This is a genomic window from Mycobacterium sp. BK086, from assembly GCA_004362315.1.
Classification (GTDB): domain Bacteria; phylum Actinomycetota; class Actinomycetes; order Mycobacteriales; family Mycobacteriaceae; genus Mycobacterium.
On record SNWL01000010.1, the window covers coordinates 1 to 57,671 of the forward strand.

Annotated in this window: 54 protein-coding genes (1 of these 54 running past the window's edge); 10 read left to right on the forward strand and 44 right to left on the reverse strand. The window is 63.6% G+C overall.

Going from position 1 to position 57,671, the window contains the following annotated elements:
• From EV580_RS31870 to EV580_RS31900, 7 genes are all read right to left on the reverse strand, one after another.
• Window positions 1-386: MlaE family ABC transporter permease (locus EV580_RS31870; RefSeq protein ID WP_208114689.1), on the reverse strand; the 386-nt coding region annotated here is incomplete at its 3' end.
• 352 nt (window positions 387-738) lie between these two features.
• Window positions 739-1,368 (reverse strand): fatty-acid--CoA ligase, encoded by a 630-nt coding sequence (locus tag EV580_RS31875; protein WP_108055516.1) that lies wholly within the window; start codon window positions 1,366-1,368, stop codon window positions 739-741.
• Between the two features lie 98 nt (window positions 1,369-1,466).
• Window positions 1,467-2,612 (reverse strand): thiolase family protein, encoded by a 1,146-nt coding sequence (locus EV580_RS31880; RefSeq protein ID WP_108055306.1) that lies wholly within the window; start codon window positions 2,610-2,612, stop codon window positions 1,467-1,469.
• A 20-nt stretch (window positions 2,613-2,632) separates the two neighbouring features.
• Complete coding sequence (locus EV580_RS31885; protein ID WP_133696882.1) at window positions 2,633-3,061, reverse strand: Zn-ribbon domain-containing OB-fold protein; 429 nt, start codon at window positions 3,059-3,061, stop codon at window positions 2,633-2,635.
• A gap of 156 nt (window positions 3,062-3,217) precedes the next feature.
• Complete coding sequence (locus EV580_RS31890; protein ID WP_108055304.1) at window positions 3,218-3,520, reverse strand: non-heme iron oxygenase ferredoxin subunit; 303 nt, start codon at window positions 3,518-3,520, stop codon at window positions 3,218-3,220.
• Window positions 3,521-3,565: 45 nt separating this feature from the next.
• Complete coding sequence (locus EV580_RS31895) at window positions 3,566-4,495, reverse strand: acyl-CoA dehydrogenase family protein (protein ID WP_133696884.1); 930 nt, start codon at window positions 4,493-4,495, stop codon at window positions 3,566-3,568.
• Window positions 4,492-5,640 carry an acyl-CoA dehydrogenase family protein gene (locus EV580_RS31900; RefSeq protein ID WP_108055515.1) on the reverse strand — a complete coding sequence of 383 codons (1,149 nt, stop codon included), beginning with the start codon at window positions 5,638-5,640 and terminating at the stop codon, window positions 4,492-4,494. Before EV580_RS31900 ends, EV580_RS31895 begins: the two co-directional genes overlap by 4 nt.
• Before the next feature lie 241 nt (window positions 5,641-5,881).
• Between EV580_RS31900 and EV580_RS31905 the strand changes: the two genes are divergently transcribed.
• Window positions 5,882-6,469 (forward strand): Rv2253/PknI dimerization domain-containing protein, encoded by a 588-nt coding sequence (locus EV580_RS31905; RefSeq protein ID WP_286171956.1) that lies wholly within the window; start codon window positions 5,882-5,884, stop codon window positions 6,467-6,469.
• 18 nt (window positions 6,470-6,487) lie between these two features.
• Here EV580_RS31905 and EV580_RS31910 read toward each other — a convergent pair whose 3' ends face one another.
• From EV580_RS31910 to EV580_RS31985, 16 genes are all read right to left on the reverse strand, one after another.
• Window positions 6,488-8,074 carry an MCE family protein gene (locus EV580_RS31910; protein ID WP_133696886.1) on the reverse strand — a complete coding sequence of 529 codons (1,587 nt, stop codon included), beginning with the start codon at window positions 8,072-8,074 and terminating at the stop codon, window positions 6,488-6,490.
• The gene (locus EV580_RS31915; protein ID WP_108055301.1) at window positions 8,074-9,318 is read right to left on the reverse strand and encodes an MCE family protein; all 1,245 of its coding nucleotides are present in this window, start codon (window positions 9,316-9,318) and stop codon (window positions 8,074-8,076) included. The genes EV580_RS31910 and EV580_RS31915 overlap by 1 nt, the downstream gene beginning before the upstream one ends.
• Window positions 9,315-10,697, reverse strand: a complete 1,383-nt coding sequence (locus EV580_RS31920) for an MCE family protein (RefSeq protein ID WP_108055300.1) — start codon at window positions 10,695-10,697, stop codon at window positions 9,315-9,317. The genes EV580_RS31915 and EV580_RS31920 overlap by 4 nt, the downstream gene beginning before the upstream one ends.
• Window positions 10,694-11,776 carry an MCE family protein gene (locus EV580_RS31925; protein WP_108055299.1) on the reverse strand — a complete coding sequence of 361 codons (1,083 nt, stop codon included), beginning with the start codon at window positions 11,774-11,776 and terminating at the stop codon, window positions 10,694-10,696. The genes EV580_RS31920 and EV580_RS31925 overlap by 4 nt, the downstream gene beginning before the upstream one ends.
• Entirely contained in the window at window positions 11,769-12,803 is a 1,035-nt protein-coding gene (locus tag EV580_RS31930; protein WP_108055298.1) for an MCE family protein, read from the reverse strand. Before EV580_RS31930 ends, EV580_RS31925 begins: the two co-directional genes overlap by 8 nt.
• Window positions 12,800-14,083 carry an MCE family protein gene (locus EV580_RS31935; RefSeq protein WP_108055297.1) on the reverse strand — a complete coding sequence of 428 codons (1,284 nt, stop codon included), beginning with the start codon at window positions 14,081-14,083 and terminating at the stop codon, window positions 12,800-12,802. The genes EV580_RS31930 and EV580_RS31935 overlap by 4 nt, the downstream gene beginning before the upstream one ends.
• Before the next feature lie 9 nt (window positions 14,084-14,092).
• Entirely contained in the window at window positions 14,093-14,935 is an 843-nt protein-coding gene (locus EV580_RS31940) for an MlaE family ABC transporter permease (RefSeq protein ID WP_165934677.1), read from the reverse strand.
• Window positions 14,936-15,141: 206 nt separating this feature from the next.
• Entirely contained in the window at window positions 15,142-16,539 is a 1,398-nt protein-coding gene (locus EV580_RS31945) for an NAD(P)/FAD-dependent oxidoreductase (protein ID WP_353619870.1), read from the reverse strand.
• Window positions 16,540-16,627: 88 nt separating this feature from the next.
• Window positions 16,628-17,386, reverse strand: coding sequence for an SDR family NAD(P)-dependent oxidoreductase (locus tag EV580_RS31950; RefSeq protein WP_108055296.1), 759 nt, complete (start codon window positions 17,384-17,386; stop codon window positions 16,628-16,630).
• A gap of 153 nt (window positions 17,387-17,539) precedes the next feature.
• Complete coding sequence (locus EV580_RS31955; protein WP_108055295.1) at window positions 17,540-18,448, reverse strand: SDR family NAD(P)-dependent oxidoreductase; 909 nt, start codon at window positions 18,446-18,448, stop codon at window positions 17,540-17,542.
• A 3-nt stretch (window positions 18,449-18,451) separates the two neighbouring features.
• Window positions 18,452-19,261 (reverse strand): SDR family NAD(P)-dependent oxidoreductase, encoded by an 810-nt coding sequence (locus tag EV580_RS31960; RefSeq protein ID WP_158279047.1) that lies wholly within the window; start codon window positions 19,259-19,261, stop codon window positions 18,452-18,454.
• A gap of 30 nt (window positions 19,262-19,291) precedes the next feature.
• Window positions 19,292-20,116: an SDR family NAD(P)-dependent oxidoreductase gene (locus tag EV580_RS31965; RefSeq protein ID WP_133696887.1), complete on the reverse strand. Its 825-nt coding sequence runs from the start codon at window positions 20,114-20,116 to the stop codon at window positions 19,292-19,294.
• A 56-nt stretch (window positions 20,117-20,172) separates the two neighbouring features.
• Entirely contained in the window at window positions 20,173-21,366 is a 1,194-nt protein-coding gene (locus EV580_RS31970; protein ID WP_108055292.1) for a cytochrome P450, read from the reverse strand.
• Between the two features lie 8 nt (window positions 21,367-21,374).
• Window positions 21,375-22,304, reverse strand: coding sequence for an NADP-dependent oxidoreductase (locus EV580_RS31975; RefSeq protein ID WP_108055291.1), 930 nt, complete (start codon window positions 22,302-22,304; stop codon window positions 21,375-21,377).
• Window positions 22,305-22,357: 53 nt separating this feature from the next.
• A complete protein-coding gene (locus EV580_RS31980) occupies window positions 22,358-23,239 on the reverse strand; it encodes a TauD/TfdA dioxygenase family protein (protein ID WP_108055290.1) in 882 nt (293 codons plus the stop codon).
• A 39-nt stretch (window positions 23,240-23,278) separates the two neighbouring features.
• Complete coding sequence (locus EV580_RS31985) at window positions 23,279-24,502, reverse strand: cytochrome P450 (RefSeq protein WP_108055289.1); 1,224 nt, start codon at window positions 24,500-24,502, stop codon at window positions 23,279-23,281.
• A 121-nt stretch (window positions 24,503-24,623) separates the two neighbouring features.
• Between EV580_RS31985 and EV580_RS31990 the strand changes: the two genes are divergently transcribed.
• On the forward strand, window positions 24,624-25,289 hold the full coding sequence (locus EV580_RS31990; RefSeq protein WP_286171959.1) for a TetR family transcriptional regulator: 666 nt from the start codon (window positions 24,624-24,626) through the stop codon (window positions 25,287-25,289).
• A gap of 12 nt (window positions 25,290-25,301) precedes the next feature.
• Here EV580_RS31990 and EV580_RS31995 read toward each other — a convergent pair whose 3' ends face one another.
• The 4 genes from EV580_RS31995 to EV580_RS32010 all read right to left on the reverse strand — a co-directional run bounded on the left by EV580_RS31995 (window position 25,302) and on the right by EV580_RS32010 (window position 28,697).
• Window positions 25,302-26,270 (reverse strand): SDR family NAD(P)-dependent oxidoreductase, encoded by a 969-nt coding sequence (locus EV580_RS31995; RefSeq protein WP_108055287.1) that lies wholly within the window; start codon window positions 26,268-26,270, stop codon window positions 25,302-25,304.
• A gap of 11 nt (window positions 26,271-26,281) precedes the next feature.
• Window positions 26,282-27,502 (reverse strand): cytochrome P450, encoded by a 1,221-nt coding sequence (locus EV580_RS32000; RefSeq protein ID WP_108055286.1) that lies wholly within the window; start codon window positions 27,500-27,502, stop codon window positions 26,282-26,284.
• Window positions 27,503-27,556: 54 nt separating this feature from the next.
• Complete coding sequence (locus EV580_RS32005) at window positions 27,557-27,754, reverse strand: ferredoxin (RefSeq protein WP_108055285.1); 198 nt, start codon at window positions 27,752-27,754, stop codon at window positions 27,557-27,559.
• A gap of 241 nt (window positions 27,755-27,995) precedes the next feature.
• Window positions 27,996-28,697 (reverse strand): TetR/AcrR family transcriptional regulator, encoded by a 702-nt coding sequence (locus EV580_RS32010; protein WP_133696889.1) that lies wholly within the window; start codon window positions 28,695-28,697, stop codon window positions 27,996-27,998.
• Between the two features lie 231 nt (window positions 28,698-28,928).
• Between EV580_RS32010 and EV580_RS32015 the strand changes: the two genes are divergently transcribed.
• From EV580_RS32015 to EV580_RS32040, 6 genes are all read left to right on the forward strand, one after another.
• The gene (locus tag EV580_RS32015) at window positions 28,929-30,167 is read left to right on the forward strand and encodes an acyl-CoA dehydrogenase family protein (protein WP_158279046.1); all 1,239 of its coding nucleotides are present in this window, start codon (window positions 28,929-28,931) and stop codon (window positions 30,165-30,167) included.
• Between the two features lies 1 nt (window position 30,168).
• On the forward strand, window positions 30,169-31,299 hold the full coding sequence (locus EV580_RS32020; protein WP_208114684.1) for an acyl-CoA dehydrogenase family protein: 1,131 nt from the start codon (window positions 30,169-30,171) through the stop codon (window positions 31,297-31,299).
• A complete protein-coding gene (locus EV580_RS32025) occupies window positions 31,296-31,475 on the forward strand; it encodes a hypothetical protein (RefSeq protein WP_108055282.1) in 180 nt (59 codons plus the stop codon). The genes EV580_RS32020 and EV580_RS32025 overlap by 4 nt, the downstream gene beginning before the upstream one ends.
• 37 nt (window positions 31,476-31,512) lie before the next feature.
• Window positions 31,513-31,722, forward strand: a complete 210-nt coding sequence (locus tag EV580_RS32030; RefSeq protein WP_132163751.1) for a ferredoxin — start codon at window positions 31,513-31,515, stop codon at window positions 31,720-31,722.
• A 5-nt stretch (window positions 31,723-31,727) separates the two neighbouring features.
• On the forward strand, window positions 31,728-32,624 hold the full coding sequence (locus EV580_RS32035; RefSeq protein ID WP_108055280.1) for an alpha/beta hydrolase: 897 nt from the start codon (window positions 31,728-31,730) through the stop codon (window positions 32,622-32,624).
• Between the two features lie 94 nt (window positions 32,625-32,718).
• On the forward strand, window positions 32,719-34,134 hold the full coding sequence (locus tag EV580_RS32040) for an adenylate/guanylate cyclase domain-containing protein (RefSeq protein WP_133696891.1): 1,416 nt from the start codon (window positions 32,719-32,721) through the stop codon (window positions 34,132-34,134).
• Between the two features lie 102 nt (window positions 34,135-34,236).
• Here EV580_RS32040 and EV580_RS32045 read toward each other — a convergent pair whose 3' ends face one another.
• From EV580_RS32045 to EV580_RS32070, 6 genes are all read right to left on the reverse strand, one after another.
• On the reverse strand, window positions 34,237-35,130 hold the full coding sequence (locus EV580_RS32045; RefSeq protein WP_108055279.1) for an SDR family NAD(P)-dependent oxidoreductase: 894 nt from the start codon (window positions 35,128-35,130) through the stop codon (window positions 34,237-34,239).
• 58 nt (window positions 35,131-35,188) lie between these two features.
• Window positions 35,189-36,055 (reverse strand): TauD/TfdA dioxygenase family protein, encoded by an 867-nt coding sequence (locus EV580_RS32050; RefSeq protein WP_108055278.1) that lies wholly within the window; start codon window positions 36,053-36,055, stop codon window positions 35,189-35,191.
• 15 nt (window positions 36,056-36,070) lie between these two features.
• Window positions 36,071-36,487 carry a Zn-ribbon domain-containing OB-fold protein gene (locus EV580_RS32055; RefSeq protein WP_158279045.1) on the reverse strand — a complete coding sequence of 139 codons (417 nt, stop codon included), beginning with the start codon at window positions 36,485-36,487 and terminating at the stop codon, window positions 36,071-36,073.
• 23 nt (window positions 36,488-36,510) lie between these two features.
• Complete coding sequence (locus tag EV580_RS32060) at window positions 36,511-37,689, reverse strand: thiolase C-terminal domain-containing protein (protein WP_221220598.1); 1,179 nt, start codon at window positions 37,687-37,689, stop codon at window positions 36,511-36,513.
• Between the two features lie 327 nt (window positions 37,690-38,016).
• On the reverse strand, window positions 38,017-39,654 hold the full coding sequence (locus EV580_RS32065) for an AMP-binding protein (RefSeq protein ID WP_133696893.1): 1,638 nt from the start codon (window positions 39,652-39,654) through the stop codon (window positions 38,017-38,019).
• 846 nt (window positions 39,655-40,500) lie between these two features.
• Window positions 40,501-41,382: a nuclear transport factor 2 family protein gene (locus EV580_RS32070; RefSeq protein ID WP_133696894.1), complete on the reverse strand. Its 882-nt coding sequence runs from the start codon at window positions 41,380-41,382 to the stop codon at window positions 40,501-40,503.
• A 230-nt stretch (window positions 41,383-41,612) separates the two neighbouring features.
• Between EV580_RS32070 and EV580_RS32075 the strand changes: the two genes are divergently transcribed.
• Window positions 41,613-42,842 (forward strand): CaiB/BaiF CoA transferase family protein, encoded by a 1,230-nt coding sequence (locus EV580_RS32075; RefSeq protein WP_353619871.1) that lies wholly within the window; start codon window positions 41,613-41,615, stop codon window positions 42,840-42,842.
• A gap of 426 nt (window positions 42,843-43,268) precedes the next feature.
• On the opposite strand, the gene EV580_RS32080 is transcribed toward EV580_RS32075, so the two are convergent.
• Window positions 43,269-44,717, reverse strand: a complete 1,449-nt coding sequence (locus EV580_RS32080) for an aldehyde dehydrogenase family protein (protein ID WP_165934669.1) — start codon at window positions 44,715-44,717, stop codon at window positions 43,269-43,271.
• 292 nt (window positions 44,718-45,009) lie between these two features.
• On the opposite strand from EV580_RS32080, the gene EV580_RS32085 reads away from it, so the two are divergent.
• A complete protein-coding gene (locus tag EV580_RS32085) occupies window positions 45,010-45,942 on the forward strand; it encodes an SDR family NAD(P)-dependent oxidoreductase (protein ID WP_158279044.1) in 933 nt (310 codons plus the stop codon).
• A gap of 40 nt (window positions 45,943-45,982) precedes the next feature.
• On the opposite strand, the gene EV580_RS32090 is transcribed toward EV580_RS32085, so the two are convergent.
• The 10 genes from EV580_RS32090 to EV580_RS32135 form a co-directional block, all read right to left on the reverse strand.
• The gene (locus EV580_RS32090) at window positions 45,983-47,176 is read right to left on the reverse strand and encodes an amidohydrolase family protein (RefSeq protein ID WP_108055273.1); all 1,194 of its coding nucleotides are present in this window, start codon (window positions 47,174-47,176) and stop codon (window positions 45,983-45,985) included.
• A 30-nt stretch (window positions 47,177-47,206) separates the two neighbouring features.
• A complete protein-coding gene (locus tag EV580_RS32095) occupies window positions 47,207-48,322 on the reverse strand; it encodes a serine hydrolase domain-containing protein (RefSeq protein WP_108055506.1) in 1,116 nt (371 codons plus the stop codon).
• A gap of 14 nt (window positions 48,323-48,336) precedes the next feature.
• Complete coding sequence (locus tag EV580_RS32100; protein WP_133696898.1) at window positions 48,337-49,200, reverse strand: NAD(P)-dependent oxidoreductase; 864 nt, start codon at window positions 49,198-49,200, stop codon at window positions 48,337-48,339.
• A complete protein-coding gene (locus EV580_RS32105; RefSeq protein WP_108055271.1) occupies window positions 49,166-49,915 on the reverse strand; it encodes an SDR family NAD(P)-dependent oxidoreductase in 750 nt (249 codons plus the stop codon). The genes EV580_RS32100 and EV580_RS32105 overlap by 35 nt, the downstream gene beginning before the upstream one ends.
• A 5-nt stretch (window positions 49,916-49,920) precedes the next feature.
• A complete protein-coding gene (locus tag EV580_RS32110; RefSeq protein ID WP_108055270.1) occupies window positions 49,921-51,192 on the reverse strand; it encodes an amidohydrolase family protein in 1,272 nt (423 codons plus the stop codon).
• A 19-nt stretch (window positions 51,193-51,211) separates the two neighbouring features.
• Window positions 51,212-52,855 (reverse strand): thiolase C-terminal domain-containing protein, encoded by a 1,644-nt coding sequence (locus EV580_RS32115; protein WP_108055269.1) that lies wholly within the window; start codon window positions 52,853-52,855, stop codon window positions 51,212-51,214.
• 6 nt (window positions 52,856-52,861) lie between these two features.
• A complete protein-coding gene (locus EV580_RS32120) occupies window positions 52,862-54,535 on the reverse strand; it encodes an N-acyl-D-amino-acid deacylase family protein (RefSeq protein ID WP_108055268.1) in 1,674 nt (557 codons plus the stop codon).
• A gap of 74 nt (window positions 54,536-54,609) precedes the next feature.
• Window positions 54,610-55,992: an MmgE/PrpD family protein gene (locus tag EV580_RS32125; RefSeq protein WP_132163758.1), complete on the reverse strand. Its 1,383-nt coding sequence runs from the start codon at window positions 55,990-55,992 to the stop codon at window positions 54,610-54,612.
• Between the two features lie 35 nt (window positions 55,993-56,027).
• Window positions 56,028-56,528: a LeuD/DmdB family oxidoreductase small subunit gene (locus tag EV580_RS32130; RefSeq protein WP_108055266.1), complete on the reverse strand. Its 501-nt coding sequence runs from the start codon at window positions 56,526-56,528 to the stop codon at window positions 56,028-56,030.
• Between the two features lie 37 nt (window positions 56,529-56,565).
• On the reverse strand, window positions 56,566-57,671 hold the 3' portion of the coding sequence (locus EV580_RS32135; RefSeq protein WP_108055265.1) for a 3-isopropylmalate dehydratase large subunit. 124 nt of this gene lie beyond the right edge of the window; only the last 1,106 of its 1,230 coding nucleotides appear in the window; its start codon lies beyond the right edge, outside the window — the gene reads right to left on this strand; its stop codon occupies window positions 56,566-56,568.

A 57,671-nucleotide genomic window follows, 5' to 3' on the forward strand; every position in this document is an offset into this window, starting at 1 on the left:
GTCACCAACCGCTGCACCGGATTAATGCCCAACACTTCCATCGCGTCGATCTCTTCACGAATCGTGCGCGACCCCAAATCCGCACACATCGCCGTGGCCCCCGCACCCGCCACGATCAACACCGTCACCAGAGGACCGACCTGGGTCACCGCACCAAACGCAGCACCGGCACCCGAGAGATCAGCAGCACCCAACTCCCGCAACAAAATATTGAGCGTGAACGACACAAGCACGGTGAACGGAATCGCCACCAACAACGTCGGCGCCAACGACACCCGCGCCACAAACCACGACTGCTCCAAAAACTCCCGCGAGTGAAACGGTCTGCGGAAGACGAACTTCACCGCGTCGGCGGACATCGCGAACAAACCACCGACAGCCTGCATCGCCACCGAAAGGGTCTGGAACTGAGGCAATCCCGGTGACCATCGTTGCGAGAGAGAAGGCGTCCCCGCGGGCGCCGGCTCGCTGCTAGGACCATCTTGGCGAACTCCGGTATTCGTTGTCACAACTCACTCCCAACGCAATTGCGCGGCTCGCCCGCGCCTGGGCAAGCGCCGTCTTTGCGCACCGTACGTCCCTGATACTCGAGCCACGTCTTAGCAGTGGCAGTTCGGAGTCGGCCTGAACAGGCACTGCGCAGGCTCGAACCGGGGGCGTCCGGCACGTAACTCCTTGCGCCACCGGTTATCGCGTCGTCTGCCCGTAGGGGTACTGCCGCACCGCAGCGGACAGACATCAACTCGAACCGACGGTCATTACGTGCGCAACCGTGCCGACGAACATCGGCGGGTATGCGCCCAGGCCGGCCTGAGTCATCCATTCGGCTGCGGCGTCGGGCTTGTCAATCCACTTGCGCACACTGGCTTCGCTGTCGATTTCCTCGAGGATCATCACTTCTCGTCCATCGTCGAACGCACGATAGATCCAGACCTTGCGTACTCCGGCGCTCCTGAAATGCGAGGCCGCCCTGCGCACCCGCTCAACAAGAGCGGTCACGTCCGCCACCGACGAGATGACGCCCAACACGACCGCGCCGTCGGGCCTCGGCGACGCAGCGTCGACGAAGTCGATCTTCTCGACAACTTCGCCGCCAAAGATTGGTGGAACGTCGGCCACCCCGGACACATCGAACCATTCGAAGAGTTTCGGTGACTGCAGGATTCTTCGGATGGGCTGCTGCTGTCGAATGCCGGTCGTCACGAAGATGCGACCTGGTTCCCACAGCGACGTGTAGATCACGAGGTGGCGGGTACCGATGCTCGCCAAAGCTTCCTGCTGCTCCTGAATCCAGCGCCACATGCGATCGATGCTGTCTACGGTGAAGTCACAGGCGAGGATGAGCGAGTGCGGTTCGTGCTCCGTCAAACTCTCTCCACTCTTCGGATTCGAACTCATAGCGGACGGGGTGAGCATGTTGGTCACGTCGCGGCCGAGATCCACCACGGTCAACCGCCGCCCAAGGCTCAGAGCGTGAGGATCGTTGCCGATGCCGTACCCGGCGCGCCGTACACCTGCGCAAAACCGACCTGCGGCTGACCGCCGACCTGACGCTCACCTGCCTCACCACGAAGCTGGCGTACCAGCTCGTGGACCTGCCGCATGCCGGAGGCGCCGATCGGCTCGCCGTTGGCGATGAGGCCACCGTCGGTGTTGACCGGCATCGAACCGTTGATCTCCGTCGCGCCCTCGGCCAGTAACTTCTCCTGCTCGCCGTCGGCACAGAACCCAGCCTCGGCCATGTGGATCACCTCCGCGCCGGCGTCGGTGTCCTGCACCTGAATCACGTCGACGTCCTCCGGCCCGATACCGGCCGTCTCGAACGCCGCGCGTGCGGCGTACACGGTGGGCGAGACGTCCTCCTCGACGGGCGCAGACATGGCGTGCACCTCGTAGGTGCCAAAGCGGCGGGTACGGATCTCCACTGCACGCACGTAGACCGGCTTGGAGGTGTAGCGGTGTGCGATGTCGGCGCGGCACATGATCACCGCGGCAGCCCCTTCGTCAGGGGCACAGAACATGTACTGCGTCAGCGGGTAGTTGAGCGCCGGTGAGTTGAGGATCTCCTCTTCAGAAATCGGCTTGCGCCGGAACGCATTCGGATTCTTCTGCCCGTTGCGGAAGTTCTTGGCGGCCACCTTGGCGAGCGTCGCCTGCGAGATGCCGTGGTCGTGCAGGTAGCGGTTGGCCTTCATTCCGAAGAACTTGGTGGTGACGAACTGTCCGCTCTCGGCGTACCACTGCGGCAACGCGATCTTGGCCGGGTCGTCGGTGAACGCTCCACGGGGATGTTTGTCCATGCCGACTGCGATGGCGATGTCGTACTTGCCGTAGCGGATCGAGTCGGCAACCGCCTGAATGGCGGTCGCGGCGGTGGCGCACGCGTTCTCGACGTTGATGAACGGGATCCCGGTCAGCCCGACCAGCCGCGTGACCGAGTCTGGGTTGCCGATCTCATAGCTGCCGCCAACGCCGAACTGGATGTCCTTCCAGTCGAGGCCGGCCTCGTCAAGTGCCATGTGGATCGCCTCGGCGCCCATCTGCACGCAGGGCTTGCCGGGGAAACGGCCGAAGGGGTGCAGGCCTACGCCAATAATCGCGACGTCGTTCATGAAGGTAACTCCTTTGCGGTTCAGGTCGGCGGTAAGACGGGCTGGAACGCCCAGATCACGATTTCGGTTCCATCCTCATCGGTGTAGAACGGCACGAAGACCAGTTCGACGTCCATGCCGAAAGCCAGCCTGGCCGGATCGGCCTCGGTGAGGCGCGCCTCGACGCGGACGACGTCACCGAGTTGAACGAGGCCGACCCCGAACGGGGTGAAGGTTTCCGCCGTCTCCCCCCCGGCGTAGGGCTGTTTAGGTAAGAACCCCTGGGTGGTCCATGCCACCAGGGTGCCGCAACGCGGCAACAGCAGCTCCGACATATCTGGCCCCCCACATCGCGGGCAGTGGTCTTGCTGGGGCCAGGTCGTCGCGCCGCATGTGCCGCAATGGGCGCCGATCAACTGTGCATTCTCCTGCGGCCATGTTGAAACCTCGGGCGCAAGCACCTTGACCATGAGTCATCCTCCGTTGTAATGACGTTGTCGCCGAACTCGGACCGTCACACCTGAGGTGATTGCCTGGGCGACTGTCCGATGCGAGTTCAAGCACCTTCATCGTACTGCATCCGTACGTAATTGCGTCCGGGGATTGCACATCCGATCAGACACTGATCAGATGTCGATGTAGACCTTGCCGTCCTCGACCTTGGCCGGGAATGTCTTCAGCGGCAACATGGCCGGCGGGCACAGCACAGCGCCGGTGCGGAGCGAAAACCTGGCGAAATGGAAGCCGCATTCCACCGTGTCCCCCTCGATGTAGCCGTCCGACAAAGAGGATGTCTCGTGCGTGCAGCTGTCGGCCGTGCAGAGGAACTCCCCCTCGACGTTGAACACCGCCAAGGGGCCTTTTTCGGTGCTGACGCGGCAGGCTTCACCTTCGGCGATCGATTCCGCGTCAGCGGCGTAGATCCACATGCTCGTCTCCTTTAAGAGATCCGGTCGGGACGGATGTCCCGCGGTCTACCTGACTTGATCACTGAACAGTCCGGTGATGCCGCGGCGGCCGACGCGTGTGGTCAATTCATCCCGAGTAGCGGAGAGCCCCTTGGGAAGTCGGCGCAACGGCTGACTGTGTCGCGACAGCCAAGACAGCGTTGTTTCGTCACAGAAGCCCACGGCGCCGTGTAGCTGGTGGCAGACCCGGAAGACGATCTCGGCTGCCTCGATTGCGGCGACTCGTAGCGTTAGCGCGTCGTCGAGTGCGTCCGACGTCTGGCGTGCCGCACTCCACAGGGCGTACCGCGCAAGCATTTCCAACCCGCTGCGCTCGACCTCGGCTTCGGTCAGCTGGAATTGCACCCCCTGAAAGGTCGACAGGGGTTGACCAAACTGCTTGCGGACACCGACGTATGCGATTGTCAGCTCGATGGCGCGATCGATCATCCCGAGCAGCGTCCAGCACGGAAGCACCAACCCGAGGGCAACGTCGGCCGCGCCCTGCTCGTCGATATCCGCCAACTGCAGGTCCACTACGAAGCCTGGGCCTGGGGGCGACTGGCCGACCACGGTGCTGCGCTTGCCGCCGGTGGTGACAGCAGCCCAGCGATTGTCGAGACCGGCCAATGCAGCCCGCGGAGCGCTGTCAGCGACAACGATCAGTCCGTCGACGTCGAGATCGACGGGCCTGGATAGTCGTTCGGCAACTGGATACGGCAGGGCCCAGTACCCCGCGCTGCGGCACAGCGCCGCTGCGGCCTCCAGTGAATCGACATCCGTGCGAACGTCAAGGTCCCAGGCGCCCAGCCCGGCCAATACCGCCTCAACCAGTGCGGCACGGGTATCGGGCTTGGCCTCTGCTTGTTGAATGAGCTGATCGCCTCCGGCCGCTTCAATGGCGCGAAGTGCTTCCCGTCCGAACTCTTTGGCTTCGTCGCCGAGGTCGAGGATCATGATGTCGCCAACATCGTGCGAGACAGCAGGATCCGCTGTATCTCGATGCTGCCTGACGCGACCGTGGATGCCTGCGCGTAGCGCCAGTGATCCTCGACTTCCGAGCGAAAGTACTCGGTGTGGTCATCACCGCGGGGTATGGCTGCGATCATCTCCATCAATACCTCTGCGCTGTCCTGGTCCAGTTTGGTGACCGCGATGCGGTAGGCGGCCGCATCGCCGGGTGCGACGCGGCCCGTGCTCTGCAGCGAGACCACCCGATATGCGAGCAGGCGTGCTCGCCGACAGTGGGTGAGCACGCGCGTCCACCGTCCCCGAAGCTCGGCGGGCAAACTGTCCCAAGCCTTTCCGAGCGCTGCCGGGGCGGCGTGCAGAAGCCGTTCGCAACGCGCATAACGCGCGATACCGACGCGCTCGTAAGACAGGACGTCCTGAACTATCGACCATCCGCCACCGACTTCACCGAGCACATCGGCATCGGTCACCCTCAGGTCATCGAAAAATACTTCATTGAGGTGGTGTGGACCCACCATGGCGCGGATGGGCCGAACCTGTATCGCTGGATCATTCATGGGCACAAGGAAGATCGTCAGGCCTCTTTGCTTCTTGTCCTCCTTCGAAGTGCGTGCCAACAAGAAACACCACTGCGCCATCGTGGCGTAGGACGTCCAGATCTTCTGACCGCTGACCAGCCATCCGTCTTCGTCGCGCCGCGCAGCGGTGCGCAGGGAGGCCAGGTCGGAGCCAGCGTCCGGCTCGGAAAACCCCTGGCACCAGATCACTTCGCCCCGTGCAATCGGCGACAGGTGCCTGCGCTGCTGTTCGGCTGTGCCGTAGCGCATGAGAGTGGGACCGACCCAGTTGACGCCCATGTATTGGGCGCCACGGGGTTCGTGATGCGCCCACATCTCCTCACGCACCACGGTCTGTTCCCACACCGAAGCTCCCCGGCCACCGAACTCCTCGGGCCACGACATGCACAACAAGCCCTGTTCGGCCAGCACTCGACAAAACTGCTGCGCGGTCGCCAGATCGCCCGGATCATCAGTGAACGCGCCCAAGAAGTTAGCGGGCACATTGGTACGGATCAGGTCGCGCAGATGGCTACGAAGCTGCGTAGCCTGCTCCCCCATCTCGAAGTCCATCTCGACTCTCCTCAACCCCACTCCGGGATTCGCGTAGTGGCCTTGCCCTATTGTGTCACTCGACTGCCACTCACGGACAATAGCGGGAAACGCTGGCCCAATCACCATCGGTACCGAGGTGCATCCTTCGCAAGCCTGACTGCGGCATTGTGCGATGCAGATATGCCGCGATTACGCCTGTGCGGCAGCGGAAAACAGTAGTCTTTGCTAGTGAGGTCGCGATGCCACGTGGGAGAGCAACATGGTGAAGGCACGCTTTAACAGATGGTTGCCCGCCGGAGAAGTCGATGACATTCCATTGCCATCGACTGTGGCACTGCTGGCTCGGCGGTCCGGCAAGGTCGCGGCCGCAATACTCGTCGCCGCTGCGATCACCGGACCGGGCGCCCTGTACCCGGTACAGGTCTGGGCAGACCCCATCGACGTCGACGGAGACTACTCGGTGAACGGAACATTCACCGCCACGTCCGATGGTCAATGGGCCAAGACGCGGGAGCAGTTTCACGATGAAGCCACCGTCGTCAGTACCTGGACCATCACGTCGACCTGCAGCACTCCCTACGCATGCAAGGGACAGGTGACGAGCGACCAGGGATGGAGCGCGAGTACGAGGATGGTGAGCGGAATGTGGTACGTGTCTCGCGATCTTGAGAACTGGATGCCCTGCGCGGACGGGACGTCTGCGCAGGGCCATCAGGTCTTCCGGTTCTACCGTGAAGACCCGAATACCCTGGTCGGCGCGGACAAGACGGTCGGCCTCAGCGGCGCCTGCGGCAAGAATCTGCCACTGGCCATTGAGCTGCCCTTCACGTTGAAGAAAAAGGGCTGAACCTCGCCGCCGCATCTATTACGCGGTGGTGTCGAGCACCAGATCTTGCCACGACTTCGGTGCAGCTGGATTCACGAGGCCTGACTGTTGATAGACAGTGCCGTCGGGGGCCATGTACTTGCCCGTTCGCGGATCGTATTGCACCAACGCCGCTGACGAAGCTCCCCCTGCACCGTTGTACGAGCTCGGCGCCGCGGTGGCTGGAGCTTCCGGCTCCGCGGGGGGCGCCGCCGATGGTGGGGGCAGCGGACCCGGCCCGGCGCCGGCCGGCGGTGCGGTAGGCGGCGCCCCTCCAGGTGGCATGGGTGTCCCCTGAAGCGGACCAAAGATGTTGCTGCCGGGGTCGATTCGTTCGTCAGGGGGGACGCCCTGAGCAATCAGATTCGGATCGATCGGATATGCACCGGTGATGTGTTCGCGCATCGCCAGCGGTTCATAGGGCTGATCGCTGTCGCAGATCGCCACGGTCGGCGCCCGCTTGCCTGGGTGATCCATGCACGGGTAGTTGCGCGCTCCGCGCACCGAGAGCGGTGAATCCTGCGGCAGTTTGCAATACAAGCCATCTGGGGTATCGATCGTGGTGGTATCGGCCGGCGAACGCCACTGCGATGGTGGTAGGAAGCCGACGGTGCACGGGTTCGGATCGCCGACGGAGAACTTGAAATCGCCCAGCGGCAACCCGGTTGGGTTCCTGGCCGGGGCCGCCGCCTGCAGCGTGGCAACCCACGGCGGCAACAACACCAACAGCTGCTCCAGCGAGGCGTTGTAGGTCACACCGATCTGACCGAGTGTGGTGAGGTTGGCCAGAAGCACCGGCAGAGTGGGTTTGAGCTGTTCAAGCAGCCGCGTACTTTCCTGCGCGAACCCCGGTCCCTTCTCAAGCAACGTGCGCACCGCAGCGTCGTCCTGGACTACCTGCTGGCTCACCGCGGCGAGACTGCGAGACCACACCCGTATTGCATCGGTGCTGTCTGCCTGTGAATCCAGCAGCGGTGCGCTGTCCTCGACGAGTGTTCGCGTGCGATCGGCGACGCGGTTGATATCACCAACAACCTTGGCTGATGAGTCGAGCAATGATCCCAGGTCATAGCCGGCTCCGTTGAAACCCTTGAAGGATTCGTCGAGCAAATTGCCGAGCTGGTCCTTGGGGATGCTGTTGATCAGCGCACTGACGCGGTCGAGCATCGGACCGACCTGCTGCGGGAGCGTCGTCTCGCGCGCCGAGATGACGGAGCCGTCGCGGAGGAAGGGCGCCGAGTCGGAGCGTGGCTGCAACTCGACGTACTGCTCCCCCACCGCGGAGACGCTGCGCACCTCGGCCTGCAGGTCAGCCGGGATCTTGGGCGAGGTGTCCAGCGACAGAATGGCTTTCGCACCTTGCGGTGTCACCGCGATGTCGGTGACCTTGCCGATCTGCACGCCGCGGTAGGTCACGTTCGAGAAACGATACAGACCGCCGCCGGCGGGCAACTCCAGGGTGACGGAGATCTTGCCGAGGCCCAGCAGGGTGGGCACCTGCAGGTATTTGAAGATCATCAGCCCCGCGCCGATGAGCGAGACAATCGTAAAGATCGCCAGCTGTATCCGGACGAACCGAGTGAGCATCACCCACCACCTTGGTTGGCAGGTGCAGGGGACTCCGCTGGGGCGACCGGGGGCGGGGCCTCGGCGGTCGGGATCGGCTGCGAGCAGATCCACGTGGTCAACGTGCAGCCTGTTGGGTCCTGGGGCGGCGGTGGATCAACACCGACGGTGAGGGGATGCGTTGTGTAGTAACGGTTGTAGCCCGCATCGCCGGGCGCCGGCACCATCGACATACCTTCTTGGCCCCAGCGAGTGCCGAGGAGAAGTCCCCGCTTGAGGCGGGGAACGGTGAGGTCAAAGACCGAGTACAGGTTGAAGTAGTCGCCCCGCAGCGCACGGTCGATGATGTTCTGACCGTAGGGGAACACCGGCAGGTAGGCGATAGCCGCATCCAAGTCCGGTCCGACGTCGGCAAGCGCGCGGATCGTCGGCTCGAGGTTCTGTAGGTTGTGTACCAGGTCGGCCTGCGTATCGTTGACCAGACGCGTCGCGGTGTGGCTGAACACGCGAAGCTTGTCCAGCGCGGCGGTCAGGCGCGGCTCTTCCCGGATAAGCACATCGAGCGCCTGCGGAATCTTCTGCAGTGCACGCGAGACGACATCACGCTGGTTGGCGAAAGTCGCCGCCACCGCATTCAGTCCCTGGATCGTGGCGATGATGTTGTCGCGCTGATCGTTGAACGTTCCCACGAAGCTGTCGAGCTGGGCCAAAAGGTCACGGATTGCGTCTTGGTTTCCCGTCAGCATGACGTTGAAGTTGTGAACGATGTCCCCGATCTGGCCCAGCCCACCCGTATTGACGACTGCGGACAATGCCGACAGGGTCTGTTCAGTCGATGGATAGGTCGATGCTCTGCTCAACGGGATCGTCGCGCCGGGCTGCATGCGTCCGATCGGTGCTTCCCCCAACGGCGGGTTGAGCGCCAGATGCTGGGAACCCAGGAGACTGGTTTGGCCGATCGTGGCCACCGCGTTGGCGGACACCACCGCAGTGGGTATCACCGAGACTTCGACATCGGCATGCCAGTCCTTCAACCGCATTCTGACAACGCTGCCGACCACGACATCGTTGATCATCACCGGCGAATTCGGTTCCAGAGTACCGACGTTCGCGATTTCGATGTGGTAGACGACCCCCTCCGGTCCCCGCCCGACCGTACCAGGCAGCCGCAACGAATTCAGACCCTGGAACGCGCATGCTGTTGAGCTCAGGACCACACATCCAACGATCGCGACGACTCGTCGCAACGATGTGACAACTCTCATGGCGTCCCTCCGGAGGGTGGTGGCGCCTCTGCCGGTAGTGGCGCCCCGTTCAGCGAACTCCCTGGCGGCGGTGGCGCTGGGTTCGATTGTCCGCCTGCCGGATTGGCAGGCGGCTCGGCTTGAGGCGGAAGCAGCATGTCGTTGACGCTCGTCGGCTGCCATCCCGTGTAGGCCGACACCGCAGGCAGGGTCTCGGGCGGAGGTGCGGTGCCGTCGCCTCCGGGAGCCAGTCTGGGATCGGTGTAGATCAGCTGCTCCGGGCTGGGGGCCCGCTGGATGAACGGATTGAACGGTATTGGCATGCCGTTGATACTGAGCAGCTTCAAGGCCGGGCCGAGGTACTGCGCGCAGAGCTTGCCCGTTTCGGAAGCGGTCGCGTTCTCGATGGCGCCGATCCCTGCGCAGACGAACTCCACCGGGTTGGAGAAGTTGTTGATCACGAATGAGCCGTTGAGCGTGCCAGTGCTGGGGTCGTACATGTTGTAGGCGTTCGCGGCAGCGTTGGGTGCGACATGAAGTACCTGCTCCAGATCACCGCGGTGGTCCACCAGGTTCTGCGTGACGTTGGTCAGGCGCTGTACTTGCTCGCTGGTCTTGTCCCGGGTGCCGGCAACGAAGCGCTGCACCTCGCCGACGGCTTGCGAAAGGTTCACCAGCGCGGCGTCGAGATCAGACCTGCTGTCGGCCAGAACACTGCTCAAGGTGGCCAGCCGGTCTTGGAACTGCACGATCTGGACCTTGCTGTCACGCAACGCGCTGACGAAGGTCTGCAGGTTGGTGATCATGTCGACGATGTTTCCGCTGCCGTCCGCCAGGATGCGTGCCACCTGTGACAGTTGGGCGAGCGTCTGGCGCAGCTTGTCGCCGTTGCCCGCCATGGCATTTGCCGCGCTGTCGATGAATCGTCCCGCCGAGGAACTCGACGTTCCCCCGTTGGGCCCCAAATCTGTTGCGAGCCGCATGAGTTGGGTCTTCACCTCGTCCCACTCGACTGGCACGGCCGTCCGATCCTGTGGGATGAGAGCGCCGTCGCGCATCACCGGACCGCCCTCGTACGCAGGTGCTAGCTGAATGTAGCGGGCCGACACGACATTCTGAGCGACGATGACCGCCTTCGCGTCGGCCGGGACCGATACGTCGTGGTCGACGTTCATCGTCACCTTCGCCTGCGTTCCTGCGGTGTCAATGCCGGTGATGGTGCCGACCTTGACACCGGAGATCCGGACCTCATCGCCCGGATAAATGCCTCTTGCGAACGAGAACAGGGCGGAAATGGTGGTGGGCTTGAAGAACACCTGTTGGACCAGGAAGACGGCGCCCGCGACCATGGCCAGGCTCAACACAACGGCGGTAGCGATCGACCATGCTCTGCGGCTCATCGCGAACCGCCCGGGACGCCGTTGTACGGGAACGGCAATTCCGCTCGCGGGCCGGCATTATCCGGCGGTTGCCCGGCGTCGGCCCCACGCCTGAATCCGAGGGCATAGTCCAAGAATGGTTGCAGGATTTGGTTCGGTGACAGGTTGGCGATGAAGGCGTTGTAGTAGCTGCTGCTCGACACGCTTTCCCCGAGAGACAGCGTGAACTTCGCCAGCCCGGGCAATGCCTTGGCGATGTTGTCGCGGTTCTTCTCCAGCATCGCGGTCACCGAGTTCAGTTTGTCCAGCGTCGGCGCGAGTTCGCGCTCGTTGTCGGCGACCAAGCCGGACAGTTCCTTGGCCACTGCCGACGTGTTCTGCAGCAGCCCGACGATCGCCCGGCGTCTCTGCACCAGGGTATCGAGCAGGTCGTTGGCGTTGAGGATCAGGGTGTTGACCTGTTGGCTGCGATCGGACAGGATCCCGGAAACGTCACGGGCACTGCTGAATAGCTGACCCAGTGTTTCATTGCGCTCGTTAAGTGCCTGTGACGAGCGGGTCAGTCCCTCGAACACCGGTCCCAACTGGGGTGCGATCTGGTCGAGGGTGGCCGAGAGGGTGTCCAGGGACTGGTTGAGCGTGTCGGTGTTGGTGCCGGCGGTGTTGGTGGTGAGGTCGTTGAGCGCCTCGGTCAGCGAATACGGCGATGCGGTGCGTGAGACCGGGATGACGTCACGTTGGTGCAACGTGCCGGCCCCCGCCGATTCGAGCGTCAGCACCCGCTGCCCGAGGACGGTGCCGGTGCGGATGTGTGCTGTGGTCTGCGACCCCAGGTGGACCGTGGCATCGACAGCGAAGGTCACTAGCGCATCCCGGCCTTGTAGTGACACCTTGGAGACGGTGCCGACCTTCATCCCCGCGATCGTCACATCGTTGTCCGCGGCCAGACCACCTCCGTCGGCGAACAGCGCCTGATAGCGCACTGACGTTACCAACGACCACAACCGCTGCGGCTGAAGGCCGACGGCGATGATGAGGACGACCAGAATAACGCCGATGAAGCCGGCGCGAATGAGCTTGGGCCCCCGGTACTTAAGCATTGGGCTCCTTACACCTCGCGGTCTCCTGTTGTATCCAGGGCAAGACGACTGTTCGGCCCTGGAGGTCGGTCACCCGGAATGACAACCCACACAGGTAGAACTGGATGAAACTGCCGTAGGCGCCGAGGCGCGCCAGTTTTCGGTAGTCCTCTGGCAGCAGTTGCAATTGGCCGTCGATCCGGTCCTTGCCCTGGTCAAGCAACGGGGCCAGCCGATTCAGCTGGTCCACCGTTCCGGCTAGCGGCGGGCGGGCTTTGCCCAACAAGTCGGCGATCGACGCGGTCCCGGTATCCAGCGCCTCGATGGCGTCGCCAACTCGATCGCGGTCGTTGGACAACTCGGTGACGAACTGCTGGAGTCGATCCACCGCCCCGGAGAACTCGGCGCCGTCTTTGGAAAGCGTCTGCAGCACGGTGTTCAGATTCACGATCAGCTGCTGCACCACGTTTCTGTTGTCGGCCAACGTGTTCGAAAACGACGACGTCTTGGCCATCAACGACTCCAACGTTCCACCCTGGCCCTGGAAGACCTCGATGAGCGATGCCGTGAGCGCGTTGACATCCTGCGGGTTGAGGCCCCGGATGACGGGCTTTAGGCCGCCCAGCAGAAGATCGAGGTCGAGCGCCGGCGATGTGCGGTCTTCGGGGATCTGCGACCCGCCAGACAGGAGTCTCGTTGAACCCGGAGCGTTGACGAGTTCTAGGTAGCGGTCTCCGATCAGATTCAGGTAGCGCACCGCGACGTGGGTCCCGGTGGTGAGCACTACGTCGCGGTCGGCGTCGAACGTGACGACGACCTTGTTGTCCGGGCTCAGCTTCATGCTGCTCACGGTCCCCACCCGCATGCCGGCCACCCTCACGGTGTCTCCGACTTTTAGCCTGGACACATCGTTGAAGACCGCCGAATACACCGTTGCCGAACTGGCGCGGTACTGCCCGAAGACCGCGAACAGAAAGGCAGTCAGCACCAGCATGATCAGCGTGAACACACCGAGCTTTACAGGCGTGGCCAACCGTGCGGCGCTCATCCTGGTTGCCCGATTTGTGCCGAGTTCCTGGGTGGCCCATCGATCGGACCGAAGAGCCACTGCTTGATGCCGTCCGAGTTCAGAAGAACTCCCTGGTTTCCGTACCTGAATGGATTGACACCGGTATCAGCGACTACGTAGGGGGGGCGACCCTCGTAGGGAACATCGGGCATTTGCACGTCCTGGCAGTGCGGGCCGCCCTTTGCCGCAACCCTCGGCAAGTCTTGGGGGTACCTGTATCGTTCTGCGCCCCAGAGGAAGCTGGCCAACGTGTAGATACCCGGATACTGCATCGGCAAGGCCTTGGCGATCGGAATGATTCCGGTGAGTGCGCAGGTGATTGCCGTGTTGTATTCGTTGGTCAGATCCGTCGTCGGCACCATTAGGTGAAGAACATCCGTCAATGCCTGACGGTTGTCTCCCAACACCTGGTTGCCCGCATCGGCCACTCCAATGGTACTGACGAGGAACGAATCGAGATTTGCCTGTTCATCGACGATGGTCTGGCTGATCGTCGTGGCGCTGTCGATGGTCGATATCAAGTCGGGTGCGGCGTCGCTGTAGGCCCGCAATACCCCAGGCGCAACGGTCAATTCATGACTCAGGGTGGTCATGCTGGGGTTCAGTTTGGCCAGAAGGCTATCGAGGTCTGTCAGGGTCCGGCCCATCTTTTGACCGCGGTCATTGAACGCTGCAGCGATCGCGCCGAGGGTTTGGTTCAACTTGTCAGGTTGGACTGTCGACAACAACGTCGTGAGCCGGTCGAAAATGGTGTTGACCTCAACAGTGACATGGCCGGCTTGGACGGTCTGTCCGGCACGCAATGGATTCGGGGAGGGGTGATCGGGTGAAACAAGTTGGACGGACTTCGCGCCGAACACCGTGGAGGATGCAATGTCAACGGACACATTCGACGGGATGAGATACATCTGGGCGGGGTCAATCGCTAAGTGCAGGGCCGCCTGCCCGTCGGGCAGCGACTCAATCGAGACGACCTTACCCACCTGAATATCGCGCATCTTGACCCTGGCATCGGGGTTCATCACCAGACCCGCGCGGTCGGAGATCACTGTTACCGGAACGGTTTTGGAGAATCCACCGCGGAACAGGCCCACAGCCAAGGCGATGATCAGACCGATTACCGCCACCGTCACCAGGCCGACTAGCGGGCGCGCGTAACTTCGTGCGCCGAAGTCGACGCCCGGTCGTGCTGCGACCGGCGCTGCGTTGCTGGCGGTTTCGGATCGATCAACCGGGCCGGGACCGAAGTTTCGTGTCACGTCATCTCCCTATCCGGACAGGTTGAAGTTGCCGTTGGATCCGTAGATCGCGAGGGAGACCAGCAGGGTGACCGAGACGACGACGATCAGGGAGGTCCGCACCGCGTTACCCACCGCGACCCCGACCCCGGAGGGGCCGCCGGTGGCGAAGTAGCCGAAGTAGGTGTGGATCAACAAGATCGTGATCGCCATCAACACCGCCTGCAAAAAGCTCCACAGCAGATCGATCGGATTCAAAAACGTGTTGAAGTAATGGTCATACAAGCCGCCGGACTGGCCGAACAACACCACCGTCGTGAACTGCGACGCCACGAACGACAGGATCACCGCGATCGAGTAGAGCGGGGTGATCGCCACCATCCCGGCCACAATCCGGGTGGAGACCAGGTATTCGACCGGCGGGATCCCCATCGATTCCAGGGCGTCGATCTCCTCATTGATCCGCATCGCCCCCAACTGCGCGGTCACCCCGGCACCGAAGGTGGCGGCCAACCCGATCCCGGCCACCACCGGCGCACTAATGCGCACGTTAATAAAGGCGGCCAGGAAGCCGGTCAACGCCTCGATACCGATATTGCCCAACGAGGAATAGCCCTGCACCGCCAACGTGCCACCCGCGGCCAACGTCAAAAACCCGACGATCACCACGGTGCCGCCGATCATCGCCAGGGTGCCCGCCCCCATCGAGATCTCCGCGATCAACCGGATGATCTCCTTGCGGAAATGGATCGTCGCGTGCGGCGTCCCCGCGATCGCCCGCCCATAAAAAATCGTGTGATCACCAATACGACCGAACGTCCCTAACGGACGTGCAAATTGGCGTGCAACACGTGGGTAGGTAGATCGCACCATCACGATTGCGTTCCCACGTCTCCTCGTTGCGTCCGACTCCGCATGCGCCAGCAGGCGGTGTTCAGCACTACGTTGCCACGAATAGTCACGCCCACCGCTCGAACAGGACTCTGGATGTGGAATTTCCTCGATTGGACATGACGGTCAAATTTATTACTTCCCAACATATTCGGATCGTAAGCACGAACAGCATCATAGGAATAGCGCTAGTCACCGTGAGACAGGGCAGTCGCCCATTCGAGGCCTGCGACGACGTGTCCCCGCCATGACCGAACGACCTTGGGGGGCTTGCCTGCGGCGAGCACTCCCGCCAACCGATCGCCCTTGCGGTAGGCCACCAACAGTTGTCCCTGCGCCACATCGTTGTCCAAGACGAACGCCTCGTCATGGTCGCTCAAATGCCCGAACGCCTGAATCTTCGTGTCGTACTGGTCTGACCAGAAGTAGGGCACCGTGGCCAGCGACCATCGATCGTTCGGGTTGAGCACATTGTGGCCTACGACCATGCCCTGCTCGGCAGCGTTGGTGCGGTGCTCGATCCGTACCGCAGCGCCAACCATAGGGTTGTGCCAACGCGCAACATCACCGACGGCGTAAATACCTGGCGCAGCAATACCGAATTCATCGCACACCACGCCGTTGTCTACGACGACCCCGCTGCCATCCAGCCAATCCGTGTTCGGTATCGAGCCGATAGCGACCAGCACATCGTCGGCCGGCAGCACCGTCGAGTCGGCCAGCCGCACGCCGGTCACCGCGTTTTGGGCGCTGAGGATCTCGGTGACCGCCGTCGATGTCCGCACCTGCACACCGTGGTTGGTGTGAAGGTGCATCAGGAAACGTCCGGCCGCTTCACCGACCACATGTGCCAGGGGTAACGCGGCAGCTTCGAGCATCGTCACCTCAACCCCGAGCCCACGCGCGGTGGCGGCGACCTCGGCGCCGACGAAACCGGCTCCCACGATGACCAGACGTCCCCCACTGCGCAGCCGCGATCGCAGCACCAGCGCGTCGTTCAGGGTGCGCAGCACATGTAGGCCGGCAGGATCCTGGTGACCAGGAAGTCGACGCGGTCGCACACCGGTGGCGATGACCAGGGCGTCAAAGAGCACGTGGCTGGAGTCAGCCAGCGCGACAGCCTTTTCCGTTGGACACAGGCCCGTTGCGGGGGTCGCCAGTCGTAGATCCAGATTCATCGATTCGAGGTCGGCGTCAGTGCGCAGCGCGAGCCGCTCTGGGTCCCAGCTGCCACACAACAACTGCTTGGACAACGGCGGTCGATCGTAAGGCCGCTCAACCTCGTCGCCGATGAGCGTGATAGCACCCCCGTACCCCGACCTGCGCAATGCTTCAGCCGTGGCCAACCCGCTGGCTGAAGCCCCAACGATCACAATCCGATTCACGACACCACCACACTTGTCGCCGTGACCCGTCGGGTCACGGCCGGTTACCAGCTCATCGCCGCCGCCACATGTTGCCTGCGCGAGCACGCCCGTCGAGCGTGCCCTCACCATAAGCGGAATCCGGTCATTCCCTTCACGTCTGGAGGGATCGACGATTCGCCCAGCGGTCGTCGAACCGATCGCAGGGCCGAGATCCAGCATGAACGCACTGAGAACACGTAATCGCCGAAGACCGGGCCGCAAATTTCGTGTGGAATGGCCGGATGTGTTGCCGCAGTTGGTCGGCTGCCTAGGCCAGGCGAAGCGCTCCGTCGAGCCGGATGACTTCGCCGTTGAGGTAATCACGTTCGATGATGTCGACCACCAGCTGCGCGAATTCTTGGGGCCTGCCGACGCGTTTCGGGAACGGCACATTTGCACCGACTGCCGCACGGCCCGCATCGGTGGCGTCGTGCAGACCGGTCATCGGGGTGGCGAAGATACCGGGCGCGATCGCCATCACCCGGATGCCGTGCGGTGCGAGGTCTCGCGCAGACGGCAGCGTCAAGCCGACGACGCCACACTTGGAACCTGCGTACGCCGATGTGCCGGCAATCCCGTCGAACGCTCCGATCGAGGCGGTGTTTATCACAACACCGCGGGCGTCGTCGGCTAGCAGTTCGGTCTTCGCGATGGCCTCGGCCGCCAGTGCCATCAGATTGAAGGTGCCGATCAAGTTGACCTCGACGACCCGGCGGAACAGGGCGGGATCGGCCTGGCCCTGATCGGACAGGATCGGCGCGTACGCCGAGATCCCCGCGCAGCTCACCACCGTTCGCAGCGGCACTGTGCCGGTCGCGGCGCGCTCGACCGCGGCCGCAACCTGTGCCGGGTCAGTCACATCACCCGCAAGGTAGGTCACTCCGTCGACCGCGGGCGCACCGTCGACAGCCGCCTCCAGGTCGATTGCGTATACCCGGGCACCCCGCTCAGCCAAGGCCCGCACCGTCGCGTGCCCGAGGCCCGATGCGCCGCCGCTCACCAGCGCGGCCGTGTCGTGGAGTTCCATGCCTTCCCCTTCCGTGTCGAGGGCCCCATCATGCAGTCGGGAGATCGACCGGGACGGGCGAAGAACGGCCGGTCGGCGTGCGGAACACCGAGGCCATCGACCGACATTTCGCGGCGCGAACCGTGGTGCGGTAACCCAGCTTTCGCCGTGTGATCAGGGGTTGGGCATATCCAAGCCGCAGACCTGCGCGTTGCTGGTGTCCATCAGCTCATCGAGGCTTTCCCCAATGTCTTCAGGTGTCATCTCCTCACGGGTGAGGCCCGTGGTCTCGATGACGGCCAAGCGCACCGTTCGCCCGCCACCGCAAATGAGCACTTCACCGGTCAGCGGACATGACTGGTGAGCTAAATAAACGACGGCCGGAGATACCCCCTCGGGCGTCATCGCTTCGTAGAAAGGGTTGACGAAGGTTTCGGCGGGTTGATCGAAGACCCTCGCCAGCATCGGCGGGTCGGACATGCGCGTCATCCCGCGCGGCGCAACGGCGTTCACCCGCACACCGTGCTGTCTGGCGTCGAGGGCCAGGGCGCGGGTGAACGAAAAGACTGCACCCTTGGCGGCGGAGTACGCGGTGCTCTTGGGCACATTGCCCAAGATCGCTTCTGAAGTGGTGTTGACGACGCAACCGTTGGGCGCTGCCAACAGATGGGGCCAGGCGGCCTTGGTGACGTTGACTGTGCCGAGATAGTGCGTGTCTTGCATCCGGCGGAATTGCTCCATGGTCATCTCCGAGAAGAACTGCGGGTCACAGATTCCCGCATTATTGACCACGATGTCCAGTTGGCCGAAGGCGTCGAGCGCGGCCTCAACCATCGAGGCCGCGCCCGCCTCGTCGGCCACCGACGCAAAACAGGCGACCGCCTCTCCCCCCGCCGCATCGATCTCTTTGGCTACTGTCTGTGCCGGCTCGGGCGACGAGCCGGTGCCGTCGACGTTCGTCCCGTAATCGGCGACCACAACCTTGGCACCCCGAGCCGCAAGCGCCATGGCGTGAGCACGGCCGAAGCCTCGACCGGCACCCGTCACGATCACTGACTTGCCGTCGAACCGCAGCTTATTCATGATTTAACGCCCTTCCGATGCAGGAACTAGATCGGGAAATATGCTCTGGAGCTCATCGACTGGGCCGCCATTGACGTCCAGCATGGTGCCAGTGATGTAGGAAGCGGCCGGCGAGGCGAGGTAGACGGCCGCGTTGGCGATGTCGGCAGGTGTTCCGTTGCGGCGCAGCCTGGTCCGACTGATCATCGCCTCGCGGAACTCTGCCGGCCTACTATCGAGAAACTCGCGAATGAACGCGGTTTCTGTCGCTCCGGGGTGAATTCCGTTGACGCGGATGCGCGGCCCGAGGTCGGCGGCCATCGACTTGGTCAGCTGGGTGACCGCGGCCTTGGCTGCTTCGTAAGTGAGGTGACCGCGTAACGCCTTGCCGACTGTCACCGAGCCGATATTGATGATGGCAGCGTTGGGGCGCTCCAGCAGATGCGGAACGGCAAGCTGACAGAGCCGAAACGGGGTCGAGACAGTGAAATGAAACGACGCCTCCAACTGCTCGACCGTGATGTCGAGGAACGGGGACCACTCATAGCCGCCGCCGGCGTTATTCACGACGAGGTCCAGGCCACCCAGTTCATCGACAGTCGCTTCGATCAGCCCTGGCAGATTGGCGTGATCGGCGATATCGGTCGGATACGCCAGAGCGGTGCCTCCGTCAGCCTGAATCTCCTTCGCTACGGCCTCGACATCGCCCGCCGTTCGGGCGGTCACAACGACAGCAGCGCCCGCTTTCGCGAGCGTGCGGGCGATCTCGGCTCCAATACCCCTGCCGCCGCCGGTAACCAGGGCCATCCGACCCTTCAGCGAGAATTCATCCATCGATGCCTCCATGTCGCGGTGTTGGCCGGCCTATGCCTCGGGACGCTCGTAGCGCCCGATGATCGCGAGCATCCCGCCGTCGACGGGCACTTCCAGACCGGTGATGAATGAGGATTCGTCCGAGGACAGGAACAGCACGGCATTGGCAACGTCACTGGCAGTGCCCATCCGCCCCAGCGGAACTCGACGCGTGGCGTGTTCCGTGACTTGTTCTTCGGTGGCGACGACTCCGGCGTGCACAAGGCCCTCCATCGAATGCGGAGTCGCGATCCATGCCGGCAGTACCGCGTTGCAACGGATGCCGAGCGAGGCGTACTCGACGGCAAAGAAATGCGTCATGGCGTTCACGCCAGACTTCGAGATCGCGTAGGCGAACAGGGTTCCGCCGCCGGTACGGGAACCGACTGTGGAGATGTTGGTGATCGCGCCGCCGCCTTGCTCTTTCATCAGCGGCACCACGGCTTTGCAGGTCAGCCACATCCCCCGCAGGTTGATGTCCATGATCTCTTGCCAGCCCGCAGGATCGAGGTCGAGCGGCCCGGCGTCGCAATAGCTGACCCCAACGTTGTTGACCAGCGCGTCGATCCGTCCCAGTGCGGCTTGCGACTCCTCGACGATGCGCGCGCAGTCGGCGGGAACGCTGACGTCGGCGGTCAGCACGTGTGCGATCCCGCCGTCGGCGCGGATCAGCGCGGCGGTCTCAGCGGCGCGATCCTCGTACCGGTCGACGACACAGACCTCGGCACCCTCGCGCGCCAACGCCATTGCGATCGCGCGTCCATTGCCGAGCAGGTGATGGCGCGGCTGACCCGCTCCCACTACTACGGCCTTCTTGCCCTCCATACGAGCGGCCACGGGGATCCTTTCGGTTGAGATTTCCGGTATTCACGTCTGTGGTCGAGCTTCGCTCGCTACACGAAGACCGGCATACTCTCCCATCCGCGGGTCAGGAATCCCGGTGTCATTTTGGCGTTTTCCTCGTCGACCTCCCACGTCGGGAAGCGCTTGAGCACTTCCTCGAGCACGATGCGTCCCTCCAAGCGCGCCAGTGCGACGCCCAGGCAGTGATGGGCACCGTATCCAAATGCCATAGTGCGACCTACGTTTCGGCGCACATCGCAGGTATCGGGGTCGGAAAAGTTCCGCTCGTCACGATGCGCCGCACCGGGCAGGCACATGAGCAAGCTGCCCGCCGGGACCGTCTTGCCGTGGAACTCGGCGTCGCGAGCCACGTAGCGGGCGATGTGGTAAGAGGGCGGCTGAAGGCGCAGGATTTCCTCGATCGCATTGGGAATCAACGATGGATCTTCGGCGACGAGCTGGCGTTGGGCGGGGTTATCGGCCATTACCTTGCCGATCCAGCCGATCAGCCGGTTTGTCGTGTCATTGCCGGCAGAGGCGATCAGGATCAAGAACGTCAGTAATTCCTCACGGGTGAGCTGACGCGTGATGCCCTTGTCGTCTTCGAACTCGACATTGAGCAGCTGGGTCATGAGATCGTCAGAGGGGTGATCGGCGCGCCAGTCGATGTATTCGCCGAACACGGCGTACATCGCTTGCATCAGGGCAAGCGGGGCTTCCTCAGCGACGTAGGCCCGCTGCAGGCTGCGTTCCATCTCATCACGCAGTCGTACCTGGTCCTCGTCGGGGATACCCAACAGCATTCCCACCACCCGCATCGGCACCTCGGAACCAATGTCGGCGACGAAGTCGAATCCGTCGGCGCCGGCAAGGGCGTCAAGTGTTGTGGCGCAGAATTGGCGTGCCTGTGGCTCAAGGGCGTTCATGTTCTTTGGAGTGAACAGAATCGAGACGATCGACCGATGCCGGGTGTGTTGCGGCGGGTCTTCATTGATGAACAGCCCGGGCGGGGATACCACGCCCGACCGGATCACGTCGAAGGTTCCCCCTTTGGACGAGATGAAGTGCTCCCGATCGGCGAGCATCCGCTGCATATCGGCGAATCGGCTGACTAGATAGAAGTCGTGCTCCTCGTTGTAGTACAGCGGGGCCTCATCGCGAAGCCGCCGATACACCTCATACGGGTTTGCCTTGATATCGAGGTCAAACGGATCGAAGTAGACGGCGCTCTCAGTGGTCGTCATCGCTGCACCTACCGGACTGCCACGGCGATCTTGCCGACAGTGCCGGAGGTGAAGTCTTTCAACGCCTGTGAAACCTGATCGAGGGGGTAGGTGGCGCCAATCGGGACCCGCAGTGTGCCGTCGGCGACTGCGGCAGCCAGCACACTGAGGGTATCGCTGCTGGGGATGGCCATGACGACGGTGGCTTCGATATCGCGGCCGGCGAGCTGGTCCGGGCCGACGCCGAGGGTGGAGGCGAACCGCCCGCCGGGAGCCGCCAGGCCGGCGAGTGCGACGCCGTCACCGGCGGCGTGCAACACTGCGTCGACACCGCCTGGGTACAGCGCGCCGACTGCGGCCGCGAGATCGCCACGATAATCGACGGTCTCGTCGGCGCCGAGATCGCGCACGAATAGCACTTCCTCAGGTGTGGCCGCGGTCGCGATCACGGTGGCACCCTGGGCCTTCGCTAGCTGGATCGCGATCGCGCCGACACCGCCGGTGGCTCCGGCGATCAGGACAGTCTGCCCCGCCGTCGGTGCCAGCGCGTCGACGGCCGTCTTCGCCGCCGTTCCGGCCAGGCCGAGCGAACCGGCGGACTTCGCGTCTAATCCACTGGGCCGCTTGGTGAGACCCCAGGTCGGCACTGTGATGCTCTCGGCGAATGTCCCTGCATGCAGCGGCATACTCATCAACATGCCGAACACAGGGTCGCCCACCGCCAGGCCCTCGACCCCGGCGCCAAGCGCCGACACCGTGCCGGAGAAGTCCCGTCCCAACGTGATCGGCAGCTCGTAGGGCATCATGCCTTCGATGTAACCTGCCCACGTCATGGCATCCATCCCGTTGACCGAGGCGAATTCGACGTCGACGAGCACTTCTCCGTCAGCGGGCACGGGAGCCGGTACGTCCTGCGCGATCGGATCGGCGTTGAACTCCGCGATCGAGATTGTCTTCATAACTTCGGTTTCCTTCGAGGGTTTGTGGTGCTGCCGAGTGCGGGCGACGACCGTCAGCCGATTGGCTGGTAGGCCTGGACCTGGGTGTTGGTCACCGGAATCGGGCTCCCGATTTTGCGAAGCGTCCTGGCAGGGCCGTCGACGCTAACCGCGGCCCGGGCATGCTGCATGGCGAGGTTGTCCCAAATGACAAGGTCACCGTTGTGCCACTCATGCTGCCACACGTGTTCGGGACGATAGAGATGTTTGAAGAGCTCGTCGAGCAGGTCCTCGCTCTCATCCTTGGACAGCCCGACGATCTCTTTGGTCATCCCCTGACTCACATAGAGCAAGGTCCGGCCGGTAAGCGGATGATCGTGTGCAACCGGAGTGGTTGTCGACAGGGTCTCTTCACGAATCGGATTCAACAGCTCTCCGCCGGCGTCTCCACGGCGTCGATCATCGAAGCCTTCCGGGCCGGTGACGTGGACTGCGGTCCGATTCTCGACGCGGGCCCTCAGGGAATCCGGCAACGTTTCCCACGCGTACGCGGCGCTGACGAAAAGTGTTGGCACCACCGGGGGCTCGACATCGACGCCATACAGCGAGTTGACGTAGAACGGCTCCGTCGACCACATCATGTCGCAGTGGTAGAGCAGTCGACCAAATGGCGCGGCCGCCCCGGGCTCCTTGTTGGAGATCCAGAAGCCGTCCTGCTTTCCGGCAAGTTCGGCGGCTTCGGACAGCGTGGGAGCCTTCTCCGTGATCATCAATTCGGACAGGTAGGCCTGTGCCGTTCGATCGATGTCCAAGCCGCGGAACACCAGCACACCCCGATCGTTGAACGCTTCCCGCAACCGACTATGGGTGGCGGCATCCACCTCGCCGTCGAATTGAAAGCCTTCGATCTCTGCGCCGAATCCCTCGGTGAGCTTCCTAATCGTGAAAGCACTCATGGGCGTTGTCTCCTAACGTCATTGGCAAACATGTGGCAGTCACCACGTGACCGGAACGCTTCCGACACCACCACCGGTGCGGTCGCTGAGAATGTGCAGCTCGCCGACATCAATAGCCAGACGTAGCTGCGGGAACCGCCGGAACAGCGACGTCAACACGGTACGCAACTCGGTGCGAGCCAGGTTCTGGCCGATGCAGTAGTGCGGACCATGACCAAATGCAATGTGACTGTTGGGTGTTCGTTCCGGGTTGAATTCGTCTGGGCTGTCGAACACCGACGGGTCGCGGTTGGCCGCAGCTTCGGAGATGATCACGAGATCGCCGCGACCAACCCTCACGCCGCCAATTTCGACGTCCTCGAGTGCGTAGCGCATCAAGCCCATGTTGTGCGCCGACGTCATGCGGAGGATCTCTTCGATTGTCTTGTCCAGCCGGCCCTCGAGGTCAGCCAGCAGCCAGTCCCGTCGGCTCGTGTCACTCAACAGGTACAGCAATCCGAAGTCCATCCGGGCCACGGTGGTCTCATGGCCCGCGAAGACCAGGCCCATCGCGTAGCGCGTCATGTCGGCGTCGGAGAACAGGTTGGCGTCGGTTTGCTGCGCGGCCACCAGGTCGGAAAACACGTCCTCGCCAGGGTTTTCGCGCTTGCCCGCCAGCATGCGCTCGCCGTAGCCATTCAGTTCGGCCATCGCCGCCATCGCGTCGGCACCATCGACGGTGCTACCCATCCGGTCCGAGAGTCCGATGACATAGTCGCGGTCGGCGTCCGGCACTCCGAGGAGGGCGCAGATCACCAGCACCGGCAGCCGAAATCCCACCAGCTGATGAAAGTCGACGACGCCGTCGGGGCTGCGTTCGTGCGCGGCGGCCATTTCGTCGAGACACCCGTCTGTGAGCTCCTGGATCCAGCCGCTCAAGAGCTTTAGCCGCTTGGGCGCGAACGACGGCACCATCAACTTGCGCAGCCGTGCCATATCGCCTTCGAAGTCATTACCGTCCATCGGCTTTGAGTGCACGGCAGCATCCGACAACGAGGATGCGTTCTCGGGATCCGGGTGCGTGTAGTAACCGAATCGGGCGGAATCGCCGAACACTTCGCGTGCCTCTTTGTAGGCGGTCACGATCCATGCCGGATCCCCGGTGGGAGTCAGCACCCGGGTCAGTGGCGCCTCGCTCCTGAGCTCACGGTATTGCGGCGCAATGTCGAGCACGCTGGTCCGTTGCAGGGGCAACTGAACCGCGACGCAGTCGGTACTGCTCATTGCTGTCCTCCAAAAGGTTGCAGGCCACGGGGTGAGCGAGAACCGCCCGCGACGGAAGAATCCGATGCTCTACTCTCGTTTGAGAGTGGCATCTCATATTTCATATCGCTACGCTATGTCCGTGCTCACATCCAGTCAAGGGGCAATCCAGCAAGACCCGGCCGGGTCCGGGCTGCGCTCTCGCAAGAAGCACAAGACCCTGGTCGCAATCCAGGACGCCGCCCTGGAACTGTTCGCCGAACACGGCTTCGAGACCACCACCGTCGAGCAGATCGCCGAGCGGGCCGAGGTATCGACTGCGACCTTCTTCCGATACTTCAGGACCAAGAGCGACGTCGTTTTCGGCGGCGAGAGCGATGAGCGGGTCGACTGGTTGCCGGCCCTGAAACGAGGGATTATCGACCGGCCTCCCTCGGAGGACGACGTCACCGCAGTCAAGCACGCCATCCTGGACAAGTGGGTCTCGTTGCTCGAGCCGACGCGGGTGCGCGGTCAATACCTGGCCGCCGAAACCTCACCCCTGCTGCACGGGCTGAGTTCGGTCATCGCGGTGAAATGGCAAGCCACGATTCGCGATGCACTCGCCGAGCGCCACGGCCTCGCGGCACCGGACCAGAGGTGCCGGATCGCTGCCGCGATGATGCTCGGGACCTTCAGTGAGACCGTCAGCGAGTGGGTCCACAACGACAACGGCACCGACCTGGCCGCCGCCATCGACGGTGGATTCGCGCTCATGAGCGAGCTGTGCGCGGGATGGTTCGTCGCCAGCCCGCCGCCGTCGGCATAACGGGCGTTCGGCCTACCCTGGAGCGGCTGTCGAGCCGGTGGCAATCGCCTGGAACAGTTGGGCCGTCTCATCCCCAGGGTCCGCGGGTATGGTGTGCCCCGCGGGATCTCGTATCTGGTCCAAGTGGTTTCGGACATCCTCGATCGACAATCTCGGGTTGAAGTAGCCCGCGGTGCGGCCGATGAAGAACTGCGAGACCTGCCCGCCACCGACCGTGTAGATCTCGCCGGACACCGTGCACTCGTCGTGCGCCAGGTATGCCACCACCGGAGAGACCAGGGCCGGGTCGAGCTTGCGCATGAAGCCCTGCATCATCTCCATCACAGCAGGGTCAAGGTCGGCGGCATCGCCGGCGCTGTCCATGGAGTGGGTCAGCATGCGGGTCATGGCAAATGGTGCGACTGCATTGACCTTGATGTTGTGCGGTGCTCCCTCAGCGGCCAACACCTTGGTCAGGCCGAGGATGCCGCCCTTGACCGCACCGTAGTTGCTCTTCTTCGCAGTGCCCAGCAGACCGGCCGCCGACGTGGTGTTCACAACCCGCCCGTAGCCTTGCTTGCGCATCGCGATCCAGGCCGGCCTGGTCACGAAGAACGTCCCCTTCAGGTGCACGTCGATGAGCGGATCGAGGCGTTCCTCGGTCATGTCGTCGAAATCCGCGTCGCACAGGATCCCGGCGTTGTTCACCACGATGTCGATGCGCCCGTAGTTATCGAGCGCCTTCTGTACGAGCGCTTGCCCACCCTCGGCGCTGACGATGCTGGTGGTGTCGGCTATCGCCTCCCCACCCTGATCCCTGATCTCCTGGGCCACCGCCTCGGCGGGGCTGTTGTCCGGAGACTCCCCGGTAACCGAGACGCCGATATCGTTGACCACCACGTGCGCGCCACGCGACGCCAGCAGTCGCGCATGCTGTTGACCTAGTCCCCCACCAGCGCCGGTGACGATCGCGACCTTGCCGTGGAACCCGAGCTCTGTCATGCCCGACCCCGTTACCAAGTGACGGGCATGGCGTGAACACCGAAGACGCCCATGTCGCCGCGGTATTGCAAGTCCTCCAGCGGCACCGCCAGCCGCAGCCCCGGGATGCGACGCAGCAACGCTGGCACCGCAATCTCGAGTTCGGCACGGGCCAGCACCTGTCCGATGCACTGATGGGTGCCGTAGCCGAATGCGACATGGCCGGCATTGTTGCGGTCGATGTCGAAGCTGTCGGCGTCGGCAAGGAATGCCGAATCCCGGTTTCCGGCAGGAAGATTGATGATGAGACCCTCACCGGCGCGGACCAGCTGGCCACCAATCTCGACATCCTCGGCAGCGATGCGCTCAACGAGGCTGGTGACCACGGTGAGGTAGCGCAGCAGTTCTTCGATCGCCTTCGTGACGACCGCGGGGTCCTCGGTGTCGCGGATTCGGGCCAACTGGTCGGGGTGTTGCAGAAGGTACAGAGTCGACAGGGTGATCATGTTGGCCGTGGTTTCGTGGCCGGCCTGCAGCAGCAGAACACTGTTGGCGGCCAACGCTTCACGGCTGAGCTCACCGTTGACGACGTGTTCATGGAATACGCGGCTGAGCAGAGCGTCGTCAGGCTCGTGTTCCTTCTTGCCGATCAGTTCGTAGAGGAACCCGAACAGTGCGATCGAGGCGTTCGCGTGGTCCTCGGCCGAAGCTTCCATGTTGAGCACCACCTGGCTGTGCTTCTGGAAGAACTGGTGGTCCTGGTAGGGCACCCCGAGCAGGATCGAGACCACCAGGGAAGGGACGGGCAGCGCGAAGTCGCGTACCACATCGGCGGGCGGGCCCTTCTTGATCATGTCGTCAAGAAACTCATCGACCATCTTCTGGATCTGTGGTCGCATGCCCTGAACCCGTTTGACGGTGAAATCCTTTGTCAGCAGACGACGGATCCTGTTGTGCTCCGGGTCATCCATCCGGGGAAAAATCGGAATCGTGCTCTCGGCTCCATCGGGGAAGCCTGGCTGCAGCTTGCCGAGAGTGTCGGCGCTGATCCTCGGGTCGGTCAACGCGAACTTGATGTCGTCGTACCGGCTCACCGCCCACACCGGGACACCGTTCCACACCACACGCCGCAAGCCGTCCGTCTCTCGCCATTGCGCGAACTCTGCCGGCGGATCGAAGGGGCACGTCGCCGGACGCGTGGGCGGGAAGCTCGGCAGGTTGGTTGTGTCGTTGGTATCGCTTGTCGTAGTCACGGCTCTCCAGTGGTTGGGCGGTGTCGGGGGTGTGTCAGTCCGGTATCCCCGGGGCTACTTCTCGATGAGGCGAATCGCTGCAGCCGGGCAGAGCTGAGCCGCCTGGCGTACCGCGTCATGGTGTTCGGGACCGGGTTCGTCGTCGAGCACGATCACAACACCGTCATCTTCGTTCTGGTCGAAAACATCGGGGGCTGCCACCACACAGTGCCCAGCCGCGACGCACTTGTCGGCCTCCACGCTCACCTTCATTGGTGTCTCCCTCATGACGTCTGACTTCACTTGTTAGTTAGTAGAGCTCGTACGGACTCGCGACCGATATGCGCCTGCAATTGTTCTCCAGTCGAGAATCCAGCGGTGTCTAAGCGCGGAATTTCCTCTGTTGGACAACTCGTTTGCCGTGGCACGCAAAGCACCGCCTTGGAGCCCGAGCACGGATCCCATGGTCGACGACCATATTACGTACGAGTCTCGTTCGCAATAGCCTAGCGCGCTATCGACGTACGGCGCGCCGTGTCTGCTTCCTGTCGTTCGTGCGGTGCACGCCGTCCCGGTCGACCGGAACGAGAACGGCCGCGCCCGACTCGACCTGGACACCCGCCAGGATGATGTCGACCAACGACTCAGCGAACGCTGGGAAGGTGCGCCGCAGGTGAGCGCGCCCCGTCTCCGGCGTCATCTCCCAGTGTGTCGACATGGCTCCGACGAGCAGATCGACGACTGTTGACGACCGCACGGTCGAATCGATCTCACCGCGCTTGATCGCTCGGCGGGTGATATCGCGGGCGGCCTCGGTGCGCGGCTTGACGATCAGGCCATGGTGCAAAGCCTGCAATCCCGGATTGGCGTGGCCGTCGTAGACGATCCGCCGCGCGGCCAGCGCGCGGTGCGCGTGCTGATACCACTCAACCCACTGACCGGCGTAGTCCAAGAGATCCTGGCGCACCGAGCCGCAGTCGCGCGCAGTCGGAAAATCCGCTGTATGCAGGGCCGCCACCAGTAACTCTTCACGGTTGGACCAGCGCCGATAGATCGCAGGCTTGCCGACCCGCGCGGAACGCGCGACCGCCTCGAAGGTGAAACCGGCCCACCCGTCGCGGGCATACACGCGGATGGCCGCTTCGAACACCCGCGGTTCGATCAACGGATCACGTTTACGCCCAACGGTGGCGGGGGCAACACCAGCCTCAGTCATCAGGACCCTCTCCAACGTCGCGGGCCCCAGCGGTGGCGAATCTTTGGGGCGGACCAGCGGACCGAAACCGTACGAATCCTACCGGTCGAGGCGTCCGCCCCTGGCGCACCCCTTGAAGCGGCCTCCAGCATGCGGTATGTTACCCACATATCGGACGCACTCCGTACGAATTATGGCGTAGGCAGTCCGGCCACCATGTCGTGTTGGGAGGGTTTGCGCACAATGGGAGCGGTGACTGCCGAAGCCGTCCAACCCGAAGTCCCGTCGGCAACGGAGTTCCGCGCTGCGGTGCGCAGCTGGTTTAGCGCGAACGTCGATGCCGCAGCGCAGGCTTCGTATACCGACGAGGACCGTCGCCGGACCACGGCGGGCGCGTACGATGCAGGCCTGCTGCATGTCACCTGGCCCGTCGAATACGGGGGCCGAGGATTGCCGGCCGAGTATCAGACCATCCTCAACGAGGAAACCGCCTGGTGCGGTTGGGCATTGACGAATAGCTCCGTAACCGTCGGAATCTGCGCGGCGACGCTGCTCGACACCGCCACCGAGGACCAGAAACAACGTCACCTGCCAGCCATGTTGCGCGGCGATGAGGTGTGGACGCAGCTGCTGTCCGAACCTGGTGCGGGTTCCGACCTCGGCGGCGTCACGACGCGCGCCACGCTTGACGGCGATCAGCTTGTTGTGAACGGCCAGAAGGTCTGGACGTCAGCCGCCGGCGAGGCCGACTACGCTGCAGCGCTCGTGCGCACCGACGCATCACTGCCGAAGTACAAAGGTCTGACGATGCTGATCGTCGACATGCGAAGTCCCGGTGTCGACATCCGCCCGCTACGGCAGATGACCGGCGAGTCCCACTTCAACGAGGTGTTCTTGGACGACGTCCGAGTTCCGCAGGCCAACTTGCTCGGCGGCTACAACGCCGGATGGGCGGTGCTGAACCAGATGCTCCTGCACGAGCGAATCGCGTTGAGTGCGGGAACCACCGGCGCTCGACTCGCACCCGATACCTTCGATCCACTCGTCGCGCTGGCCCGCAAACGCGGAGTACACACCGACGCGGCGGTGCGTACCCGGCTGGCCGACATCTACATCGACGAACAACTGCTCGACTTCATGGGCCGACGGATGCGAGCCGCTGCCGCCGCCGGTCTTGAGATGGGCCCAGTCGGATCGATCGGGAAGGTCGGCATCGCGCGCTCGGCACGAGCCTCCGCCGAAGCAGCGATACTCGTCGGCGGCCCGGATGTGCTGGCGTGGGAGCACGACGATCTCGACAGCGCGCATTGGGCTCATGAGCTGTTGTTCTTCCCGATGACCGGTATCGCGGGCGGAACGACCGAAATACAGAAGAACACGATCGCCGAACGGCTGCTCGGGCTGCCCCGCGATCGGCAAGCCGATCGGGATCTCCCGTTCAACCAGACAGCGGGGACGTCTGCCCGATCCAACGGGCAATCATCAGCGTGAGGTGTACGTGTTCATCCCCGATCTAGTCAGTGACGAGCACGCCGAACTGCGGGCAACCATTCGGCGCCTGCTCGAATCACGCTCCCCCGAGGCTGCGGTCAGGAGCGTCGCGGACAGCGAACAGGGCTATGACTTGGGGCTCTGGGGCCTGATGGCCGGTCAGCTGGGCTTGCATGGTCTGAGCCTGCCCGAGCCGTTCGGCGGCTCCGGGTACGGGCCGGAGGAAACGACTATCGTCTTTGAGGAATTGGGCCGCGCGCTGGTCCCGTCACCCTTCTTCCCCACCATCGCCCTGGCAGCCCGGTTGCTCGTCGAGATCGGCGACGCGGAGGCCAACCTTCGCTATCTACCGGCAATCGCAAGTGGCGAGCTCATCGCAACCGTCGCGATCGCCGAAGGCGCCGGCTCGTGGGATCCGCGCGATCTGTCCGATGTCGTGGCCACGGGCAGCGGGCACGAGTGGCGGCTGCTTGGTGAAAAGACGATGGTCCTCAATGCTGATGCGGCCGGGCTGATTCTGGTGGTGGTCACCGCGGCGGACGGCTCCAGCGTGTACGCCGTCGACGCGGACGGCCCTGGCGTGACGATCGTGCCGCTCTCGACGCTAGACCTCACCCGGCGCCAGTCCAAGGTGCGGTTCGATGCCGCCCCGGCGACGCTGGTCGGCGATTATGGCACCGCCGCCCCCGCGGTGGCGTCGATGCTCGATCACGCCTGTGTCGCGCTCGCCGCAGAGCAGACCGGTGCGGCCGCCGAACTCATGCGGCTGTCCGTCGACTACGCCAGGCTCCGTCACCAGTTCGGCCGGCCTATCGGCGCCTTCCAGGCGATCAAACACAAGCTCGCTGACATGGCCTTTGACGTGGAGCGGATGGTCTCGATCGTCAGGCACGCCGCGACGGTTGCCGCGACAAGCCCCCCCGACCTGCCAGTTGTCGCCGCCATGGCAAAGGTCTTTTGCTCCGAGGCGTACTTCCGCGTCGCTGTCGACACGATCCAAATCCACGGTGGCATCGGCTTCACCTGGGAGCATCCGGCCCATCTGTACTTCCGCCGCGCTAAGAGCAGCGAATATCTGCTGGGCAGCCCGGCACGGCACCGTGAGAACCTGCTCGAGGCGCTTGGCGTATGACTTCCCCGGACGCGACCGGCACTCTCGAACGGGACAACACACGGACACCCCTGTCGGGCGACAACGTGCTGGACCAGTGGGTTGAAGCAGCGCGCCAGCAGAGACCCGCCGTACCGTCGGGGACCGTCGACCAGCAGGCACTGCGCGCATTGATCGCCGGCGGCACCGTTGTCTAGCCGATCGGTGCGCTTCGACAACGAAGAGGAGCGACCAATGAACCCCAACTCACCGACCGTCAGTGTCAACGAGGATCTGTGCGTCGGCAACGCGATGTGTCGCGCGATCGCCCCGAACACCTTCTTGGCCAGCCCGAATGGCAAGTCGACCGTCGCAGATCCCGTCATCGATGACCGCGAGTTGCTGATCGAGGCTGCTGACACCTGCCCGGTCGCTGCGATCCAGGTGCTAGTCGGCGACCACTGAATCTGATGCCCGGCACCGATTTTCATCCCGACCTGCGCCGGCTGGGTCGGTTTCTGCCCAAGCAGGTGGTGACGCCGCGAACATATCGGCTGATCCGGTTTCCGCATCGGATTCTTGCCCGCCGGACACCGAGCCACATCAAGGTTGTGAAGCTGCGACCGGGGGTGTCGGTGCGGGTGTTCGTTCCCGCGCTCACATCCGTCCCGTGCCCGGCGCTGTTGTGGATCCATAGCGGCGGCTACGTGATCGGCACCGCGGCTCTGGACGACAAGCTGTGCGCGCGGTTCGCCAGTGAGCTTGGCGCGGTCGTTGCGGCGGTCGACTACCGGCTGGCGCCCGAAAACCCATACCCTGCTGCGCTTTACGACTGCTACGCCGCCTTGACATGGTTGGCGCAACTGTCGTCGGTGGACCCAGGGCGCATCGCGGTCGGGGGCGCAAGCGCGGGGGGTGGGCTCGCAGCGGCGCTGGCCCTGTTGACACGCGACCGCGGCGGACCATCTATTCGAGCGCAGCTGTTGGTGTATCCCATGCTCGACGACCGCACGGCTGACCGACCCGAGGCAGAGCATCCCAAGAGCCGACTGTGGAGCCGCAGCAGCAACGGATTCGGCTGGCACTCATACCTCGGCGACACCGATCCGAACCTGGCAGTGCCAGCTCGCCGGACAGATTTGGCTGGGCTTGCCCCGGCTTGGATCGGTGTCGGGGATCTCGACCTGTTTCACGATGAGGATCTCGCCTACGCCGAACAGTTGAAGGACGCCGGGGTTCCGTGTGAGGTGACGGTGGTTCCCGGCGCATTTCACGGCTTCGATGCCATCCAGCCGAAGACTCGGGTTGCTCGGTCGTTCTTCGACAGCCAATGCGCCATGCTGCGGCTCGCGTTCACGCCGAAATAGGCAACGCAGGCTCGCGGTGTCCTCGCCGGCTCGACCACGCTCGGTTCGCCGGTATGCCGCGGCCTACGGTGCGCGCCTCGCCGCCGCCCACCTGATGGCGATCGGGGCGGCCGTTGCCATCGTGGTGCCCCTGGGCCTTCGGCCGGTCCAGGGTGTTTTCGCGCCCAACTTGGTGACCGCGGTTGTGGTGGTGATGGCCCAATGCATTGGCGTCGCACTCGCCGGAGTGCTGATCATCACTCCGGGATTGCGGTGGTACTTAGCTGGCGCACAACCTGATTCGCATCAGCGTCGAGCGGCCCGCGGCCTAGTCAGACGGCAATCAGCGATCCTCGCCGGCATCTGGTTTGCAGGCGGGGCGACTGTCCTTGTGTCCAACATCAGCAGATGGACCGATATCGCGCTGCCGACGGCCCTGGGGGCCCTTCTGGGCGCCATCGCGGCGATCAGCACCGCTGCACTGATCACCCAACACGACCTGCGCCCAATCGTATTGACGGCGATCAAGGAATCGGGCAGCAGCATTTCCGCACCCGATGTCCTCACGCGATTGATGGTGACCTGGTTACTGTGCAACACGGTGCCGTGCGGGGTAATTGCCGGTTTGGTTGTCGTGCAATCCAACGGTGGGACACTGGCCGATTCATCGGACGTCAATATTTCCGTGCTCGTGGTAGCACTCGCCGCAGGCCTCGTTGGACTTCCGGCGATGTTTCTGATTTCCCGATCCATATCCGACCCTCTTCAAGAAGTCATCGACGCGATGTCGCAGGTCGAACGCGGGCGCATCGACACTGAGGTAAGCGTTTACGAGCGTTCCCAAATCGGGCGCTTGCAGACCGGGTTCAACAAGATGGTCTCCGGGCTTGCGGAACGCGATGTGCTGCGTGACCTTTTCGGCCGCCATGTCGGATCCGACGTGGCCCAGCGGGCGATCGAACAGGGTGCATCGCTGTCCGGCGACGTCGGCGAGGCCGCGGTCCTGTTCATCGATTTGGTGGGATCGACACAGTTCGCTGCCAGTCATTCCCCCCACGAGGTGGCTCAACTGCTCAATGACTTCTTCGGCATCGTGGTCAACGAAGTCGATGAACACCACGGCCTGGTGAATAAATTCCAGGGGGATGCCGCGTTGGCCATTTTCGGGGTACCGCTGCCGAGCGGGACCGCCACCGCAGAGGCGTTGGCGACCGCTCGAGCGCTAGGCATCAAGATGCGCCGACTGCCGCTTGTCGACTTCGGCATCGGCGTTTCCGCCGGGTCCGTCTTCGCCGGAAACATCGGTGCCGAAAATCGGTACGAATACACGGTTATCGGCGATGCCGTTAATGAAGCAGCGCGGTTGGCTGACTTCGCCAAGTCGACCGAGCAGAAGATCGTGTGTTCGGCAGCAGCGCTCGATCGGGCCGGTCCCGTTGAGCGATTGAACTGGCGGCCGCGGGGCGACACGGTCCTCCGGGGCCGATCGCACCCCACGTCACTGTTCGTCCCCGCCCGCGACTGGCCGTAGCACAGGAGATGTCTCGCGGCCGCACAAGGATTGCGAAGGCCGCGGATGCCGGGCCCGACCGCCTGACAGTGTTTCTCGATGAACCGGGTCTGGTCGGGCCGATCAGTGCCCTGCGAGAACCTGCGCGTTGCCGAGGTCGGTCACGATGCCGATGTTGGCCGCAACGTCCTCGACGGTCAGCCCATCGACTTTGATGCCTTCACTTTCCATGAGCGCGAGGCGCTGGACCTGACCGCCACCGGTGGCCAATACCACCCCATTCAGCTCACACGATTCGTGAGCGAGGTAAGCCGCCACCGGTGCCACCGCCTCGGGGGTGTACGGCGCCATGATCGCCTTGGCCTGTTCCAGGGTGATTCCGTACGCCTCGACGAGGGTGCCGAGGTCGGCAAGCCTGGTGGCAGCGCGCGGTGCAACGGCATTGACTCGAATGCCGTCTTTCTCACACTCGGTGGACAGGCACAGCGTCAGACCCATCACACTGCCTTTGGCCGCACCATAGCTCGACACGTTCGGGTGCATGCCGGCCATTCCTTCTGAACACGTGTTGACGACGCGCCCGCTGCCGGACTTCTTGAGGTGCGGCCATGCCGCCTTCAACACATAGACGACCCCAAGATAGTGCACGTCTAACATGCGCTGGAAATTCTCGAGCGGCAGGTCGGTAAAGGCACCGGGATCATGGATTCCGGCGTTGTTGATCACGATGTCGAGGCCGCCGAATGTGTCGAGGGCGGTGTTCACGATGGCGGCGGCGCCCTCGACCTCGGCGATCGAGGAGTGGCAGGCGACTGCCTCGCCACCGGCGGCCTTGATCTCTTGCACCACCTGCTCGGCCGGCTCGGCGGAAGAACCACTCCCGTCGAGGCTCCCGCCGATATCGGCGACCACGACTCGAGCACCACGGGAGGCTAGGAGCAGCGCATGGCCGCGCCCGACCCCGCGGCCAGCCCCGGTGACAATCGCCGATTTTCCATCGAATCGCAATTCACTCATTGAGTGATGAACCTGCTTTCTTCTCTGTCGACATCGAACTACGAACTGCGCGAGGCGGCTAGGAGCCGACCTTGGTGAACCGCGGCTTCTCCACATCGGCGATCACCCGAGGCGCGATCACCTTGCGCAATGTCCTCGGCGGCCCATCGAACTTGACCTCCCCGCGGGCGTGCTGGATTGAGAAGTTGTCCCACATCACGAAATCGCCTTCGCGCCAATCCTGTTCCCACGTCTGCGCTGGGTCGTAAAGGTGGGCGAACACCTCGCCGAGCAGATCCTCGCTGTCCTGCCCTGGCAGCTCAACGATCTTTCGCGTCATCATCTGGCTGACGTACAGGATCGGGTCTCCGGTGCGCGGATGAATGAAGGGAATCGGTCGCGTCACCGATCGGGCGGTCGCACGCTCAGCCTGCAGGAGCTCGCCCGGCTCATCGCCGGCGCGCCTAGCCTGTCCGGTCATGTGGAGGGCGTGCAGACCCTCAATCCGCGCGCGCAGCTCGGCCGGCAACGTCTTCCACGCGTGGGTGGCGCTGGTGAACACGGTCGGTACCGCAGGTTGGGTCACTTCCAACCCATACAGCGTCAACACCTGAAATGGGTCGTCCGACCACATCATGTCGCAGTGGTAGAGCAGCCGCCCGAATGGCGCACCGCCGTCATCCTCTTTATTCGACACGTAGAACACATCCGACGTGTCGTAGGGGGCGCCGTCGGGTGCCGGGCCCTCGCGACCGATCACCAGGCTCGCCAGGTATTTCTGATAATCGGGTTCCAGCTCAAGACCGCGGAACCTCAACAGCCCCCGCTCGTCAAACGTGCGGCGCAGCAAGGCCGCGTCATCCCCACTGAGCTTGCTGCTGGGGTCAAGGCCCTCGATCTCCGCACCGAACGCCGGGGCGAGATCACGAATCGTGAGTTGCGACATTGGTTTTCATCCCTATCACTCGTTGTGAGCTGTCTCACTGGTGGTTTCCTGCATGTCGGCAGTCCACGTGAGTACACCGACGGCATCGGCCACACGCTCCGGTATGGCATGCACTCTCAAGCCTTGGTGGATGTCCACGTCCGACGTCAACGGGCCCGGTATGAGGAGGTCGGGCTGTTCGTCCAGCCGCACCAGCGCCACGGTGTACGGAACCTCATCGACGAAGGCCGGCCCGTACGGCTGGTAGGTCACAATCCAGCTGTGCACCTCGCCGAGGCCGCTGACCTGTTCCCACGTCAAGTCCTCACCCTGGCACCACGAGCAGATCGGGCGGGCCGGCCAAGTCCAATGGGTGCAGGTGCGGCAGTGCTGCAGCTCCAGCCGGCCGTCGGCCAATGCTGCCCAGTACGGTGCCGAATCCTGGTCGGGCACTGGGATTAACCGGGGCCCAGCCATCATGCACCGACCAGCACGGCAGCCGAAGAATATCCGCTGACGTATCCGAGTTGCCCGGTTACCAGCGCCACATCATGCTTGTCAATCTGTCGATCGCCGGCGTCACCGCGGATCTGCTCAACCGCCTCGAAGATGTGGTTGAGCCCGTGCAAGTACCCCTCGGAGAGCAATCCGCCGTGGGTATTGATCGGCAACGAACCACCCGAGCGGTCGAACGCGCCGGCAGCCAACATATCGGGGACACCGCCGGGCTCGGCGAATCCATAGCCCTCGATCTGTGACAACACGGTAAAGGTGAAACAGTCGTAGAGTTCGGCGAAGTCGATGTCGGAGGGCCCCAGTCCGGCCGCTTTGTACAGCCGGGGGGCGATCAACCGCGCCGGTGACTGGGACAAATCCTCATGACCATTGTTGATGATGTTCACGCCGCCGCCCCACGCCGCCCCGCCGATCAGCACCGGACGGTGGGGTAGATCCTTCGCGCGTTCGGCGCTGACCACCACCACCGCCACCGCGCCGTCGGTCTCCAGGCAACAGTCGAACTTGCGAAACGGGTCGACGATCCATCGGCTGGTCATGTAGTCGTCCATCGTCATCGGCGTGCGCATCATCGCGCGGTCGTTATCGAGCGCATTGTGCCGGCTCAGCAGCGCAATTCGACCGAGATCTTCCGACGTTGTCCCGTAGCGCTCCATGTGGCTGCGCGCGGCAAGGGCGATTTCCTGAGCCGGTGCGACGACGCCTGCCGACGCCTTCACTGCCATGTCCCAGGGCTGTCGGGCGACGGTGGTCGCCGAGCCGTTGAGGCGATTCTCGCTGCGACCGTTGATCGCCCGGTAGCAGACCACGCAGTCGGCGACGCCGGCGCTGACGGCGAGTGCGGCCTGCCCGAGCATCGACAGCGATACGCTTCCCCCGTACCACTGATCGACGTAGAAGTTGAGGTTCTTCATTCCGAGGGACGGCGCAAGCAGGTTGGGCGCGATGGAGTCGTTGGTCCCGAAGGTGGCTAGCCCGTCGATGTCGCTGACCGTCAGTCCGGCATCGGCGACCGCGGCCTTGACCGCCCGCGCCGCCAGGGTGAAGACGGAAACTCCAGAGTCACGGGAGAACTCGGTGCACCCGATGCCGACGACGGCGGCCTGCGAGCGTGGGAATTTCGACCTCACCTCGTTCACTGCGACAATGTCTCCTTTGAAATTGCCAACGGCTGCAAGGAATCGCGCATCCGCAGAGCCGACTGCCCACGTTCGTCATCTCCTCCGACCGTAGCACTGCGCCACCCGTTTATGGCACTCGTCTGCCATTTTTTTGCGGCAATTTCGCCTAGCTAGCAATGCGTGCTGACCGCGGCAGATAGCGCCCTCAGGAGTACCGGTGCGCGGTGATACTGAGGAGATCGCTCGTCTCGCAACAGCCTATTGGTAGCCAGCCGATCGCCGACTGCTGAACCTCATCGCTCGACGAACTTCCAGGCCCGAGATAGGAGCGCAATCTTCGCGCAGTCAGGTCGCCGGCGTGGCCCGGCTGGTGGTGTCGGTTTGCGCGATGCTCAACGCGCTCGCGTAGTCGATCTTGCCGTTGGGCAGCCGGGGTATCTGCTCGACGAATCGAATGCGTCGCGGGACTTTGTATCCGGCCAGCGACGTTCGCACCGTGCTAGCCACCTCGTCGGCGCCGAGGGAATGTCCACCGGCACGGACCACCAGCGCGGCGACCGACTGACCGAACCGCGGGTCGGGTACGCCGAGTACCAAGCAGTCATCGACATCACGAAGACGACGAATCGCGTCTTCCACTTCCGCGGGATACACCTTTTCCCCACCGGTATTGATGGTGGCCGTCCCCCGGCCGATCAGCGTGACGGTGCCGTCATCCGCTATCCGACCCAGATCTCCGGGCATCGCATACTGGACACCGTCGATCACCAGGAATGCGGCCGCGGTCTTCTCGGGGTCGCGGTGATAGCCCGAGGCGGTCGTGGGTCCGGCCAGCAGACCCACCGCGCCGGGGCCAAGTTCCCGGCCCTGTGGCGAGAGCACCTTCAGCCCACGGGCGGCCTGAAATGTCGCCGTGGACAACGCATCCCCGCACCGCACCTGGCTGAAGCCGTAGGACAGACCCTCGGTTGCCCCGCAGGCGTCAAGCAGAGTGGTGTGCGGAAGATGCGCCAGCAGGCGTTCCTTTATCGGCGCACTCCATGCCACGCCTGCCGAGCAGATCACCCGCAGCGATGACATGTCGTAGGGACGGCCGTCGGACCGCGCGTGGTCGAGCGCCCGCACGATCGGTAGCGCGAAAGCATCGCCGACGATCGCGATCACCTGTGGCCTGACGGTTTCCGCGGCACCGAGGAGCTCTTGCGCGTCGAACGAGGTGCTCGACAGGGTGGTCACCAGGCCGCCGGCGCACAACGTAGGCAAGGAGGCGAACACCAAGCCTGTGCTGTGCATCAACGGCGAGGCCGGAATCGCAGACGGCGCCGCTCCCTCTGCTGCTAGCGTGACCGCGTACTGCACCGGGGAAAGCCCCGTCCGCTCGCCGAAGAACAGGTCGCGAAACAACGAGGAATTGTCTGCGCTCTGCCCGATCCGCATCAGTACGCCTTTGGGCAGTCCCGTCGTTCCGCCGGTGTACGACAGAAACACGTCGTCATCGTCACGATGAATCCGCGGTGCGGGGTCGGCCGCGGCCAGGACGTCGTCGTAGGCGAGGGATCCCGAAATCGCCGCGGCCTCATGCCCACCGACCTCGACGAGCACCAGTCCCGGCGCCTGGTCCGCGATCGCGGCAACCCGGTCGCGGAGAGCAACATCGAAGAACAGGACTTTGGCTTCGGCGTTGTCGAGCAGGGCCAACAGTTCGTCGCTCGTGTAGCGGTAGTTGACGTTTGACGGCACCGCGCGAATCTTCAGCGCGGCAAAGAAGATCTCAAGGTATTCCGGGCAGTTGTACAGGTAAGCAGCGACGCCGTCGCCACGGCCACAGCCCCAATTCTGAAGCGCAGAGGCAATTCTGGCCGAACGTTCCTCGAACTTGGCCCACGACACCTGACGTTCGCCGTGCCGCAACGCGGGCCGCTCCGGAGTACGATCGGCGATCGTCTCCCAGACGGTCGCGTAGTGCCGCGATGTATCAGCCATGGACGGTCCGTACTGTCACGGCCGATGAGTGGTGGCGAGTTCTCGGGTGTGCGATGTCATAGATCCTGGCAGCCCGGTGAACCTTCGCGACGCCGAAGCACATCGCGGTGAGGACAATTCAGTACTCATCAGCACTCAACAATCCTCTGGGGACGGACGGCCGGCGCGACTGATGTGGCGGAACGGTGAGACCTCCGCTGCTCACTGCCCGCACTCGCGGTGTCTGGCGCATCAGATCTTCCACCCGTTAGCAAACGGCAGCCCAGCCGAATTTCGCGGGGCGTCGACCAGCTCAGAAGTACCTCGCGGTCGGTGACGCTATCTGTTGGCTGCCCGGCCGCCGCCAGGGCATGCCGCTTGAAAGCGGCTGCAGCGCCGCTGCATTGATGTTCTACCCGGGTTGGCTTGCCCCAAGCGTCAGCGGGAATTGACTCGCCGACGAAGATGATTTCTGGCTTGCCGAGAGTCGCGGCGCGTGACAGCCGTGTGCGGATTCGCGACTCGTGTATGAACAGATCCGGCGAAATGGCTAAGGAGTCGGCCTCGCACAAGTCCCGAAGATCCAGCGCAGGGTTGAATTGAACCGGATCAACACCAAGAATCTGGAGGGGCCGATCGTCGTGCAGATCGGCAATGAAACCTGTCACTTCCCATCCCGCCATCGCCCGATCAGCCAGCCAGCCACCTGCGACAGTGATGAGCTCGACTACGTTTGAGGCTGCGACGTGAAGCCGGTAGCGAGACGCCTGCTCATCCCAGGGCGTCCTTGCGTCTCGCCGATTGATTCGTCGGTTCGTGATCGGCCCAAGCCCGCCGTCTATGCCTCTCACCGCGATTCTCCTGCCGCTACTTTGGGTCGGTGCCATGACCGATGCGGGCGATAAAGCACCCGTCGCCGCCAACCACGTGGAACTCTGCGGTGTGGAACGCGACGGGACCCGAGTCTGCACCCCGCGGGATCGCCGTGAACCGCAACTCAGTGAAAACGTACGAATCCTGCACGACCTGATCGAGCGTGTCGATCGACTCAATGGAGTAGGTGTCGAAGAACGACTGATAGTACGCACGATGCGCGGCCTTGCCCTCCATGCTGGCGAGCTTGCCGGTGTCGTCGACGTAGTCGCGGACCGCGGATGCTACGCCGTCGCTCAAGCAGTCCACGATCGTGTCCACATCAGCATCACCGAGCGCCCCAAGGTATCGCCTATGCAGCGCCAGCACCTCACGGCGAAGCTCCCAGGTTGACTTGTCCGCATCGCCGATTCGGACATTGGCGCCGAGTTCAGCTCGGGGCTTCACCACCCACACCAGTTCACCGGTGATGCCTTTGTCGGTAGACACCGGGAACAGACCAAGGGTCAAGTTATCGCCAGCAATCCCGGTGTTCTTGGGCCTGCCCACCGACGTCGCTTCTTGGAACGTGTACCAAGTACCGCGGATCTCCACCAACGGTTCCACACTCAGCAGGTCGCTCGCACCGCGGATCATCGTGTAGGCGTCACGAATTTCCTCGGCGGTGGAAAGGATGGGAAGGGCGACGGTTCCATCGGGCCGGACATGGGGCATGATCGAGTAGGCGTACGGGCCTTCGCTGCGCAAGGTCTCCATGAGCTCGGGTATCCGGCCGACGAACTCGGCGTCGATGTGGATCTGTGTCTGTTCAGCAGCATGCAGTGCTGCCGCGGACGATTCGCGCAGAAGGCCGGCGTCGATGTCAATGACCCTCATGGGTTACTCCTCGTTCTGATGTTCATGGACCAAGCCGTCAGTGTTTCTTCAGACGGACAAGGCCACCTCACAGCACGCGGCCTTTCCTCGGCCATCAAAACCTCCGGGCTGTCTGTATCAGTTCGACTGAAAGCTACACCCCCCGGCGACACAAAGTGACATCGCACCGTCTAATTGGCAGTGAAATGCCTACATCGCAACGGCGGTGTTCGAGTGAGAGGAGTCACGACGTGGTCGTCCAACCGATGCAGGGTGTGAAGGTGGTGGAGGTCGCGCAATTCACCTTCGCGCCATCGGCAGGTGCTGTCCTGGCCGACTGGGGTGCCGAGGTCATCAAAGTCGAGCACGCGGTTACCGGTGACGCACAGCGAGGGCTCACGATCGGCGCCGGTGGTGCTGCCGAGGGGTCGTTTCAGCCGCTGATGGAGCACCCCAACCGCGGCAAGCGCAGCATCGGCCTGGCGCTCGAAATCCCCAGCGCTCACGCCGTACTCATGGAGCTGGTCCGCGATGCCGACGTGTTCATCACGAATTTCCTACCCAGTGCGTGCCACCGCCTTCGCATCGAGGTCGACGACCTCCGAAGCGTGAATCCAGGGATCATCTACGTCCGTGGCAGTGGCCACGGACCGCATGGCCCCGACGCGCAGAAAGCCGGCTTTGATGGCTCGACGTTCTGGGCCAGGACCGGTAGCGCGTGGGGCTCGACTCCGCCTGACAGCCCCAGTCTCATCCGCCAGCCCGCCGGCGCGTACGGCGATTCTCTTGGCGGAGCGATCATGGCGGGCGGCATCGCGGCCGCCCTGTTCGCGCGGGACCGTACCGGCGAGCCCTCAGTGGTCGACGTCTCCCTGATGAGTGTCGGGGCGTGGGCGATGGCGCTTTCCCTGACCACCGCCCTGCTGACCGATGAAGTCACCCCCGCTCCGCCGCTCACGGCACCGCCGAACATCGCGGTCAATCCCGTCATCGGCAACTACCGCACCTCCGACGACCGATTCATCACGCTGATGATGGTCCAGCCAGGCCGCCACTTTTCCGATCTGTGCGCACATCTGGGCCTCGAGCAACTCCTCGAAGACGACCGCTTCAGCACTGCCGAAGGGCTGATCACCCACGCAGACGAAATCGGTCGCCAGATCGCCGAGGCCTTCAGCGAAAAGCCTTACGCCCATTGGGTGCAGCACCTCGCCTCCTTGACCGGGCCGTGGTCACCGGTGCAAAACCCGCTCGAGACCGCAACCGATCCACAGATGCACGCCAATGGTTACATCGTGACAGTGACCGATGCAGATGGCGCGCAGCGCCATCTGGTGGCCAATCCAGTCCAATTCGACGAGACACCGCCAACTTTGACCCGGGCACCACAGTTTGCCGAACACACCGACGACATCCTGCGCAGTCTCGGGAAGGATGATGACGCTTTGATCGAGCTCAAGATCGACGGCGCCTGCACGTAACGCCCACGGGCATGTCGGGTTCGCGGCATCGCCGTTGTCCGCCGAGTCCGCTGGCGTCGACATCGAGTCCGAGGCGACGTCAGCGGCCTCTCCGGCCAGCCGCGGCGGATCGTCGGCGACGATCAGTCAAAGCCGCTGCAGCACAGATCATTCAGTGGTGACGAAGCGATCGCGATACCCAACCTGCAGCCGGTCTGCCTCGGTGCCAGCGAGTAACGCGGACGCAACTGTCTTGAACTGCATTGCTTCCGAGCAATTCGGTCGGGTAACGCGACCCGGAAGCTCAATCAACGGATCGTTGAACTCAAGGGGCTTGGAGCGACCCACCGCCAGCGCCGCCGACGAGAATAATCCCCCGCGACGCAACCGCTCATTGTCGAAGGAAAGCGTTGTGCCCGTTGGGTTGAGCGTTGTTCCCGTGCGCAATCAGGTCGAGATCACCGCTGACTTCTCGCGGGTGAACTCGACGACTTCGTCGTGACCGTATCCGCTGTCCTTGATACCGCCGAACGGCAACTCGTAGCGCGTTTGAAAATACGTGTTCACCCACACGTTGCCGGACTGGATCTCGCGGACGAATCGGTGCGCGCGAGCCAGATCACGCGTCCAGACACCCGAGGCGAGTCCGTAACGACAGTCGTTGGCAATAGCCAGGGCCTCGTCTTCGGTGTCGAACGGGATCGCCACTCCGACGGGTCCGAAGATCTCTTCCTGACAGATACGCAGCGAGTTGTCGTTTGCTTTGAACAAAGTCGGTTCAACCCAGTGACCACCCGAAAGGTCCGACGGAACGAGATCGCCGCCGTGCCGGCCACCGAAGAGCAGATCGGCTTCCTTCTGGCCGATCTCGAGATAGCCGACGACGCGGTCGTACTGGGCTGCCGAAATGATCGGTCCCATGGTCGTCTCCGGGTCCAGCGGATCACCGAGCGCGAGCGTGTCCACAACGGCCTGAATGCGCTGCACCATCTCGTCGAAGATCGGTCTTTGCAACAAGATTCGCGAGCCCGCCACACAGCCCTGGCCGGCGTTGGGGATGAAAATTCCCAGCGTCGTCACACCGATGGTGGCCGCATCGAGGTCGGCGTCGGCGAAGACGATGTTCGGCGACTTCCCGCCGAGCTCAAAGACCGACGGTGTCAGCCTGTCGGCCGCCGCGCGCTGGATAACGCGACCGGTCTCGGTGGAACCGGTCATTGTGATCTTGCGGATATGCCGATGCCGAACCAGCGCGTCGCCGACCACTTCGCCGGTCCCGGAAACAATGTTGACCACCCCTGGGGGCAGCACCTCGGCGACCAATTCGGCGAACCTCAACACCGACACGCACGCCTGTTCGGCAGGCTTTACGACCACCGTGTTACCGGCAGCCAGTGCGCACGCCACCTTGTTCGACATGATTCCTATCGGCGCGTTCCAGGGGACGATCACGGCCACCACCCCATAGGGCTCGCGACAAGTGAAACCAAGCAGGTTCGGGGCGAGCGTGACACTTCGTCCGGTCACCGCGTCGAGGGTGTTGACCGCTGCCCGGTTCCACAGGAATTGGAGGCCCGGACCGAACCGCGCGAGGTTCTTCCCGATCGGAAATCCGTTGTCCCGGGACTCCAGGGTCACGAGCTCCTCGCCGTGCTTGGCGAAGATCTCGCCGATCTTGGTGAGGAAGAACCCGCGCTCTGCGGCCGACATCGCCGACCACGCCGGAAACGCGGCCGCTGCCGCGTCGGCGGCCGCGTTCACGTCGGCTGGCTCGCTCGCTGGGATCCGCGCCCAAATCTGGCCCGTCGCTGGGTTCTCCACGTCGAGGTAGCGTCCCGACTCCGGCGCGCGCAGCTCGCCGCCGATCAGGTTCCGATATTCGGGCAGCTCCGCCATTAGTCCATTCTCCTCTTGATCTGCCGTTGGGCACATCCCGCAATGCCTTGACCCAGTCCCGGCACTCTAGCGACTGGCAGCAACAGATTCTCACGCATGTCTGGTCACGGAAAGGCTCCGTGTAGCAATAGGTTGAGGAAACGGGCCTGCAGTTGCCTGCTGTTAGGTTCGGATCGGATTGGCCGTTGACGCGCAGAGGGTTTGATCGAATCGGTCGCTGTGGCAGCACGGCAGGTTGACCGTGGTCACCTGCAATCGGATGATCGACGTCAACCGTTGCGAAAGGACTGAGTTGCGAAACTATCTCGAGGGCAAGGCTGTGGTGGTCACCGGCGCCGGCCGAGGCATTGGCCGCGCGGTCGCGATCGCGGCAGCTGCCGAGGGCGCAAGCGTTGTGGTCGCCGATTATGGCGGCACAGTCGACGGCAGGAACACCGGTTTGTCGGACCCGGCGACCGAGGTGGTGGCCGAGATTGTCGCCGCAGGCGGTCACGCGATCGCGGTAGCCGCGGACGTGTCCACGATGGCCGGTGGCCGAAGCGTCGTCGCCGCGGCGGTGGATTCGTTCGGCCGTCTGGACGGACTGGTGTGTTGCGCCGGCATCACGGTGATGAAGTACATGTGGGAGCTGGAGGAGCGGGAGTGGGACGACGTCATCGCCGTTCATCTCAAGGGCCACTTCAGCTGCGCACAGGCCGCGGCGAAAGTGATGATGCCGCAACAGTCGGGCCGCCTGGTGTTCATCGGTAGCGGTGCATTCGCTGGGGCGCCCAACCTGCCGAGCTACGCGACCGCGAAAGCAGGAATCCTGGGCTTCACGTGGAGTACAGCCAATGCGCTTCGCTGGCATGGCATCACGACCAATTGCGTCGTACCCAGTGCGGCGACGCGCATGTCGGACACCATCTTTGGTGAGGCACAACTGCTGCGCGAGGAGCCCGGCCCGTTGATTCGCAGCGAACTCGCCTCGGGTACCGATCGCGACCCGGCCAACATCGCACCGACCGTGCTGTACCTGCTGGGCGACGAATCGCGCGGAGTCAACGGTCAGGTGTATCGGGTCCAGGGCTACGAGATCGCACGTCTCGCCGAATTCGGCTGGGACAAAGAGATCACCAACGACGGTCCCTGGGACATCGCGACCATCGCCAAGCGGCTACCCAGGGAGCTGGGCCCGAAAACGACCCCGACTCCCGTGCCCTGGCCGGAGCGGCCCGGGCGGTGAGCGCCGAGCGGCGTGCGCGCCGCTCGGCGTGTTCAACTCGTCAGCTGGCGAAGATGGCGGCGGCGTTCCCACTCATGATCCGCTGTCGCATGTCCGCGGGGAGCTCGACCAGAAGCTGTTCGAAATCGGCTGGTGTCACCACACCTTCGGCGTGCGGAAAATCCGAGCCGAACACGAGAATCCGGTCGTCGCCGCCTAATTGACTGATGATGCCGGCGATGTCGTCCTCCGGGTAGGGCGCCACGCGGACATGCTCCTTGAAGATCGCGGACGGCCGGTCGGCCAGCTGTCCACCGATCCAGGGGCCGTTGCGGCCCATTCCCCGGCTCTTGTCCAGATGATTGAGCGTGTGCGGGACCCAGCTGGCACCGTGCTCGGCAACAAGCGCATTGAGCCGAGGGAAACGTCCGAAGAGGTTATCGAAGATCAGCGCCGATAGCGTGTCAACGATCGGCCGTTCGCCGTAGGTGTTCATCCACTGCCAGGCCGACATGTGCCAGGAGGCCGGATCGGGGTCGTGCCCCCACGCCGGCGAGATGGCATCGAAGTACCAATACGGCATGATGTGCAAGGCGATCACCACGCCGGCCTCATTGAGCCGGCTCCAGATCGGATCGAAGTACGGGTCCGAGGGGCTGCGGCCGTAGGCGGGTCCGGTGGGCAGGAGCACGACCTTCGCCCCGCGTTCGAGGATCTCGTCGGTGAGAGCCACCGCACGATCGAGATCGCGCAACGACAGTAGCGCCGTCGCATAGATCTCATCCTGGTAGTTGAATCCCCAGGTCTCGTCATACCAGCGGTTGTACGACGACAGATTGGCGTAGAGCGCATCGGTGTCGGCAACATAGTGCTCCGCCGAAAGCGCCAGCGCCCCAGGGAAAACGACACAGCGCGACACTCCCTGCTCATGAAGTAGCTTCAGGCGCGGTTCACGCTCGAGGTACTCGCGGCGCATCGGCTCGGGCAAGTACCGGGCCTCGGGGTTGCCGGACGACATTTGCTTGAGCAACTCACGAAGTGAGCCGGGCCGATAGGCAAAGTCGAAACCGATTCCTTCCTCACTGTTGAAAGTGGCCAGGCGATCGCCGGCCATCACTACGTCCTTGCCGTCAGCGTTGTGGACCGGTCGGATCGAGCTCTCCAGATACTTCTTAGGCAGGTACCGCGTCATCGCGTCGCGGGGTTCGTAGATATGGGTGTCGCAGTCGAACACTCCAGCACTAGTCGTCGTCATCGTCGTCTCCTTAGTTGGGCTGTTGCCGTTTCACGCAATCAGGTCGTTGCCGAGATTGCAGAGATTGATCTTGCGATTGACGGCCTGCGGGGAGTAGTCGTAGCCGGCCAACGGATATCCATTCGTGAGGTACGCGAACGACGTTCCGGTGTCTGGATCCATGAATCCCAGCTGGCACGGAGCGCCGGTATGGCCGAAAGTGCGGGCGGATCCGGTTCGCGGCGTCCAGCTCCCGCCATTGGTTCCGCTCACCATACAAAACAGGCCGACGTTCGCGATCTCGTCACTGCCGCCGTAAATCTGCTCGCCAGGAGGTGCCTGCGATATCCGGATCCGGATCGCGTCGTTAACCGTCGCCGCATCCCACAATCCCGAGTGGAACAGTGCCTGGAACAGTTGGGCAACATCGGCTGCGGTGGCCACGATGGAGTGGCTCGGTTCACCACCGGCCAGGACTGCAGGCTTGGTGAGATACCAAGGGCCCCAAGGGTCGACCTCCTGGTCATCGCTGGTCCGATCGATCGCGACCGGCACCGCGAGGGCCGTATGAAACTCCTCGGCGGGCAGCGGCAGGATCAGGCCCAGGCCCAGTGGCTCAACGATCGCCGTCCTGAGGTAGTCGGCGAACGTCAGCCCCGTGCGCCGCTCGACGAGTTCGGCGATGATCCACGCCGCCGACGTGAGGTGGAACTGGAGCTGGCTGCCTGGCGCCCAGTCCAGCCGCCACCGCCCGAACGCGGCCAGACGGCTCTCGCGGTCGAGCAGTTTGGGGTATCCCAACGGCGCGAATGGAATTCCCGCGCTGTGCGTCAGCACATGCTCGACTGTGATCGCTTCCTTGCCATGGGTCGCGAACTCGGGGATGACGTCGGCGACCAGTTCGTCGAGGTGGAGCACTCCTTCGCCGAGTAGCTTCCACACCACGGCAGCGACTACGGTACGCCCGACCGACTGCAGGATGTAGCGGCTGTCGTTGGTCGCCTCGCCATAGGTCTCAAAGGCCACCAGTCGACCCTGCCGCGCGACAGCGACCTGCACGCTGGGCAGCACTCCGCGCTCGACCTCCAGGCGGGCCCGCGATAGGAACATCTGAAGGCGCACAGGATCCACGCCGACGTCTTCGCATGCGGCGATGTCCATCGTCATCGGTTGGATGGCACTCACCATGTCCAGCACGCCGGGTCGGAGAGCCGCTGCAGACCGGCTTCGGCAGCGGCTCTCAAAGCCGTTGCGTCACCGGACCGGCGGAGAACTGCGTTGAGGCAACGAACGTCCTTGCTGAGCGGGGGAACTGCGCGGTTGCGGACCTCTGCCGAGCTACGGCTGGCGACCGCGACGTCGAGGGCAAAACTACGCCCGGATCCGTGCCGCAACACTTGGGCCATCGCATCGGGTTGCAGGCCCCGTGAAGCCGCTAATCTCAGGGCATCGTGGGCGAGCGCGAGGTTCGCGGCCAGCAGCGCGTTGTTCACCAACTTGGCGAGTTGACCCGCGCCGAGGGCCCCCAGGTGAATCACGGGGTCACCGAATGACGCGAGAACCGGCCGGCTGCGCTCAAGAACCTCGCGGTCGCCCCCCACTGCGACCACGAGCTTTCCGGTCAGCGCAACGTCGCGTCCGCCGCTGACCGGCGCATCGAGGATCACCGCTCCTTGTTCCGCAGCCGCCGTGGCCAGCTCCAAGCACATATCAGGCTCGATGGTCGAATGGATCGCGATCACCGTGCCGGGACGGCACCCGGCGAGTACGCCGTCGTGCTCGCCAACGACCTCCCATACGGCCTTGTCATCCCACACGCAGATACCTATCAGGTCCACCCTGGCCGCCAATTCGGCAGGTGTCCCGGCGGTCTCGACGGTCGGACCTGAGAACGACCTCAACGCCTCGGCGCGTCGCGCCCACAGCACGGTCGGGAAGCCGGCACCGATAATCCGGGCGGCGAGTGCGCCGCCCATGTCGCCCAGGCCGATGAATCCGACCCGCGCGACATTACTGGGAGAAGGTGTAGCCGCCGTTGAGCGCATACGTCTGTCCAGTGATCCATGCCGCGAGCGGGCTTGCGAGGTAGGCCACAAGCCCGGCAACCTCTTCGGGCTTGCCGCGCCGGCGCACGACGTAGCCCCGGCCGTCGAACGGCGCATCGGCGACCACCGGTGAATCGATGGTGCCGAGGCTGATGCAGTTGACCGTTATCCCGTGCCGGCCGACCTCGCGCGCGACCGATCGGCAGAACCCGGCCGCACCGGCCTTCGCTGCGGCATACGGGGCGACTTTCGCATCACCGAACCGAGCAGCATCGGACACGATCGTGACGACGCGTCCGCCCTGACCGCCGATCATCGCGGGCAGCGCCGCGCGGGTGCAGTGCATCGTCCCGAAGAGGTTGACCGCGAAATAGCGTGCCCACTCTCCTGGGTCGGACTCCGCGAAATCAACAAGCGCGCCAAACCTCTCGGCCCCCGCGTTGCCCGCGTTGTTCACCAAAATGTCGGTACCGCCACTGCTTTCGATCGCAGCGGCGACAGCCGAGTACTCAGTGACGTCGAACGGCAACGGTGTGGCCTTGCCGCCGTCGGCGATAATTTCGTCGGCGACGGTCTCCGCTTGCGACGGGTCGACATCGTTGACGGAGACTGCCGCCCCAGCACTGGCCAGGGCATGGGCGATGGCGCGCCCGATTCCACGTCCAGCACCTGTCACCAGCGCCCTGCGACCCTCAAGATCGATCGTGAATGTCATCCCGGTCAGGCCATCGCTACGTGGAACGGCGGGTTGGCGTCGAACCGCGCGCGCCATTCGCGACGAGGCACGACACTCGTCTCGACGTCGGGCGAAAGTCCCCGCAGCGCACCGACGGTCGCCGCCTCCTTCGGAATGACAGCGAATGGGTCGTAGCTGCAGAACCGGGCTGCGTTGCTCCAACTGATCTTGTTGATCAGCTCGTCGGAACACCCCGCGTCCTGGCACTGCCGCAGCAGATCCTCGGGAGCGTCGGGCCACAACGAATCGGAATGCGGGTAATCGGTTTCGAAGGCAATGATGTCGTCGCCGATTTCCTGGTGAAGTTTCAGCGATGTGGGATCGGAGATGAAGCAGGCCAGAGCATGCTCACGAAACACCTCACTGGGGAGCTTCCCGCCGAAATCCTGGCCGGTCCAACGCTGGTTCTGGTAGTGGCGGTCCACGCGGTCGAGCAGGAATGGGATCCACCCGATCCCACCTTCGGAATAGGCGATCTTCAGTCCCGGATATTTCCGCATCGCCGGACCCCACAGCAGATCCTGCACGCAGAGCACGGACACCTGCGTCGACAGCACCATGTAATTGTCGAACGACAGGTCGGGGCCCATGTCGATCGCGTCGAGGCCCTGGCCGATGTGCAGGCACATAACCATGTCCTCATCGCAGATGGCGGTGAAGAACGGATCCCAGAAATTGTTCTGGTAGGTGGGCAGGCCGAGCAGGTGCGGCAGCTCCGGCATGCTGATGGCGCGGCAGCCCTTGGCTGCGACCCGGTGCACCTCGGCCACCAGTGCATCCATGTTCCACAACGGGCCTATCGCCTGCGGAATGAATCGGCCAGGGTGCGAGGCACACCACTCGTCGATGTGCCAGTCGTTGTAGGCCTTGAGCATCACCAGGCCCAGATCCTTGTCCTTTGCATCCATGAACTTGCGCCCGGCGAAGCCGACGAAACTCGGGAAGCACATTGACGCCAGCACCCCGTTGCGGTTCATGTCGCGGACCCGCTCGCCGACCAGATAAGCACCGGTTCGCATCTCCGCCAGAGAACTGGGGTCCATCCCCCATTCCTCCTTCGGCCAGGACACCGTTGCATTGAGGCCGACCATGCCCACACTGTCGCCCTCGAAAACCCAAGTGTCAAAGCCCTTTTCATCACGCAACAGCTTCGGCGCCTGATCCCGATAACGCGCAGGCACATGTGCGTCGAACATATCGGGCGGCTCGATCACGTGATCGTCGATGCTGATGATGATCAGCTCGTCAACATTCATCGCAGGCTCCTCAGGGCTTTCATTGATCTACTCGAAACAAGATGACTCCGCCCGGCGTCAGGCCCCCGCTGCTCACCACCGCTGTCGCGGCCCCACCGACCTGGCGAGGGCCCGCAGCGCCCCGCAACTGGGTGATCGCTTCATGCACCAGGCCCATGCCGTGGGTGCGGCCGTGGGACAGCTGGCCACCGTGGGTGTTGACGGGGATCTCGCCGTCGAGCGCGATGCTCTTGCCGCCGTCCAGGAAATCCTTGGCCTCACCGATACCGCAGAACCCAAGGGCCTCAATCCACGACAGGCAATTGAAGGTGAACCCGTCATAAAGCTCGGCGACGTCCACGTCAGCTGGACGCAATGTCGTGCGGCTCCACATATGTGCGGCCGGACCGAGCACATGGGGTTCGTGGCTCAACACGCCCTGGTCCCATTCCATGCGCTCGGTGATCTGCATGCCAACCGCCTCCACGCGCACCGGCGGGTTGGGCAGGTCGGCTGCCGCGTCGGCCGCCGAGACCACCACGGCCACCGAGCCATCACAGAGAGGATCACAATCGAACAGCCCCAGAGGCGTGCTGATCGGACGCGCATCCAGATACTGCTCCATGGTGAGCGGCGTGCGGTAGATCGCAGTCGGGTTGAGCGCAGCGTTGGCTCTGGCGTTCAGCGCGATCCACCCTAGGGTCTCGCGAGTCGTGCCGTACCGGGCGAAGTGCTGCGACGCCGCCATGGCGACGGTGTTGGCCGCCTGCACACCATAGGGCGCCAGATACTCCTCGATGCCGGAAACCCGGCGGGGCACACCGTTTGGCGCGGAATTCCGCATCAGTTCGGCATATGTCGACTGCCAGACTGTGCGGAAGCACACCACATGGCGGCACAGCCCCGACGCGACCGCCAGAAACGCGGCGATCAATGACCCGGTGGCGCCGGGAGTTTCCGGTCCGCCGTTGTGCCAGGAGGGTCGGATCCCGAGCGCCGTCTCGACCGCCGTCACGCCGCCCTCGGAATACCCACCGTCGGCGGTGCCCGCGGGATAGGTTGACAGGCCGTCGATGTCACTCATCGCCAGTCCGGCGTCGGCGACGGCGGTGGTGATCGCCTCGACCGTCAGCGAAACCGGGTCGACCATCAGCTTTCGGCCCAAGCGGGACATGCCGATACCGGTGACCGCAACCCGGTCCTCGAACTTGTCCAGACGCGGCATTGGCCGTACCGAGCGGATCCGGGCCAATTCAGCCCGCTCGTCGCCAAGCGTGGTGGGCGGCTCGTCGACCGGTGTGAACCGAGGCAGCCAGACATCTTCGATCTGGTCAAACACGGCACGCACCCGCATTCCGACGTGCACCCGCTCAGGGGCGCAGCCGACGATGTTCGTCGTCACCCGGACACGGGGATCCTCGTCGATCGCCACCACCGCCACCGTGTAGGGCGCGGGGAAGTCGGCCGACCACTGCTGATGATTGGTGGTGTGGCTCTGCACGACGCCGCGCCCGCAGACCTCCGCCAGCTCAAGCCGGTCGGACCTGCAGTTGCGGCAAACCGGTGCCGGCGGGTGTTGCAGCGCTCCGCAGGCCACGCAGCAATGGAACCGGAGCCGGCCCTCGGACCCCGACGTCCAATAGAACCGGTTCCAATCCGTCAATACGGGAAGGACAGAAGGCACTAGCGATTAACTCGCCATCGATGTCGCCAGTACCTGACCCGGCGTCGCGCCAGTCGGAGCACCGTTCTCGATGATGGGTTCACCGCCGACGAGGACCCAGGAGATCCCGCGGGCCCCTTTGGTCATGCGGGTGCCCCCACCCGGAATGTCGTCGAGTGTCTGCAGCGGCAGGGGTTCGATGGCGTCGGGATCGAAAATCACCAGATCGGCCACCTTGCCCGGCTCCAGGGTGCCCCGGTCGGACAATCCGAGGAACCCGGCGACCCGCGAGGTCAGCGCTGCCACCCCGTCCTCCAGCGTGAAGCTGCCCTTCTCGCGCACCCAGTGCTGCAGGAAGTAGCTGGTGTAATCGCCGCCCGCGAAGGTCTGCAGGTGTGCGCCGGCGTCGGAGATGCCGACCAGGGTGGCCGGGCTCTTCAGGATGCGTTCCAGCTTTGATTCGTCCTGAGTCACCGGGGCCGAGATCCGGAAAAAGGTCTGCAACTTGTCCTGCAGGGCGATATCGAACATGACCTCAGGAGCGCTGATCCCGCGCTCAGCGGCGATATCGTCGAGCAAACGACCATCCAGGGCAGCGGTGGCCGGCGTGGCGCCCTTCTCCACCGAGGCAAGTTTCATGAATGCTGCACCGCCCCAGAAGGCACCCATTCGATCCCGCCAAGCCGGATCACCCAGCGCTGCAAGCTTTTCCGGAATATCCAGTCGTGAGAACTCCAGCCACGGCTCGGACGCCGCGAAGATCGCGGAGAGCTTCTTCAAGGTGAATCGCGTCTCAGGACGTTGGCATCGCGCCACCGCATAGATCGGGTGGCCTCGCTCGACCTCGGCCTCCATGAACTCCAGACTGGATTCCCAATCGGGGGTGAGCACTCCGAAGTCGTTCCAGGACACGATGGCGCCGGAGACCTCGGCGAGGCGGACCATCATGGCCTTGTCTTCCTTGGATAGCCCCTCCCGCTTGCTGCGCGGGTTGACCGACATGAGCCGCTTGCCCTTGCGACGCACTGCCGCGGCGAGAGCTTCGACCTCGGCGTCGGTCGCGAAGTATGACGGGATGTGTTCGCCGTGCTCACCGACCTGGTGTGGCGCCTGACTCGTGCTCACCCCGGCCGCGCCGGCGTCCATCGCCTCCTCGGCGACCCGGACCATCGTAGCGATCTCCTCCTCGGTGGCGGCGCGGTCCAGGGCGGCCTGACCCATGACAAATCGACGAAGGGCGCTGTGGCCGATCTGGCTCACCACATTCACACCAAGGCTGCTGCGCCGCAACGTATTCAAATAGTCGGGAAAGGTCTCCCAGCCGAACGGCGCGAAGAGCTGCAAGGCAGACTTGGGCACCTCTTCGGCGGCACTGAAAACCCCCATCAGATAGTCCTGGTCGGCGGCACGCACCGGCGCCAATGTGTATCCACAGTTGCCCATCAGCACCGTGGTGACCCCGTGCGCGCTCGACGGATTCGCACTCGGATCCCACATCAGCTGTGCGTCATAATGCGTGTGGGCATCGATAAAGCCCGGCGCAATCACCTGCCCCCCGGCATCGATGGTCCGCACGGCAGCACCGTCGACCTGCCCGATCGCCACGATCCGGCCGTCCTTGACGGCGACATCGCCGCCGTATGCCTGCTTTCCCGTTCCGTCCACAATCCGGGCGTTCTTCACGACGATGTCGTACGACATGGGCTACCTCCGCTCGATTCGAATTTGCGGCACACCGAAGCACCACCAAAAAGTGGCATTGCGATGTCTAAGTGTCACTGTAATGACGGTACATGTATGTTTCCTACCACGTCTCCGAGCTCGCCGAGGGTGTCCAGCGAGTGAAGTTTCTCGCACAGTTCGATCACCCGGTCGCGGTGCGGTGCGGACAGCCTTGTCTGGGCGCATTCATGGAATTTGCCCAGTACCTCCTCACGCGTCAGCGGATCGCCCGGCGTTCCGTGAGATTGGTTGACGGTCTCGTCGAACTTGTCACCGTTGATTAGGCGCAGCACGACCCGGCTTTCGAGCTTGACCGGACCATCCCCGGGATCGACGGGCACGTACGTGACCCGCTTCATCAAGTCCTGAGCTTGCGGCCGTTGAACCGCGGCGTCGGTGTACTGCGACATTCCGGCGCATCCATCGAGGGCAATCGCGGCGAGGTCGTACTCGATGCTGTACTTGGCCTGCAGCCCGGTCTTTGGGGCGTGATAGGGCAGCATGTCCATCAGGAAGGCCGGCAGGTAGACGATGATCGATTCGATCTCGTCGCTGCTGATGGGCCGTTGACGCACGATTCGCTGTAGGGCGTCTTGAGCCCAGTGCCCGGCACCGCAGGACGCGTGCAGGCGAAGCGTGGAACCGCGGACTGCCATGTCCCAGTCCCCCAGCCCGTCGAGGACCTTCTGCGGGTCGCCAACCTCGAGACCCATCATCCTGATCACGCCATCATCGCCATCGAGGATGTCCTCGTTGCCGGTAAACCCGAGTGCGGCCAATTCCGCTGCCATGACACCGTGCATGGCGGCGTTACCCGCCGTGAACGACTTCGTGTCACTCCCTCGGTTCTTGAGGACACCGGCCATCGAGGACGCAGCGTTGGCCAGCGCCATCCGGGTCTGCGTGACATCTAGTCCGAGGAGTTTGGCGGTCAGCGCGGCGACGCCAAGGGTGGGTTGGAATCCCTGGTTGAACCAGCCCCGCCATAGCAGCGTGTTGCGAGGGCCATCCATGCACGGCATCGCGGTCTGGCGGATAACCTCCCAGCCGACCATCCAAGCCAGAACGGCGTCGCGCCCGCTGGATTGAACCTTCTCCCCTACCGCCATCGTGGCCGCAGTGAGCGGGTTCGAATAGTGGCCACTGAACGTGGCGATGTCGTCGAACTCCAGCGCGTGGCCCGCGGTTGCGTTTACCAGGGCCGCTGTCGCCGCAGTTGTCTTGAACCCGCCCCCGACGACAGTGCTCGCGGGGGTGCCGCCCTGTGCCCGCGCCCACGCGGTGATGATCTGCCCGGTCTGCACCGACATGCCCGCGAACTGCACACCTAGAGAGTCGATGAACCGCTCACCGACCCTGCGGCTCGCAATCGGCGGGAGGTCGTCGTAGCGAGCGGCCACGACCCACTCGGCAAGCTGTTGTGTGACGCTTCCCATGTTGTGCTCCTGGTCTTTTCGCGTGCTCAAGGCTGCTATCGACTACTCAGGTATCCGCCGGCGCGTAGCACGGCTTCCACTCCACCGGCGGTGACGATGTCCTGGAGCACTTGCGGAAGAGGCTTCCCTTGGATCGCACTGTCCTGAGTCAGGTTGTGCACTGCACCGGATGTCCAGTCCACCTCGCAGATGTCGCCTTCGTTGAAGGCGTTGAGGATCCCCGGGCACGGCAGGGATGGCAGACCGACATTGATGCAGTTGCGCAAACCCAATCCGTTGAACGACTCGGCCACTACGCCGCTGATCCCCAGCCTGACGAACACATCGCCGATGGCGCGTCCGGAGCCGACCCCGAAGTTGCGGCCAGCCAGCAGCACGTCCCCGGGCTGAACATCATCGACCCACCCCGGACGGTTCGCCGAGAAACAATGCTGCGGCTGCTCGTCGGCGGGTAGCAATATCGCGAATCCGGGAATGATCAGATCAGTGTTGATATCGTCGCCGAACTTCCACACACGACCGGTGAACGAACTCATTGCCACCACGCTTTCCTCACGATTGGCTGGCCCATGACTACAACTCCCGCGGATCAGTGATGACACCGGTCACCGCGGACGCTGCCACCGTCGCGGGCGAAGCCATGAATACCTCTGCTGACGGACTTCCCATCCGGCCCTTGAAGTTACGGGTGGATGCGGTGATACACACCTCGCCGTCGCCAAGCAAGCCCATGTGGCCGCCGAAGCACGCTCCGCACGTCGAGCTCGTCACCACGGCGCCGGCGTCCATCAGAGTTTCGACATAACCCTCGCGGATTGCTTCCTTGAGGATGGCTTGACTGCCTGGCGTCACGATGAATCGTGTCCCGTCAGCCACCCGCCGGCCCTTGACGATCTCCGCCGCGATCGCGAAGTCACTCAACCGGCCGTTCGCACAGGACCCGATGAATGCCTGATCGACCCGTTGGCCAGCAACCTCTCCCACCCCGCCGGAGTTCCAAGCCACCTTGCCAGGGCGCACCACCTGGGGCTCCAACGCGGACAGATCGATGTCGATCACCTGGTCGTAGGTGGCGTCGTCATCGGGATAGGCAGGTTCATACGGTGCCTTGGCTCGCCCCTTGAGGTAGTCCTCCAACACCGAGTCGTAGGGGAACAGCGAAAATTCCGCCGACAGTTCGGCCGATACCGTCGCCATCGTCAATCGGCCGTCCATGCCGATCTCGGACATCCCGTCGCCGTGCCACTCCAGGTTGCGGCCCGCGAAATCACCGTACTGGCCGGGAATGTAGTGAATGATGTCACGCGCGTAGACCCGCTCGGGCAGCTTGCCGTTCAGGTTAACCCGGGTGGTCGGACCCACCATGAACCAGGTCTTACCCGTACAGAGAATATAGGTCATTTCCGAGCCGCCCATGCCCCGCGCCAGGCAGTTCAAAGCGCCCGAAGAGCAGGTGTGCGAGTCGGCGTTCGTCAGGATCTTGCCCGGTAGCGCGAGACCCTCCTGAGCCACGAGCACGTGCGAAATCCCATGTGCGCCAACGGGAAAATAATTTTTCACGCCAAACTTCTGCACGAACTCCCGCATCTGCTTGGCCATGTTGGCCGATTGAACAGTCGGCGACGGCACCATGTGGTCGTGCAACAGCACCAGCTTGTCCGGGTCGGCGATGCGCTCCA

Coding starts and splice junctions, on each gene's coding strand:
- EV580_RS31880 (WP_108055306.1), bottom strand. CDS start 2,612: ATGAACGACGTCGCGATTATTGGCGTAGGCCTGCACCCCTTCGGCCGT.
- EV580_RS31885 (WP_133696882.1), bottom strand. CDS start 3,061: ATGGTCAAGGTGCTTGCGCCCGAGGTTTCAACATGGCCGCAGGAGAAT.
- EV580_RS31890 (WP_108055304.1), bottom strand. CDS start 3,520: ATGTGGATCTACGCCGCTGACGCGGAATCGATCGCCGAAGGTGAAGCC.
- EV580_RS31895 (WP_133696884.1), bottom strand. CDS start 4,495: ATGATCCTCGACCTCGGCGACGAAGCCAAAGAGTTCGGACGGGAAGCA.
- EV580_RS31900 (WP_108055515.1), bottom strand. CDS start 5,640: ATGGACTTCGAGATGGGGGAGCAGGCTACGCAGCTTCGTAGCCATCTG.
- EV580_RS31905 (WP_286171956.1), top strand. CDS start 5,882: ATGGTGAAGGCACGCTTTAACAGATGGTTGCCCGCCGGAGAAGTCGAT.
- EV580_RS31910 (WP_133696886.1), bottom strand. CDS start 8,074: ATGCTCACTCGGTTCGTCCGGATACAGCTGGCGATCTTTACGATTGTC.
- EV580_RS31915 (WP_108055301.1), bottom strand. CDS start 9,318: ATGAGAGTTGTCACATCGTTGCGACGAGTCGTCGCGATCGTTGGATGT.
- EV580_RS31920 (WP_108055300.1), bottom strand. CDS start 10,697: ATGAGCCGCAGAGCATGGTCGATCGCTACCGCCGTTGTGTTGAGCCTG.
- EV580_RS31925 (WP_108055299.1), bottom strand. CDS start 11,776: ATGCTTAAGTACCGGGGGCCCAAGCTCATTCGCGCCGGCTTCATCGGC.
- EV580_RS31930 (WP_108055298.1), bottom strand. CDS start 12,803: ATGAGCGCCGCACGGTTGGCCACGCCTGTAAAGCTCGGTGTGTTCACG.
- EV580_RS31940 (WP_165934677.1), bottom strand. CDS start 14,935: ATGGTGCGATCTACCTACCCACGTGTTGCACGCCAATTTGCACGTCCG.
- EV580_RS31945 (WP_353619870.1), bottom strand. CDS start 16,539: ATGCTGGATCTCGGCCCTGCGATCGGTTCGACGACCGCTGGGCGAATC.
- EV580_RS31950 (WP_108055296.1), bottom strand. CDS start 17,386: ATGGAACTCCACGACACGGCCGCGCTGGTGAGCGGCGGCGCATCGGGC.
- EV580_RS31955 (WP_108055295.1), bottom strand. CDS start 18,448: ATGAATAAGCTGCGGTTCGACGGCAAGTCAGTGATCGTGACGGGTGCC.
- EV580_RS31960 (WP_158279047.1), bottom strand. CDS start 19,261: ATGGATGAATTCTCGCTGAAGGGTCGGATGGCCCTGGTTACCGGCGGC.
- EV580_RS31970 (WP_108055292.1), bottom strand. CDS start 21,366: ATGACGACCACTGAGAGCGCCGTCTACTTCGATCCGTTTGACCTCGAT.
- EV580_RS31975 (WP_108055291.1), bottom strand. CDS start 22,304: ATGAAGACAATCTCGATCGCGGAGTTCAACGCCGATCCGATCGCGCAG.
- EV580_RS31980 (WP_108055290.1), bottom strand. CDS start 23,239: ATGAGTGCTTTCACGATTAGGAAGCTCACCGAGGGATTCGGCGCAGAG.
- EV580_RS31985 (WP_108055289.1), bottom strand. CDS start 24,502: ATGAGCAGTACCGACTGCGTCGCGGTTCAGTTGCCCCTGCAACGGACC.
- EV580_RS31995 (WP_108055287.1), bottom strand. CDS start 26,270: ATGACAGAGCTCGGGTTCCACGGCAAGGTCGCGATCGTCACCGGCGCT.
- EV580_RS32005 (WP_108055285.1), bottom strand. CDS start 27,754: ATGAAGGTGAGCGTGGAGGCCGACAAGTGCGTCGCGGCTGGGCACTGT.
- EV580_RS32010 (WP_133696889.1), bottom strand. CDS start 28,697: ATGACTGAGGCTGGTGTTGCCCCCGCCACCGTTGGGCGTAAACGTGAT.
- EV580_RS32025 (WP_108055282.1), top strand. CDS start 31,296: ATGACTTCCCCGGACGCGACCGGCACTCTCGAACGGGACAACACACGG.
- EV580_RS32030 (WP_132163751.1), top strand. CDS start 31,513: ATGAACCCCAACTCACCGACCGTCAGTGTCAACGAGGATCTGTGCGTC.
- EV580_RS32035 (WP_108055280.1), top strand. CDS start 31,728: ATGCCCGGCACCGATTTTCATCCCGACCTGCGCCGGCTGGGTCGGTTT.
- EV580_RS32040 (WP_133696891.1), top strand. CDS start 32,719: ATGGCGATCGGGGCGGCCGTTGCCATCGTGGTGCCCCTGGGCCTTCGG.
- EV580_RS32045 (WP_108055279.1), bottom strand. CDS start 35,130: ATGAGTGAATTGCGATTCGATGGAAAATCGGCGATTGTCACCGGGGCT.
- EV580_RS32050 (WP_108055278.1), bottom strand. CDS start 36,055: ATGTCGCAACTCACGATTCGTGATCTCGCCCCGGCGTTCGGTGCGGAG.
- EV580_RS32065 (WP_133696893.1), bottom strand. CDS start 39,654: ATGGCTGATACATCGCGGCACTACGCGACCGTCTGGGAGACGATCGCC.
- EV580_RS32070 (WP_133696894.1), bottom strand. CDS start 41,382: ATGAGGGTCATTGACATCGACGCCGGCCTTCTGCGCGAATCGTCCGCG.
- EV580_RS32080 (WP_165934669.1), bottom strand. CDS start 44,717: ATGGCGGAGCTGCCCGAATATCGGAACCTGATCGGCGGCGAGCTGCGC.
- EV580_RS32090 (WP_108055273.1), bottom strand. CDS start 47,176: ATGACGACGACTAGTGCTGGAGTGTTCGACTGCGACACCCATATCTAC.
- EV580_RS32095 (WP_108055506.1), bottom strand. CDS start 48,322: ATGACGATGGACATCGCCGCATGCGAAGACGTCGGCGTGGATCCTGTG.
- EV580_RS32100 (WP_133696898.1), bottom strand. CDS start 49,200: ATGCGCTCAACGGCGGCTACACCTTCTCCCAGTAATGTCGCGCGGGTC.
- EV580_RS32105 (WP_108055271.1), bottom strand. CDS start 49,915: ATGACATTCACGATCGATCTTGAGGGTCGCAGGGCGCTGGTGACAGGT.
- EV580_RS32110 (WP_108055270.1), bottom strand. CDS start 51,192: ATGAATGTTGACGAGCTGATCATCATCAGCATCGACGATCACGTGATC.
- EV580_RS32120 (WP_108055268.1), bottom strand. CDS start 54,535: ATGTCGTACGACATCGTCGTGAAGAACGCCCGGATTGTGGACGGAACG.
- EV580_RS32125 (WP_132163758.1), bottom strand. CDS start 55,992: ATGGGAAGCGTCACACAACAGCTTGCCGAGTGGGTCGTGGCCGCTCGC.
- EV580_RS32130 (WP_108055266.1), bottom strand. CDS start 56,528: ATGAGTTCGTTCACCGGTCGTGTGTGGAAGTTCGGCGACGATATCAAC.